The sequence below is a fragment of the Arthrobacter sp. B6 genome, assembly GCF_001663775.1.
GTDB lineage: Bacteria > Actinomycetota > Actinomycetes > Actinomycetales > Micrococcaceae > Arthrobacter.
The window spans coordinates 692,353-750,023 of record NZ_KV467168.1 but is presented as its reverse complement, the minus strand read 5'-3'; the positions used below and the strand labels follow the sequence as shown (position 1 = coordinate 750,023).

Sequence of the window (57,671 nt, the reverse complement as noted above, 5' to 3'; positions counted from 1 at the left end):
GGGCGCCTGGGGGATGGACATGCCGCCGTAGCTGAACTGGTGGGCGCCGCGCGTGCCGGCGACATTGTCCTGACCGCGGGAGCCGGCGATGTGACGGCGTTCGGGCCGAAGATCGTGCAGGCACTGCGTGGCTAGTGCCCGGCGCCCAACGTATACCTCGCCGGCGCGCAGCCGGCAGGGGAGGAGCGGGTCCGGAAGCGCCTCCGGCAGCCTGTCCGGCAGCCGTGCGCCCGGCCAGGCAGAGGAGCCCCAGGTCATCTCCGCCTCCAAGACCGCTCCCGCGGCGGAAGCGGGTCCAGCGCAGGTCAGGCAGCACAAGGACACCAAATCCAAGGACAAGCAGTCCAAGGAGAAACACCCCAAGGGCACAGCCGCCGGAGCGAACGTCCTCGCCTTCCCGGAGCCCAAAGGCAGGCGGCTCAAGCGGAACATCCTCATCACGGCATGCGCCCTTGCCACGGTGGTAGCCGGAATCCTCGCGGCCGCCGTCTTTTCGCCGCTGCTCGCCGTCGGCACCATCTCAGTCTCCGGCACCAGGCTCCTGACACCCGAACAGGTGCAGGCCGCCTTGGAACCGCTGAAGGGCAAACCCCTGCCGCAAGTCACCGACGAAGAAGTGGACCGGCTCCTGGAGCCACTCATCCAGATCGACTCCGTGACGACGCAGGCGAGGCCCCCGTCCGAGCTTGTGGTTGAAGTCAGGGAGCGCGTCCCGGTGGCCCTGGTGAAGCAGGGGGAGCAGTACCAGCTTGTGGATGTTGACGGCGTCCAGCTGTCCGCCACGGATGATCCCGCGTCTGTTGCGCTGCCAGTGGTCGACGGCGGTGCCGGCACGATCGGCAAGGACCTGTTCCAGGCCACGGCGGAGGTCCTGGGGGCCCTGCCTCCCGAAATCCTGGCCAAGCTCTCCAACGCCTCCGCGCAATCTGTGGATGCCGTGGAACTCAAGCTGGTGGACGGACAGACCATTGTGTGGGGCAACGCCTCGGAGAAGGAACTCAAGGCCAAGGTGCTGGAGGCATTGCTGAAGGTACCCGCCGATCCGAAGAACCCGGTGCGGGTCTACGACGTCAGTGTCCCCAGGCATCCCGTGACCCGCTGAACCCCTTTATTTCCCGGTATTCGCGCGACACGCGGCCTGTGGTTATTGAATGTGCGAACCATAGGAAATACCGTCACAGACATGAGTTACTTGACATAACTATAACCTTCAACTCGAAGGTTAAGGTTCAAAGCTTCAAGCTCGACTCCATCAGTTTTCGCAATAGGACACGAACAAGGGACACGTAACGTGGCAGCTCCGCAGAATTACTTGGCCGTCATCAAGGTCGTCGGCATCGGCGGCGGTGGCGTGAACGCAGTCAACCGCATGATCGAAGTCGGTCTACGCGGTGTCGAATTCATCGCAATCAACACCGATGCCCAGGCCCTGCTGATGAGCGACGCCGACGTCAAGCTTGACGTCGGGCGGGAGCTGACACGTGGGCTCGGTGCAGGCGCCAACCCGGAGGTGGGCAAGCAGGCTGCTGAGGACCACGCTGACGAAATCGAAGAGGTCATCCGCGGCGCAGACATGGTGTTCGTGACCGCCGGTGAGGGTGGCGGAACCGGCACCGGCGGCGCTCCCGTGGTGGCCCGCATTGCACGCTCACTTGGCGCGCTGACGATCGGCGTTGTCACCCGCCCGTTCACCTTTGAAGGCCGCCGCCGTGCGGGCTCCGCCGAGGCGGGCATTGACGCCCTGCGCGACGAAGTGGACACCCTGATCGTTATCCCGAACGACCGGCTCCTCTCCATCAGCGACCGCAACGTCTCCGTCCTGGACGCTTTCCGCTCCGCTGACCAGGTCCTGCTGTCCGGTGTCCAGGGCATCACCGACCTCATCACCACGCCCGGCCTGATCAACCTTGACTTCGCCGACGTGAAGTCTGTCATGCAGGGCGCAGGCTCGGCGCTGATGGGCATCGGCTCGGCGCGGGGTGAGGACCGTGCCGTCAAGGCTGCGGAACTGGCCATCGCTTCGCCCCTGCTTGAGGCTTCCATTGACGGCGCGCATGGAGTCCTGCTGTCCATCCAGGGCGGTTCTGACCTTGGCCTCTTCGAGATCAACGAAGCCGCGCGCCTGGTCCAGGAAGTGGCCCACCCCGAAGCGAACATCATCTTCGGCGCCGTCATCGACGACGCCCTCGGGGACGAGGCCCGCGTGACCGTCATTGCCGCAGGCTTCGACGACGTGAAGGCAACTTCGCCTTCCATGGACCAGTCCCAGCCCCAGGTTGCCCCCCAGCGCCCGGCAGCCCCTGCGCCGGCGCCCGCCCAGGCTCCGTCGGGCGGAAGCCACCAGATGAACGTGCAGCCGGTCCACGCCGGAGTCGGTGCGTCCGGACTGAGCAACTGGGGCCAGCAGCGCCCGTCAGCTGTCCCCGCAGACTCCGGATTCGACGTCGACCTCCCCTCGGTAGTGGAGCCGGACCTTTCCGGCAGCCGCTCCGATGACCTGGATGTCCCCGACTTCCTGAAGTAGGGCACGGCTTGTTTCTTTGGAAGGCGGAAGTCCTCCCCGGAGTGTCAGTGGCGTTCACGGACACAGGCGCCGGCAACCTGGCGCTGCATGTGGGGGACAAGCCGGCTGACGTCCGGGTACGCAGGGAAGAGCTGGAGCGCAGCGCCGGCATTGTTCCGGGTACCCTGCGCTTCATGAACCAGGTGCACGGTACTGCCGTGGCGGTCATGGAGGCCGGCAGTGCAACGCCTGAGGCCGATGCGATGGTTTCCTGCGGCCTGCCGCTGGCGGTAATGGTGGCCGACTGCATCCCGGCGGTGATGGTCGGCGAGGCCCCCGACGGTCCGGTGCTCGCGGCTGTCCATGCCGGGCGCCCGGGGCTCGCAGCGGGTGTTATTCCCGCCGCGGTGGAGCGCATGCGCGCCCTGGGCGCTGTCGGCATCCAGGCATGGCTCGGCCCGTCCATCTGCGGCGCCTGCTATGAGGTGCCTGCCGCGCTCCGCGACGACGTGGCGGCAGCAATTCCTGCGACGTGGTCCACCACCAGATGGGGAACCCCCGGGCTCGACCTTCCGGCGGGCGCGAGGGACCAGCTGGAAGCCGCGGACGTAGACGTCCGGTACTCCGGGCCCTGCACCCTGGAAAACCAGGATCTCTTCTCCTACCGCCGGAACAAAGACACCGGCCGGTTTGCCGGATTGGTCTGGACCCATGACTGAGGCGGTGGACCCCGCGGCGCGCACGGCCGAGTTGGAGAAGGGCCTCGCCGCGGTCAGGAGCCGGATCGTTTCTGCCACCACGGCGTCGGGCCGGGCAGATGAGCCCACACTGATCGTCGTCACCAAGTTCCACCCGGCCGACGACATCCGCCGGCTCGCGCGGCTGGGAGTCACCGACGTCGGTGAGAACAGGGACCAGGAGGCCTCCGCGAAATCGGAAATTCTGCGGGACCTCGGGCTCAACTGGCATTTTGTGGGTCAGCTCCAAAGCAAAAAAGCCAAGTCCGTCGTCCGCTACGCCCACGCTGTGCACTCCGTGGACCGGCCGCAGCTGGCAGACGGGCTCGCCCGTGCCGTGGCCGCCGAGCAGGACCGGTCCGGCAGGGCGGCGCTGGAGTGCTTCATCCAGGTCAGTCTCGACGACGACGCCGGCGCCCACCGCGGCGGCGCCGCTCCGTCCGAAGTCGGCCCCCTCGCGGAGCAACTGGCTGCTGCCGACGGACTGGTCCTCGCCGGCGTCATGGCCGTGGCGCCGCTGGGGGCTTCGCCTGAAGCGTCCTTCGAGAAGCTGGCGTCCATCTCCGAACGGCTCACTGCCGACCATCCCGCTGCAACCGGCATTTCCGCCGGCATGAGCCAGGACCTTGAAGTGGCTATCCGCTTTGGAGCGACACACCTGCGCATCGGTTCGGATATTCTCGGATCGCGTCCTGCCGTGGGGTAGCGTCGAAGCATTGGAAGTGAATGGCGGGGATTTCCAGTGCTGTCAAATCGTTGGTCGGCCCGCCTACGGACACGATTAGGAGTCGACCATGGCCGGCGCTCTGCGCAAGACAATGATCTATCTTGGGCTCGCCGATGGCGACGAACATTACGAGTCCGAGCACCACACCACACGTAAGGATGAGGACGATTCCATGGAAGTTGACCGCGAGGAACGCCGTGCACCGGCACCCGTCCGCGATGTCAGCCGCGAGGCGTCCTATGTCCCCGAAGAGGAATACCGCGCACCAGTGACCCCCATCAAGCGTGCGGCCTCCAGCCGCGAAGAATCTACCGGCCTCCGGCAGATCACCACCATCCACCCGCGCTCCTACAACGACGCCAAGCTGATCGGCGAGAGCTTCCGTGATGGCATCCCGGTTATCATGAACGTCACGGACATGGGCGAGGCCGATGCCAAGAGACTGGTGGACTTCTCCGCAGGGCTTGTGTTCGGGCTCCGGGGCAGCATCGAACGTGTCACGAACAAGGTCTTCCTCCTGTCGCCGTCGTACGTCGAGGTCATCGGCGATGACAAGAAGGTCAGCGAGACCCAGGCCAGCTTCTTCAATCAGAGCTAGCCATTAAGCTTATTGCGGATGCCAGGCAGGTGGACCTGTCTGGCATCTGTGCTGAAATAGATATGACACATTGGCAGGACACCGCGGTAACCGGAATGGACATGGAGATATGAGTTAAGTCATGGGAATTGTTTTCGGACTTGTCTATATCGCCTTATTAATGTTCCTCGTGGCGCTGATCGTGCGGCTGGTGTTCGATTGGGTCCAGATGTTTGCCAGGGAATGGCGGCCCCGGGGGCCAGCCTTGGTGGTGGCCCACGCTGTTTACTCCATCACCGATCCGCCCCTGAAGGTCCTGCGGCGGATTATCCCTCCGCTCAAGCTCGGAGGCATCAGCCTGGACCTTGGGTTCCTGATTTTGTTCATCGCCGTCAGCGTGGCGATGGGGATCACCAGGAGTTTCGCGTAAGTTTCCATTAGACATAGCTGTTCAGGCTCAGATCCGCAGGGATCTGTTACCTGGAACGCGAAGAAACTCCGGTTTGACACCACGGTGTTGAATTAGAGGAACCAGACCATATTTAGGTACCGTAGTTTTGACGGCCGGAAGGCCACTGACTAACTAGACCAGTGAGGTGACCAGATGGCTTTGACGCCAGAAGACGTTGTCAACAAGCGCTTTCAGCCGACCAAGTTCCGCGAAGGCTACGACCAGGACGAAGTAGATGACTTCCTGGACGAAATCGTCGTTGAACTCCGGCGCCTGAACCAGGAAAATGACGAGCTGCGCAAGAAGCTCGCCGAAAGCGGTTCAGCCGTGCCTGCCAGCACCGTTGCAGCACCGGTAGTCGAGAAGGTCCCCGCGCCCGTCAAGGCCGAGAAGGATGACTCGCGTGCCAAGGCCGAGGCCGACGCCAAGGCTGCCGAGGCAAACAAGAAGAAGGAAGCTGAGCAGGCCGCCGCCGTCGCGGCTGTCCCGGCCGCCGCTGCTGCCCAGCCGGCAGGCAACACGGCTTCTGCCGAGTCAGCCGCAGGCCTGCTCGCCATGGCGCAGCAGATGCATGACCGCCACGTCGCTGACGGCCAGGCCCAGAAGGACAAGATCATTGCCGAGGCGCAGATCGAAGCCAGCAGCCTGGTCAACGACGCCCAGGAGAAGTCCCGCAAGATCCTGGGTGCGCTCGAGCAGCAGCGCTCCGTGCTGGAACGCAAAGTTGAGCAACTGCGCGGCTTTGAGCGCGACTACCGCTCACGCCTGAAGGCCTACATCGAAGGCCAGCTTCGCGACCTTGACGCCCGCGGTTCCGTCGCGGCGCCTGAGGTCGAAGCGAACTAGCAGGGTCGAACCAAACTAGACTGTCAAGCACGTATTCTGAAAGCCGGTGGCTGAGGATTCCTCGGCCGCCGGCTTTTGTGATTAACATCGGTATCCGAATGAAAGCACCATGACAGACGAACTTGCCGCCGACGCTGCACTCCCTCTTCCCCCCACGCCGCGGCGCCCCAGCCGCCGGGTCCTGTTGTCCCTCTTTGCAGGCTTCGCCGTTTTCGCCTACGCGCTGGACCAACTGACCAAACTCTGGGTCACGTCCAGCATGGTTGAAGGTGAACGCATCCCCGTTCTGCCTCCGGTGTTGCACTGGTACTTCATCCGGAACTCGGGCGCAGCATTCTCGATCGGCGAAAACGTCACGTGGGTTTTCTCGATCATCATGGCGGCGGTTTCGATCGCCATCCTGTTCCAGGTGCGCAAGCTGGGTTCAGCCTGGTGGTCTCTCGCGCTGGGCCTCCTCCTGGGCGGCGCCCTGGGTAACCTCACCGACCGGCTGTTCCGCGAACCCTCCTTCGGAATGGGACACGTGGTGGACTTCATCCAGCTGCCTAATTTCGCGATCTTCAACATCGCTGATTCCGCGGTGGTGTCAGCGGTGTCCATTATCTGCATCCTGACCCTCCGGGGGATCTCGCTGGACGGGTCCCGGCACGTGGCCGCGCCACGGGGGAAGTCCGCAAAGAAGGAAGAACCAGGGGATGCCTGAGCGGATTGTGGTTGCCGATGAATTCGGCGGGACACGCGCGGACGCAGGGCTTGCCAAGCTCATGGGCATTTCGCGTTCCCTCGCGGCCACGCTGATCGCCGAAGGCAACGTCAGCTGCAGGGGCAAAGCCGTGGGCAAGTCCGCGAAGCTGGTCGCAGGAGACGTGCTGGACGTCACGGTGCCCGAACGGCGGGACCCGCTCGAAGTGGTGGAGGAAGTAGTGGAAGGCCTGAAGATTTTGCTGGACGATGACGACTTTGTCGTGGTCGACAAGCCGGTGGGTGTGGCCGCCCATCCATCACCGGGCTGGGTCGGACCCACCGTGGTGGGCGGCCTTGCAGGAGCCGGGTACCGCATCTCGACGTCCGGATCCACTGAACGGGCAGGCATCGTCCACCGGCTCGACGTCGGCACCTCCGGCGTGATGGTCGTGGCCAAGACCGAACGCGCCTACACGGCCCTCAAACGGGCGTTCAAGGAGCGCACTGTGGACAAGGTGTACCACGCAGTGGTCCAGGGCCTTCCGGACCCGTTGGAGGGCACCATCGACGCACCGATCGGACGGCACCCGGGGCATGACTGGCGCTTTGCCGTCATTGAGGACGGACGGCCTTCAATCACGCACTATGAGGTTCTGGAGGCCTTTGGTAAGGCCACCCTCGTGGAAGTGCACCTCGAGACAGGCCGCACCCACCAGATCCGGGTGCATTTTTCCGCCTTGCGGCACCCCTGTGCCGGTGACCTGACCTACGGCGCGGATCCGCGTCTGGCCGCCACCCTGGGTCTCACCCGGCAGTGGCTGCACGCGCGCCAGCTCGGCTTCGACCACCCGGTCACGGGGGAGCGGGTCACGGTTACCAGTGACTACCCGCAGGATCTCTCCTTTGCCCTGGAAGTCCTCGAATCCGGGCAGGCCTGACCACTCCGGAGCCGCCCGGCGCATAGAATAGTCCGGTGACTTCCAGCAATGCCTCGTTCGTCCACCTGCACAACCACACCGAATACTCCATGTTGGACGGCGCCGCCCGCCTGGGGGAGCTCTTCGATGAGACTGAACGCCTGGGCATGCCGGCTCTCGCCACCACCGACCACGGATACCTCTTCGGCGCGTTCGACTTCTGGAAACGCGCCACTGATCAGGGCATAAAGCCCATCATCGGTGTCGAAGCATACGTCACGCCCGGCACCGCGCGGACAGACAAGAGCCGTGTGCGCTGGGGCGAGGAACACCAGCGCAAGGACGACATTTCCGGCGGTGGCTCATACACGCACATGACGCTGCTGAGCTACAACAACGCAGGTATGCGCAATCTGTTCCGGGCCTCTTCCATCGCCTCCCTGGACGCTGTCTTCGGCAAGTGGCCGCGGCTGGACCGCGAGCTCCTGAACACGTATTCGGAAGGCCTGATCGCCACCACGGGCTGCCCGTCAGGTGAAGTCCAGACCCGGCTGCGGCTCGGCCAGTACCGAGAAGCCCTGGAGGCAGCCTCGGAGTTCCGCGACATTTTTGGCGCAGAGAACTACTTCTGCGAGCTGATGGACCACGGCCTTGATATCGAGCGCCGGGTGACCGGGGACCTGCTGAGGCTCGCCAAGGAACTCAAACTGCCTCTGGTTGCGACCAATGACCTGCACTACACGCACGAGCACGACGCGAAAGCGCACGAAGCCCTCCTGGCAATCCAGTCGGGTTCCACCCTTCTGGAGCCCACCTATGACAATGGCGGCTCCCGCTTCGCATTCTCCGGCAGCGGCTATTACCTCAAGTCGCCCCAGGAAATGCGGGAGCTGTTCAGGGACCACCCTGATGCGTGCGACAACACGCTTCTGATCGCAGAGCGCTGCGAAGTTTCCTTCAACACCGGGGCCAACTACATGCCGCGGTTCCCTTGCCCGCCGGGCGAGGACGAGACGTCCTGGCTGGTCAAGGAAGTGGCCGCTGGACTGGAATACAGGTATCCGGGCGGTGTCCCGGACAAAGTCCGCACCCAGGCTGACTACGAGCTGGAAGTCATCACGTCCATGGGTTTCCCCGGCTACTTCCTGGTGGTGGCGGACTTCATTAACTGGGCGAAAAACAACGGCATCCGCGTCGGCCCCGGACGTGGCTCCGGTGCCGGTTCCATGGTGGCCTACGCTATGCGAATCACCGACCTCGATCCGCTGCACCACGGCCTGATCTTCGAGCGCTTCCTCAACCCGGACCGCGTCTCCATGCCTGACTTCGACGTCGACTTCGATGACCGGCGCCGGTCAGAGGTCATCGATTATGTGACCCGCAAGTACGGCGACGAGCGCGTGGCCATGATTGTCACCTACGGCACCATCAAGACCAAGCAGGCGCTCAAGGACTCCTCCCGTGTGCTGGGATACCCGTTCAGCATGGGCGAGCAGCTGACCAAGGCGCTCCCGCCGGCCGTCATGGCCAAGGACATTCCGCTGGCCGACATCCAGAACAAGGACTCGAAACGCTACAGCGAGGCCGGTGACTTCCGCCAGCTGATCGGATCGGACCCTGAAGCGGCCAAGGTCTTCGAGACGGCTCTGGGCATCGAAGGGCTGAAACGCCAGTGGGGCGTGCACGCGGCCGGCGTCATCATGTCCTCGGACCCCATCATCGATGTCATCCCCATCATGCGGCGCATCCAGGACGGGCAGGTGATCACGCAGTTCGATTACCCCACCTGCGAGGGCCTGGGCCTGATCAAGATGGACTTCCTGGGCCTGCGGAACCTCACGATCATTTCCGACGCCCTGGAGAACATCAAGCTTAACCGCGGCCACGAACTGGACCTGGACAGCCTGGCGCTGGATGACGCTGCCTCCTACGAGTTGCTCGCCCGCGGTGACACGCTGGGCGTGTTCCAGCTCGACGGCGGGCCCATGCGGTCCCTGCTCAAGCTGATGAAGCCTGACAACTTCGAAGACATCTCCGCCGTCCTGGCGCTCTACCGCCCCGGTCCCATGGGCGCCAACGCGCACACCGACTACGCGCTGCGCAAGAACGGGATCCAGGAAGTCATTCCGATCCACCCTGAGCTCAAGGAACCGCTCGCCGAAATCCTCGGCGGGACCTATGGCCTGATCGTGTACCAGGAACAGGTCATGGCCGTGGCGCAGAAGCTCGCCGGATACTCCCTCGGCCAGGCCGACATCCTCCGCCGCGCCATGGGCAAAAAGAAGAAGTCCGAGCTGGACAAACAGTTCGCCGGCTTCTCCCAGGGCATGCAGGACAACGGCTACTCGATGGAGGCCGTCAAGACCCTCTGGGACATCCTGCTGCCGTTCTCCGACTACGCGTTCAATAAGGCACACTCAGCCGCCTACGGTGTGATTTCGTACTGGACTGCCTACCTGAAGGCCCACTACGCGCCGGAGTACATGGCAGCGTTGCTGACGTCCGTGGGTGACGACAAGGACAAGTCCGCGATCTACCTCAACGAGTGCCGCAGGATGGGCATTACGGTGCTCCCGCCGGACGTCAATGAATCCTCGCTGAACTTCACTCCGGTGGGAAACGACATCCGCTTTGGCATGGGTGCCATCCGGAACGTCGGTTCCAACGTGGTTCAGGCCATGGTGGCTGCCCGGGAGAGCGAGGGGGCCTACACCTCGTTCAAGGACTTCCTCATGAAGGTCCCGGCAGTGGTCTGCAACAAGCGCACCATTGAATCGCTGATCAAGGCCGGGGCATTCGACTCCCTCAACCACCACCGCCGCGCACTGGTGATGATCCATGAGGAGGCCATCGACTCGGTCATCACCCTCAAGCGCAACGAGGCAATCGGCCAGTTCGATCTCTTCGCCGGATTTGAGGAGGCCGAATCCGAGGCGTCCCTGAGCATCGAGATCCCGGAACTTCCCGAGTGGGAGAAGAAAGACAAACTGTCCTTCGAACGGGACATGCTGGGACTCTACGTGTCGGACCACCCGCTGCAGGGCCTGGAGGGGGTGCTCAGCCAGCACGCGGACCAGTCCATCACGTCCATCATTGCCGAAGACGGCCCGCAGGACGGCGCCATCATCACCATCTCGGGAATGATCACCTCGCTGAGCCGCCGCATCGCCAAAGCCAGCGGCAATGCCTACGCGCGCGCCGAAATCGAAGACCTTGGCGGTTCCATGGAGGTCATGTTCTTCGGCCAGGTCTACGGCCCCATCGCGTCGGTCCTCGCCGAGGACCTGATCGTTGTGGTGAAAGGCAGGCTGCAGCGCCGCGACGATGGCGCCGTGACCCTGAACTGCATGGAGCTGTCCGTTCCCGACCTCAGCGAGGGAACCAACGGTCCGCTGCTCATCTCCATGCCCACGCACAAAGCCACTGAGGCCGTGGTCACTGAACTCGGGGACGTCCTGCGCAACCATCGCGGAAACTCGGAGGTCCGAGTCCACCTCCACGGCGATTCACGGGTGGAGGTGATGGGCCTCCCGGTCCACATGCGGGTCAACCCCAACCCCTCGCTGTTCGGGGACCTCAAGGTGCTCCTCGGGCCGGCCTGCCTCGACGGCTAGCAGCTAGATTTCGTAGTCCAGGGGGACAGGCTGGCTGTAGCCGCCGGAGTGGTACAGCAGCGGCGACCCGTCCCCGCCCACCTGGCCGTCAACGACCTCGACCACCACAACGGCGTTGTTTTCGAAGGAGAGCCTCATCTGGATCTTCCCGATCAGCCACCCGGCCACGTCCTTGAGGACGGGGACATCGTGCGGGCCCAGCTCCCAGTGGTCGCCGCCGAACCGGTCCTTGGTGCGGGCGAAGCGGTCTGCAAGTTCCTGGTTTTCGAGCCCCAGCATGTGCACGCCGATGTGGGTAGTGTTTGCTACGGCGGGCCAGGAGCTGGAACTCCGGGCCATGTTAAACGTAAACCGCGGCGGCTGGGCGGAAAGCGACGCGACCGACGTTGCCGTGAACCCATATGGCTGGCCCTGGTAATTGACGGTGATGATGGCCACGCCGGCCGCATGACGGCGGAACATTTCCCTGAACGTACGTTCGAATGGCACGCGGTCTTCGCTCACAATGAAAAACTCCATAAATTTCCTGCACGGGACTTGACTCTCTTATAAGAGTATGGGTCAGGCACCACCGCAGTGAAACTGTTTACCCCCACGTCCCCCGGTTGAGGGGCTTGAACATTTGTTAAGGTTTGTTTCATGACACAACGCATTCGGCGGCGCACTGAACGGCTTCCATGGGCCTGGTTCGCCGCCGCAACGGCCGGTGGGATCCCCGTTGGCCTGCTTTGGTGGCTGCTTGCACCGGGTGGTTTGAACCTCATTACCAGGGACCCCGCACTGGGGGAGGGAACCAATCCGGACGTATGGCTGCCCAGGGACCTGACGCTGGCCGGCCTGTTCGTTTTGGCCGGATGCCTGCTGGCCGTGTTCGTCACTGACAAATCCAGGCGCCCCCGGCAGGAGGACCTGCTGCTTGCCCTGACCGGCAGCCTGGCCGGAGCCGTCGTTGCCTGGCAGGTGGGCATGTTCGCGTCGCAACTGTGGGGAGCGCCGGCTGATACTTCCCTCAATGCCAGTGTTGCCTTCTCGCTGCGGTCGCTGCCAGTACTGCTGCTCTGGCCGGCGGCCACCGCCATCGGCACCTTTGCTTTCAGCCTCCTGACGCTCCTGAAGCACGGACCCGAAGGAACCGCCGGGTCCGTCGCCGGAGGTGGCGCTCCCGGCGCGTAAAATGGACCGGTGACCAATTCTCCTGAGTTTCCTGCCACCCCTTCTGCCCCACCCGTCAGCTTCCGCACCGTCGACCTCCGCGGCAAGGGCCTGACACTGGCCGGACTGCGCGCAGCCGTTCCGCGTGCCCAGGAGCAGACGGTGGCAGACGCCGAACAGAAGGTCCTGGATATCATCGCTGACGTCCGCCGGCGCGGTTACGCTGCGCTAGCCGATTTTGCGCAGCGGTTCGACGGCGTGGACCAGGACCACCCGCGCGTGCCGGCCGAGGCCTTGGCGCGCGCACTGGCGGAACTGGACCCGGCCGTGCGGAAGGCACTCGAGGAGTCCATCAGCCGGGCACGGCGGTTCGCTGACAGCCAGCGCCCGCGGAATATCGACGTCGAACTCGGCGACGGTGCGGTCGTGAGCCAGAACTGGGTTCCGGTTGCCAGGGTGGGGCTCTACGTCCCGGGCGGCCTGGCCGTGTACCCGTCGTCGGTCATCATGAACGTTGTCCCCGCCCTTGCAGCGGGAGTGGCCTCGATCGCGCTGGCATCGCCTCCACAAAAGGACTTCGGTGGCCTTCCCCACCCGACCATCCTGGCCGCTGCAGCCTTGCTGGGCATCGAAGAGGTCTACGCGATCGGCGGTGCGCAGGCCATCGCTGCGTTTGCCTATGGCGTGGACGCAACCGCGGCGGGGGCCGCGTTGGAGCCGGTGGACGTTGTCACAGGACCTGGCAACATCTTCGTGGCCACCGCGAAGCGGCTGGTTAAAGGCGTCGTTGGCATCGACTCGGAGGCCGGCACCACCGAAATTGCCATCCTGGCGGACTCCACGGCCCGGCCGGCTTTGGTGGCGGCGGATCTCATCAGCCAGGCCGAGCACGATCCCAGGGCAGCCTCGGTCCTTATCACTGATTCGGAGGCACTCGCTGCCGCAGTGCGGACGGAGCTCAACAGCCAGGCCGCAGCGACCAGGCATTCCGAGCGGGTCCGGGAGGCGCTTTCCGGCCCCCAGTCCGGCGTGGTGCTGGTGGATGACCTTGAACAGGGCGTCGCGGCCTGCGACGCCTACGCGGCCGAACACCTCGAAATCATGACAGCGGACGCGGCTGGTGTGGCAGCGCGCATTCGGAACGCCGGCGCCATCTTTGTGGGCGACTACAGCCCCGTGAGCCTGGGGGACTACTGCGCCGGTTCCAACCACGTCCTGCCCACCAGCGGAACCGCGGCTTTCTCCTCCGGGCTGAACGTGACCACGTTCCTGCGCGCAATCCAGGTGATCAACTACACCAGGGAGGCCCTGCACGAGGTCAGTGGGCACATCGTCAGCCTGGCCGGCGCGGAAGACCTTCCGGCCCACGGGGACGCCGTGACCGTCCGCTTCGGCAGCCCGGCGTAACGCCTCTGGGACGTGTGGGGAAAGCACTACATGTAGTAATTACAGGCTTGTTATTACGCAACATGTAGTCGTAGACTGGTAGCTGGACATCGGCCCGCAGGCCAGCTGCCGACAGAGCGAGAGAGGGACACCATGTACTGTCCGTTCTGCCGCAATCCGGATTCGCGCGTGGTGGACAGCCGCATGGCGGACGATGGCTCTGCAATCAGGCGGCGCAGGCAGTGCCCCGAATGCGGCCGCAGGTTCACTACCGTCGAAACCACCAGCCTTTCGGTCATCAAACGTTCGGGCGTCGGCGAGCCCTTCAGCCGCAGCAAGGTCATCAACGGCGTCCGTAAGGCGTGCCAGGGCAGGCCGGTCAGCGAGGACGATCTTGCCCTTCTGGCGCAGGAGGTCGAGGAGCAGATCCGGGCCTCGGGGGCTGCCGAAATCGATGCCCATGAAGTAGGGCTGGTTATCCTGGGTCCACTGCAGAAGCTGGACAAGGTGGCCTACCTTCGGTTCGCCAGCGTGTACCAGGCCTTCGAATCCCTTGAGGACTTTGAAACGGCCATCTCCCTGCTCCGCCACGAGTCGGAGCAGGACGCCAAAGCCGCCGCGGCGGAAACAGCCAAGGGCGCACCGAGCTCCGAGAAGAGCTCACTCTAGATTCCGGTGGTGGCAGCGGAGGGGAAGCCGCAGTCACCACCGGCACCGCTGCCCGTATATCGCCCGGTTCCGTTGCCGGCTACCTTCCACCTGCGACCGGCAGCACCGGGCCGATGATGTAGCCCGCGTCACGAGACTGCCCGGCCGCCACTCACTTGACCGTATCCAGGGCTGCCGTGAGCGGTCCGAGCCCTGTGGCGGTGTCGAGCAGTCCCAGACGACGACGGCGTGCCGCGCCCGTGCCGCGCGGGGCACCGATTCCGCGGCTTGCGCCGGTGACAATCGCGACGCCGGGTGCATCCCCGGCAGTCAGTCCAAAGTTACTTCGAGAGCTTGTGCTTCAGGGCGATCTCGATGGCGGCGCCCACGATTCCGGCCTCGTTCTTCAACTCGGCCGGAACGATCGGGGTGCGGAGCTTCATGTGCGGAAGGTACTCGTCGGCCCGCTTGGAGATGCCGCCGCCCACAATGAACAGTTCGGGCGAGAAGAGGAACTCAACGTGGGAGAAGTAGCGCTGGAGCAGCACGCTGTATTCTTCCCAGCTCAGGCCGTCACGCTCGCGGGCCACCGCGGAAGCTTTGCTTTCGGCGTCAAAGCCGTCGATCTCCAGGTGCCCCAGTTCTGCGTTGGGGACGAGGCGGCCGTCGAAAATGAAGGCTGAGCCAATCCCGGTGCCCAAGGTGATCACCAGGACGGTTCCGTCCACGCCCTTGCCCGCGCCATACCGTGCTTCGGCCAGGCCGGCGGCGTCGGCGTCGTTGATGACCTCCACGGGACGGCCAAGCCGGGCGGTGAGCAGCGCGTCAATGTCTGTGTTGAGCCAGCTCTTGTCCACATTGGCAGCGGAGTGGACCACGCCGTGCTGGATGATGCCCGGGAAAGTGACGCCCACGGGGGAGCCGGCAACGGGCGCGTCGGGCCGTGCGGAGAGCTCGGTCACCACCTGCGCCACGACTTCAGCCACGGCCTCAGGGGTGGCGGGCTGCGGCGTGGGCACGCGGAACCGCTCACCGAGGAGCTTGCCCTTCTTCAGGTCGACAATGCCGCCCTTGATTCCCGTGCCGCCGATGTCGATGCCGATCAGCGGGGCGTTCTTGTGCGACTTTTCGTCCTTCTTGGCCAATGTGGTTCCGTTCGTGGCAGTGGGCGGGCAGGGGAGGTCGGCCTGGGAGCTGACCTAAAACTGGGGTGGCTCAGGGCAGGGTGAGGATTTCGGCTCCGGACTCGGTCACCAGGAGCGTGTGTTCGAACTGGGCTGTCCGTTTGCGGTCGCGGGTGACCACGGTCCAGTCATCCGCCCACATGTCCCATTCCGCGGTGCCGAGGGTCAGCATGGGTTCGATGGTGAAGACCATGCCGGCCTCGATCACGGTGCTGTAGGCGGGGGCGGCGTCATAGTGCGGGATGATCAGGCCAGTGTGGAACGCCTCACCAACGCCGTGGCCGGTGAAGTCCCGCACCACACCGTAGCCGAAGCGCTTGGCATATGACTGGATGGCGCGGCCGATCACATTGATCTCACGGCCGGGGGCCACAGCCTTGATGGCACGGTTCAGGGATTCCTGCGTACGTTCGACGAGGAGGCGCGACTCCTCGTCCACGTCTCCCACCAGGAAGGTGTAGTTTGTGTCGCCATGCACTCCGTTAATAAACGCCGTGATGTCGATGTTGATGATGTCGCCGTCCTGGACAACCGTGCTGTCCGGGATGCCATGGCAGATGACTTCATTGAGTGAAGAGCACAGGGATTTCGGGAAACCACGGTAGCCCAGTGTGGACGGGTAGGCCTTGTGGTCCAGGAGGAAATCATGTCCCACCTTGTCCAGTTGGTCGGTAGTGACTCCCGGCCTGATGTGCTTGCCAACCTCAACGATGGCCTGGGCGGCGATCCTGGCCGCAATCCGGATCTTCTCCACTGTCTCAGCGGACTTGACCTCTGAGCCGGTGAACTTTGCCGGACCGGGTTTCCCAACGTACTCAGGGCGCGGGATGGACGCCGGTACAGGACGCTGCGGGCTGACGGTTCCCGGGGTGAGGGTGCCGGTGGGTGCAGTCGAGGCTAGGGAAGGCATAGATTGATCATATAAGGCACCGCAGAACGCCAAGTAACCGGAGTCCGGATCGGAGCCGCGTACGCGATTACGTTACGTGGATCACGTCGCGGCACCGCAGCCGGAACCTTGCCGTCGGAAAGAGGAATCGCAATGACTGAGTACTGGTACAACGTCAACACCCACGAGGTGGAAGAGGATGCGCTCTCCGACTGGAGCCAACTCATTGGCCCCTATAAGACGCGCGACGAGGCGGAACACGCGCTGGAAAAGGTCCGGGCCCGGAATGAGGCCTGGGAAAAGGGCGACGACGACGACTGAGGCCGGTGCCTGCGGGCCCGCGAACTGCGCCGTGGGCGGCCAGAACGCGACGTGGACAGGAAGCTAAAAGGAGTGCTCCGGACCGGGGAACTGGCCTGAGCGGACATCGTCCCCGTAGGCCTTTGCTGCGTCGCTGAGGGTGCTGCGCAGGTCCGCGTACTGCTTGACGAACTTCGCCATTTTTCCGCCACGGAGGCCGGCCATGTCCTGCCAGACGAGTACCTGGCCCGTTGTCTCCTTGCCTGCGCCGATGCCAACTGTGGGGACGCTGACCGCAGCGTCGACGGCGGCGGCTGTACCGGCGGGAACCATTTCCATCAGGATGCTGAACGCGCCCGCTTCAGCCAGCGCCACGGCGTCGTCAATCAGCCGCCGGGCGTCATCCCCGCGGCCCTGCACGCGGTAGCCGCCCAGGGCATGTTCGCTCTGCGGCGTAAAGCCAATGTGGGCCATCACAGGGATTCCGGCCTGGACCATGGCGCGCACCGTCTCGGCGTAGAACGCGCCACCCTCGATTTTGACTGCCTGGGCAAGCCCTTCCTTGAGGAAGCGGACGCCGGTGGCCACAGCCTGCTGGGGCGAAACCTCGTAACTGCCGAAGGGGAGGTCTGCCACCACCATGGCCCGCTTGGCGGACCTCGCCACTGCACGGCAAAGGGGAAGGAGTTCGTCCACGGTGACGGGCAGGCTGGTCTCATTGCCGAACACGTTGTTGGACGCGGAGTCACCCACCAGCAGCACTTCAATGCCGGCCTGGTCAAAAATCTCCGCGGTGTACTGTTCGTAGGCGGTCAGCATCGCGAACCGGGTTCCGTCCCGTTTCGCCTGCTGGAGGTGGTGGATGCGGACCTTGGCGGCAGGCTTGGGAGCGGCTTCCGACGACGGCGCCGTCGCTGGTGCAGGGCCGTGTCCGTACGGTGCGGGTACTTCAGCGGACGCGCGTGAGTCAGAGCTATTGCTTGAGGCCATGGCAAGAGCGTAGTGCGGTACCCGCCGTCCTAGCTACCGGCCGTCGGCGCCGCGCGGGTGATTCGTGTCATAGTGGGCCGGCCCGCGGGACCGCCTGCAGTGGATGTGCCCGGCGTCGCTGCCCCTCCTGCTGTGTTAACGCTGTGTTACGCGGGGTGCAGGCTCCCGCATCGGCATCAATTGCTTAGTAAAGTGTTTGTGAACTGCTGCCGGCTTCCTGAACTGCGGACCCGGGGCATGGACGTTGACCGGAGAAGAGGCCATCATGGACCGCCAGCAAGAGTTTGTCCTGCGCACTATCGAAGAGCGCGACGTACGGTTCGTACGCCTGTGGTTCACCGACGTCGTGGGTTCACTCAAATCGGTGGCACTTGCTCCCGCTGAAGTAGAGGGTGCCTTCGAGGAAGGCCTTGGCTTCGACGGGTCCGCCATCGAGGGCCTTGCCCGTGTGTTCGAGTCCGACATGCTCGCCCAGCCGGACCCCTCCACGTTCCAGATCCTTCCCTGGCGCGGGGAGACCGAACAGACGTCCAGGATGTTCTGCGACATCCTGACACCGGACGGCGAGCCGTCCGCCGCAGACCCCCGCAACGTCCTTAAGCGCACGCTGGCCAAGGCCGCCGACATGGGCTTCACCTGCTACACGCACCCGGAAATCGAGTTCTACCTCCTCAAGTCCCAGGAACCCGGCCCGGATGGCTCGCCGGTACCCGTCGACGAGGGCGGCTACTTCGACCACGTCCCGGGCGGCGTGGCCCAGGACTTCCGCCGCACGGCGGTGACCATGCTTGAATCCGTCGGCATCTCCGTGGAGTTCAGCCACCACGAGGCCGGTCCTGGCCAGAACGAAATCGACCTCCGCTACGCTGACGCGCTGCAGACAGCGGACAACATCATGACGTTCCGCACGGTGATCAAGGAAGTTGCCCTCCAACAGGGCACCTACGCCACATTCATGCCCAAGCCCTTCACGACACACCCGGGCTCAGGCATGCACACCCACTTCTCGCTGTTCGAGGGCGACACCAACGCGTTCTATGAAGCGGGCGCAGAATTCCAGCTGTCCAAGACGGCGCGTCAGTTCATCGCCGGCATCCTCAAGCACGCCCCCGAGTTCACGGCGGTCACCAACCAGTTCGTCAACTCCTACAAACGGCTCTGGGGCGGCGGGGAAGCCCCCAGTTACCTCAGCTGGGGCCACAACAACCGTTCGGCCCTGGTCAGGGTGCCGCTCTACAAGCCCGGAAAGGGCCAGTCCGCCCGCATCGAATACCGGGGCATCGACTCGGCGGCGAACCCCTACCTGGCGTACGCGGTCCTGCTGGGTGCCGGACTGAAGGGAATCGAAGAAGGCTACGACCTGCCGGCCGCGGCTGAGGACGACGTCTGGTCGTTGAGCTCCGCGGAGCGCCGCGCCATGGGACACGATCCTTTGCCCGCCAGCCTCCACGACGCCATCCGGTCCATGGAGGAATCCGAGCTGATGCCGCAGATCCTCGGCGAACAGGTTTTTGAACACTTCCTGCGCAACAAGCGTGCGGAATGGCAGGACTACCGGCTGCAGGTGACGCCCTACGAGCTACAGCGCAACCTCGGCATCCTCTAGGCTGGCGCGGTGAGCCTTGCGCGCCGCCTTATCTCGGCCGGCTTCAGCGACCTGGAGAAGGGCGAGCGGTTCCTCGCTGCCCGTGAGCTGCACGGCCTGGACCAGGACAAGCTGTTTGCCGGCCTGCAGATGGCGGCGAACCCCGACACGGCCCTGCAGTCCCTGGTCCGCCTGATCGAGAAACATCCCGCCCTCCGGGAGCTGGCCGCCGCCGATCCGGAAACCAGCGAGCCGCTGTACCGGGTCCTTGGTGCCTCCGAAGCCCTGGGCGAATTCCTCATTCGGCACCCGGAACACCTCGATGCGTTTGACGTCAGGGCAAGTCCGGAACCCCTACAGGCCGATCCTGACCAGCTCCGGGCGGCACTGCTGAGATCCGTCCGGGCAGATCCCAGGTCTGCCCGGCCCGTTGCGGGACTGACCGGAGCCGAAGCCTACGCTTCCCTCCGCACCGCCTACCGCCGAGGGGTGGTGGATCTTGCCGTCAAGGACCTGTGCGCCGCGGACCCGCTCGACTTCATGCCCGCCGTCGGGGCTGAGCTGGCCGACCTTGCCGGCGCCGCCGTCGAGGCCGCCTTGGCCGTATCCCGCGCCGAGGCAGCCGGGCAGTTCGGCGCCGCCGACGTCGCGGACGTCGGCCTGGCCGTCATCGGAATGGGCAAATGCGGCGCCCGCGAGCTCAACTACATCTCCGACGTCGACGTCATCTATGTGATCGACAGCGCCGAACTCGACGACGCGCGGGCCAATACGATCGGCACAGCCCTGGCCAGCGGAATCTCCCGGGCCATTTCGTCGATTGCCCGGGAGCCGGGCTTGTGGGAAGTGGATGCGAACCTGCGGCCGGAAGGCAAGTCCGGGCCTTTGGTGCGGACCCTGCCGTCGCACGAAAGCTATTACGCCCGCTGGGCCGAAAGCTGGGAGTTCCAGGCGCTCCTGAAGGCGCGCACCATCGCCGGCGACGTGGAACTGGGCCGGCGCTATGAGGAGGCAGTCGCCCCGCTGATCTGGAACTCGGCCGGACGGGACGGGTTCGTGGAATCAGTGCAGGCCATGCGCCGCCGGGTCACCGAACACATTCCCGCCGCCGAGGAACAACGGCAGATCAAACTCGGACGTGGCGGCCTGCGCGATGTGGAGTTCACGGTCCAGCTGCTTCAGCTGGTCCATGGCAAGTCCGACGAGTCACTCCGGTGCCGGGACACCACGTCCGCCATCGCGGCACTCTCGGCCGGAGGATACATCGGGCGGTCGGACGCCGCCGGCTTCGACCATGCCTACCGGTACCTGCGGCTCCTTGAGCACCGGATCCAGCTTTTCCAGCTCCGGCGGACCCACCTTATGCCGGTCAACGAGGCGGCGCTTCGTGCGCTGGCCAAGGCCGTGCTGGGCCCGTTCTCCAACGAACGGCCGCACCCTGACGCCCTGCTGTCAGCCTGGCAAAAAACCAAACGCTCGGTCCGCGAACTGCATGAACGCATCTTCTACCGGCCGCTGCTCAACACCGCGGCCAAGCTCAGCAGCGAAGATGCCAGGCTCACGCCCGAAGCCGCCCAAGGCCGGCTTGCAGCCCTTGGCTATGGCGACCCGAAGGGGGCCATGCGCCATATCGAGGCGCTCACAGCCGGGGTCAGCAGGCGGGCTGCGCTGCAGCGGCAGTTGCTGCCCATACTGCTGGACTGGCTCGCTGAAGGGGTGGATCCCGACGCCGGCCTCCTCGCCTTCCGCCGCGTCAGCGAGACCCTGGGCACTACCCACTGGTACCTCGGCATGCTGCGCGACTCCACGGCGGCGGCGGAGCGGCTGTGCCACGTCCTGTCCAACTCGCGGCTGATCGCCGACCTGCTCGAAGTGTCGCCCGAATCGGTGGCGTGGCTGGGGCATGACAGGGACCTGGCACCGTTAAGCTTCGAAGCCCAGTGGCAGGAAATCACTTCCAAGATGTCACGGCATGCGGACCCCGAGAACGCCATGCGGCTCATCCGGCTGATCCGGCGCCGGGAGATCCTCAGGATCGCCATCGCCGACTCCGCCGGACTGCTGGGCCAGGACCAGGTGGGATCCGCCCTGGCGGACACGGACCGGGCGGCAGTGCTCGGGGCCCTGCGGGTGGCCGAAGGGATTGTCTCGGCGAAGGGACCCCTCAAGACTGCGGTGCTTGTGGTAGCCATGGGCCGGCAGGGCGGGCGCGAGATCGGTTACGGTTCAGACGCGGACGTGATGTACGTGCACCGGGCGTTGCCGGGCTACACGGAAGAGGAGGCCCAGGAACAGGCAGCACGGATTGTCTCCAAGGTTTCCAGCCTGCTCACCCAGCCGCTGAAGCCCGCCATCATGGCCGAGCGCGTCCTCCAGGTTGACGCGGACCTGCGGCCCGAGGGGAAAAACGGCGCCATGGTCCGCTCGCTGGACTCCTTCGCCGAGTACTACCGCCGGTGGTCCCTGATCTGGGAAGCCCAGGCGTTGCTGCGGGCCCGGCCGATGGCAGGTGATGACGGGCTCGCCAAGGACTTCCTGGAGCTGATCAACCCCATCCGGTACCCGGAATCGATTTCGGAACAGGACGTCCGGGAAGTCCGCCGCGTCAAGGCCAGGGTCGAGTCGGAGCGGCTGCCGCGCGGTGCTGATCCCGCCCGGCACCTGAAACTGGGCCGCGGCGGCCTCAGCGACGTCGAATGGCTGGTCCAGCTGATCCAGCTCCAACACGCGGGCAAACATCCGGAGCTGCGGACCACTTCCACCATTGAGGCCCTCGACGCGGCCGCGGCCCTGGGCCTCCTGGCGACAAGCGATGCCCAACTGCTGGCTTCCGCCTGGCGCCTTGCCAGCAGGATAAGGTCGGCCAATGTCATCTGGAGTGGCAGGGCATCAGACCTCCTGCCTTCTTCCCGGCGCGACCTCGAGGCAGTGGCCCGCTGGTGCGGCTACGAACCCGGCCAGGCCGGCACCCTCGAGGAGGATTACCTCCGCCTGAGCAGGCGTGCCCGCGGTGTTTTCGAGAAGGTCTTCTACGGCCACTAGCCGATCCGGGCAATGCCGACTGGTGCAGGATCCGGCTGAAGCTGCAATGCTGACACCCCGGGCGGCCGGTGCTACGTTGGGGCCCATGGCTAAGCAAATTTACGTGAACCTGCCCGTGAAGGATTTGAAGAGGTCGGTCGACTTTTTCACCGCACTTGGCTTCTCCTTCAACCCGGACTACACCGATGAAAATGCCACCTGCATGATCATCAATGACGACGCCTTTGTCATGCTCCTCGTGGAAGGCTTCTTCAAGACCTTCACCTCCAAGGATGTAACCGATGCCACCGGTTCCACCGAGGCCATCATGGCGTTTTCCGTCGACAGTAAGGAAGCCGTGGACGAAACCGTGCGCAAGGCCATCGCCGCCGGCGGCACGCCTTCGCAGGAAGTGCAGGACTACGGCTTTATGTACAACCACAGTTTCCAGGATCCCGACGGGCACCTCTGGGAGGTCATGTGGATGGACCCTGCGGGGCCGCCGGCGGACAGCACGCCAACGGGGGACACCGAAACGTCAGCCAACTGAACGGAGAAGCCCGGTCCGTCTGGCTGATTCCCCTTGACGACCTTGGACCGGACGCGTGCGCCATCCAACTGGGGGCGGTGGCCCTCCTGGAACTGGCACCGGGGCAGCTCGACTTCGTGGGCGACCCGCTGAGAATGGCGCTGGCCGGCCTCGCGGAGCAGTCCCGGCGGCCCTATGTCATAGAAGCCAACGGGGATGCGGTCGGGGTGCTGACCCTGCAGGCAGGGGCTGCCCGGCTTGCAGGCTGGCCTGACGACCATTCCGCGTGGCTCCTGAGGGGCTTCCTCATCGACAGGCGGCACCAGGGAAGGGGCCTTGGCCGGCTCGCGGCGGCAGCGGCCGTGGTGGCGGCTGCGAAACTGACGGCGGGGCAGGAAGGCGGTGAGGCCGGCGTCGTGCTTTCCGTCAACGAGCGCAACCCCGCAGGGCTGGCCGCATATCAAAACGCCGGGTTCGTGGACCACGGGCAGTACCTCGGCGGCAGTTCCGGGCCGCAGCGGACCATGTACCACAGCTTTACACCGCAACTGCACGGCGGTTTGCCATTGCCTCAGGTCCCACATTGACAGATCATGTGGATTGGCGGTGTTCTTCAAACCTTGTTGGGGGGAAGGCTTGAAAAGTCTTCGTCTCGGGGAGCACATGCCAGGGGGCTGGCTCCCGGTCTCAGCACGTCTGGAGTCAGCCTCCACCTTAGTGCCATAGAAAGGGTCCGCCCGGGCCGCCGGCAAGATGCCCGCGGCCCGGGCGGACTCCTGTGAGCTGGGCCCGCCTGTTCCCGCGGGGCCACACTCGTGGGTGATGCTTGACTCCGACGTTAGGCTCAGGGTATGGCAACCAGGAGTGGCCGGAAGGTGACCAGGCGTATATTCATGTCAGTCGCGCTGGGCTTTGCCGTCGTTGGCGCCGGGTGTGAAAGCAAGCCAGCCGGCGAGGGAGCTAAGGACCCGCTGCAGGGTGGCGGCGAGACCCCGGTAGCGGGGACAGAATCGCCGGCCGCGGAGCTGGGCTGGATCTCCGACGCGCGCGTCGCGGGCTTCGAGACCTATGCGGACGACCCGGCCGTCGACGCGCGCCTTGATGTGCTGGCGGCCGCGCACGTGAGCGTGGTGGTGATCGATTCGGACCTCTCCTTCTACATGACCGACGCGGCTTTTGAGGAAAACGCGGTCTACATCGACGAGGTAGCGAAGAAATGCCACCAGCGCGGCATGAAAGTGGTCGCCTATTACCCGATGCTGGAGGCGCTCACCGAGGACGCGCCGACCAAGCAACACACCATGTGGAAGGATCACCCGGACTGGGTACAGCGCGGCATCGACGGGAATGCCAACCAGTTCGTCGGGGGCGAAGGCCGCGTGTTCTGGGTGCCGGCGGGGACCGAGAGTGCCTGGCTCTGCCCCACCACCGCTTACCGCGAATACTTCATCAACCGGGTGAAGCGGCTGGCGCAGACCGCGCTCGACGGCGTGTGGGGCGACGTCCCGCTGCTTTCGGACATCGTCGGTCTGTGGCCGTGCACCAACGCGACCTGCGCCGCCAAGTTCCTCGCCGACACCGGGCTCGCGCAGCCCACCGGCGTGGATTGGGATAACGCGGTGTTTCGCCGCTGGGTGGCGTGGCGCCACGGCGTCATCCACGAGTTCGAGCAGGCGGTGCTCGCCGGCGCGCGCACCGTACGGCCCGACTTCCAGCTCATCATCGAGACCGTCACCATGGACTACAGCGCCGGCACGGTGCAGGGCCTCGACGGCGCCAGCCGCGACGACGGCGATGTGCTCCGCGTGTGGGAAGTGGACTGCGCCAGCGACGAGACCGGCATGCGCGAGGCGCCCGCCGACGATTGGATCTCGATGGCGATCATGATGCGCCACGGCCGCGGCTGCGCGGGCAAGAACCCGAGCTGGGTTATCTCCTACGGCAAGCAGGCGGACGACGCCGAGCGGGTCATGGCCATCGCCATCGCCGGTGGCGTCCGGCCGTACGAGACCCAGATCCCGCTCCTCAACCAGACAGTGGGTGACGCCTGGCGCGGCAAGATATTTGGCTGGCTCAAGGATAACAACGACATCTGGGCCGGCGAGAGCGCCAACCCTGCGGCGGTGATCTTCTCCAGCGTGAGCCGCGACTTTATCGACAAGAACGCCGGCGTGGGACTCTACACCAGCACCAACCCGGCTGATGAGCTCTGGTGGGCGACCGCGCCCTCCGACTCCGCCACGACCTTGCCCTATCTCGCGGAGTACCGCGGCATCTGTAAAGCCCTCATCCACGCACACGCTCCGTACGACGTCGTCACCACCCCGCACGTGTCGGCGGCGCGGCTCGCGCCCTACCCGGTGGTGGTGGCGCCGCGGCCGGCGGCACTGGCGGATGGGGAGATCAGCGCGCTGAAGAGCTACGTCGAGGCTGGCGGCACGTTGCTGGTCACCGGTAGCACCGATGCCGGCGTTTTCGACGAGAACGGCGCACTGCGGGCGCAGCCGGCGCTGCTGCAGGCGTTTGGCATCAGCGCGGCCGCCGACTGGTCGCGCACGTCGTACGGCCGCGGTGCAGTGGTGCTCGTGACGGAGCAGGTGGGGCAGAAGTACTACCAGGCCACCGACGCGGCGGTCACCACCGCGCTGACGGAGCTCATCGCTGTGAGCCGCCGCACCATTGTGACCGATGCTCCGCCCGCCGTCGTCATTGACCTGCGACAGCCCACGGAGGACCGGCTGGACGTGCTCTTCGCCAACATCGACGGCCTCGATACTGGCGGGTTCAATGGGCAGAGCGCCAGCTTCAGGGCCGCCATCCCCTGCGGCGGGAAGACGCCGGGCGGGGTCACGATCACGCAGCCGGGAGACTCGGCGCCTGTGGAGATACCCTTCACGCATGAGGACGGCCGCGCCGTCTTCGACGTGACCGTGGGCGCACTCCTGTTGGCGCGCATCGCCATTGCCTAGGGTGCGAGGCCGAGCCTCGCCTTCAGGGCAACAAAAGGCCGGCCCCCGGTAATGAAACCTGGGACCGGCCTTTATTGAATGCGGATTCCTGCGGCCTAGTGGCTGACTAATGCCTGTTCAGCCGATGATCCAGCTAGACGCCGTAGTAGAGCTCAAACTCGTACGGGTTCGGGCGGAGGGAGAGCGGACGGATTTCGTTCTCGTACTTGTACTCAATCCAGGTGTCGATCAGGTCCTGGGTGAAGACGCCGCCGGCCTGCAGGAACTCGTTGTCCGCGGCCAGGGCCTCCAGGGCTTCCTCGAGCGTGCCCGGAGCCTTGGGGATGTCCTTGGCTTCCTCGGCGGGGAGCTCGTAGAGGTCCTTGTCGATCGGGGCGGGCGGTTCGATCCGGTTGCGGATACCGTCAATGCCGGCCATCAGCTGGGCAGCGAATGCCAGGTACGGGTTGGAGGAGGGGTCCGGCGCGCGGAACTCGATGCGCTTGGCCTTGGGGTTCGTGCCCGTGATAGGGATGCGGATACCGGCGGAGCGGTTGCCCTGCGAGTAAACCATGTTTACGGGAGCTTCGAAGCCCTTGACCAGGCGGCGGTAGGAGTTCACGGTCGGGTTGGTGAAAGCCAGGACGGCGTCGGCGTGCTTCAGCAGGCCGCCGATGTACCAGCGGGCGGTGTCGGACAGGCCGGCGTAGCCCTTCTCGTCGTAGAACAGCGGCTCGCCACCGTTCCACAGCGACTGGTGGCAGTGCATGCCCGAGCCGTTGTCACCGAAGACCGGCTTCGGCATGAAGGTTACCGACTTGCCCCAGGCGTCGGCCGTGTTCTTGATGACGTACTTGAACTTCTGCAGGTCATCGGCAGCGTGGGTCAGGGTGGTGAACTTGTAGTTGATCTCAGCCTGGCCGGCGGAACCGACTTCGTGGTGGCTGCGCTCGACCTCAAGGCCGGCCTCGTCCAGGGCGACGCACATGGCGTCACGCAGGTCAGCCTGCTTGTCAGTGGGGGAGACCGGGAAGTAACCGCCCTTGACGGGGGTCTTGTAGCCCAGGTTTCCGCCTTCTTCTTCGCGGCCGGTGTTCCAGTGTGCTTCTTCAGAGTCGATCTTGTAGAAGCTGCCCTGCGGGGAGGACTGGTACTGGACGTTGTCGAAGACGAAGAACTCGGCTTCCGGGGCGAAGAACGCGGTGTCCGCAATGCCGGTGGAGGCAAGGTAGGCTTCCGCCTTCTCAGCTACGCCACGCGGGTCGCGGTGGTAGGGGTCGCCGGTGCGCGGGTTCACGATGGAGAAGTTCAGAGCCAGGGTCTTTTCCATGCGGAAAGTGTCCAGGAATGCGGTGGTTACGTCCGGGATCAGCTGCATGTCCGACTCGGCGATGCCCTGGAAGCCGCGGATGGAAGATCCGTCGAAGAGCTGGCCGTTGACGAAGAAGTCTGCGTCAACGCTCTTGGCAGGCACGTTGAAGTGCTGCTGGACGCCCGGGAGGTCGGTGAAGCGGATATCGACGAATTTAATATCTTCGTCCTTGATGAACTTGAGGACTTCGTCCGCATTCTTGAACATCTATGCTCCTAACGCATATGTAATATCTGGCTGGCAAGCCATCTGATCCAGCGCAATCCGAAGGGCAGGGAAACACAGTTTCCCTGCTTGGTGGATTGCTTGAAACTGCACTCAGCCTATGGACACGGCATTTCCCGGCCGTGTCCACATTGTTTCGGGCAGGTTACAGAATGCCCTGATATGGCAACGCTATCCTTTGTCCATACAGTGGTCTAACGGGTTCCACAGTATGAACGTTGGTGAGTCGGTAAGCTTGGACGGTGGTAGATCGCAAAGACATCGGCTCATGGCTCAGCGGACCGGATACATCGGGCATCTCGAAGTACCCGGGGGAGCGCCTCGGCTTGCCCGAGACCGGTCCAGGCTCCATCGCCCGGGCCGGGCGTCGCATCGTGGCGATCATCGTGGACTGGGGGATTGCCCTGCTCATCAGCAACCTCATCTTCGGCGGCGACGCCTGGGCCAACCTCGCCGTCTTTGCCGCGGAGCAGATGCTGCTGGTTGGAACCCTTGGCTACAGCATCGGCCACCGACTGGTGGGCATCCAGGTGGTGCGTTTGGGCGGCGGCCCCGCAGGTCCGCTGGCGGCCGTGGTGCGCGCACTGCTCCTGTGCCTGGTGATTCCTGCCGTGATCTTCGACCCGGACCACCGCGGCCTTCACGACAAGGCCATGAATACGGTCCTGATCCGGAGGTAGCCGGCGGCCCTAGACCCCTGCTGGCTCCTTGGCTTCGGCGCGCTCGGCGGCACGCTCGGTGAGGTACCCGCGCTTGCCTGCCCAGCGGTCAAAGGCAATCGTCGCGAACGGGAAGATGGCTGACACGCCGGCAAAAAGGGCGACGGTGAACGGCCAGCGCTGGAACCGCCACAATGCGAGGGCGGCCACGCCGTAGCCGATGAAGAGAGCCCCGTGAATGGGGCCTGCGATTTCAACCCCCAGCTCGCTGGTCCTGGCGATCCATTTGAAATACATTCCTGCCAGCAGCGCAGCCCAGCTGAAGGCCTCGGCGATTGCCAGGATCCGGAAAGCCCGGATAAGAACGCTTTTCAGCGGCATTTTCATGGGGTTTGATCCAATCTCACGGTTCGTTTTGCGGCGGGTTGCTGCCAAAAGAAAGCCGCCCCGGTGCCGGCCTTGGCCGGAACCGGGACGGCTCCATAAGTCCTAGCGTCCGCGGTTGGGACGTGCCTTGTACGGGTCGATTCCCTTGGGGATGGGGAGGCGGCTGCCCAGTGACGAAATCCGCTTCGACACAGCGTTGACCTCAAGCTTGGTAAGTTCCTTTTTCAGCTTGCCCATGTTCTTGGCCACCTGGCTGATGGGGACCTGGCCTTCGCCGCGGCCACTCTCAATCACGTGGACCGTGACGTTGGGCAGGATCCGGGCGAGGCGCTTGCGCTCAGCGTCAAGCAGCGGCTTGACGCGGTGGCTCGGTCCTTCGCTGACCAGGACGACGCCCGGACGGCCAATGGCGCGGAACACGGCATCCTGGGTGCGCGGGTTGACGGCGACGGGCTGGTCCTCGGTGATCCAGCCGCGCTTCAGGGTTCCCAAAGCCGCACCGGAGGCACCCGGCTGGTTCTCGATCTGGGCGAAGGCTGCCCGTTCCGCACGACGGGACAGGATCAGGGTTGCGCCGAGCAGGCCGAGGGGAATACCGATGATCAGGCCAGTAATCCAGTTTTCCAGCCAGAAGCCCACCAGGAAGCTAACGGCCACAACGCCCAGGAACACCAGCAGCATCAGCCACGGGACCATGGGGTCATGGCGGCGGGTCATGTTGAAGACTTCGCCGATCTGCTTGAGCCGGCTGGGCTTCTTGACCTTTGGTTCTTTTGGCTTGCGCGAGAAAAAGCCACGCTTCGGGGCGTCAGAGGCCGCCGGAGTGGAATTGCTGGAATCAGGGGATTTCGCCATAGTTCCTTAATTCTACGTGATCCATGCCTGAGGGCCGGACGCCGGAGAACGCCCGGCGCCGGCCCTCAGGCACAACAGCTGTGTGGTCAGGAATGCGCTGCGAGAAGGGAGCTGGCTTCCTGGCGCGTGCTGCCCGAGCTCTCGATGTGGGCCAGTTCGGCCGGGATTTCCCAGCCCTTCTTGCGCATCGCGGTGGCCCAAAGGCGGCCGGCACGGTAGGAGGAGCGGACCAGCGGACCGGACATAACGCCCAGGAATCCGATCTCGGCCGCTTCCTCCTGGAGGTCCACAAACTCCTGGGGTTTGACCCAGCGGTCCACCGGCAGATGCCGTTCGGACGGGCGCAGATACTGGGTGATGGTGATCAGGTCGCAGCCCGCCTCGTGCAGGTCCCGGAGGGCTTCGGAGATTTCTTCGCGGGTTTCGCCCATCCCCAGGATCAGGTTGGACTTGGTGACCATGCCCAGGTTCCGTCCCTGCGTGATGACGTCCAGCGAGCGGTCGTACCGGAATGCCGGGCGGATGCGCTTGAAGATCCGCGGCACGGTTTCGACGTTATGTGCGAAAACCTCCGGCTTGGAGTCGCAGATCGCCTCGATGTGCTCGGGCTTGCCGGAGAAGTCAGGGATCAGGAGCTCGACGCCGGTACCCGGGTTGAGCTCGTGGATCTTACGGACCGTCTCGGCGTAGAGCCAGACGCCTTCGTCGGCGAGGTCGTCGCGGGCCACGCCGGTGACGGTGGCGTAGCGCAGCTGCATGGCCTGCACGGAGCGGGCCACCTTGGTGGGTTCGAACATGTCCACCGGGGAGGGCTTGCCGGTGTCGATCTGGCAGAAGTCGCAGCGCCGGGTGCACTCGGAGCCGCCGATGAGGAAGGTGGCTTCCTTGTCTTCCCAACATTCGAAGATGTTGGGGCAGCCGGCCTCCTCACAGACGGTGTGCAGGCCTTCCTTCTTGACCAGGTTCTTGAGCTGGACGAACTCGGGGCCCATCTGGACCTTGGCCTTGATCCAATCCGGTTTGCGCTCCACCGGAGTGGCCGCGTTTCGCTGCTCAATGCGCAGCATCTTCCGGCCTTCTGGTGCCAGTGTCACAGTAGAGCTCCTTCGGGGCTTGAAACGAGTGCTTCTTCGTGCTTGCGGAATTCCTCCACGAGCCGGTCCGCGATGTCACCCGGGGCAATGTTCCTGCCGGCTTCGATTGACATCGTGGTGACGCCGGCGTCGGTAATGCCGCAGGCGATGATCTGGGTATAGGGTGCCAGATCATTGTTGCAGTTGATGGAGATCCCGTGCATTGTGACCCCGTCCAGGACGCGGATCCCGATTGCGGCAATCTTCCGGTCCGGGCCCTTGCTGTCGGCCTTGATCCACACTCCGGCGCGTCCCTTGATGCGCTCTGCGTTGATGCCGTAGTCAGCCATGACCGCGATCATGACGGCTTCGAGCCGCTCAACGTAGTCGCGGATGCCCGAGCGGTTCTTCAGCTTGAGGATCGGATAGGCGATCAGCTGGCCGGGGCCGTGCCAGGTCAGCTTGCCGCCCCGGTCCACTGCCACCACGGGCGTGCCGTCCAACGGGCGCTCGTGCTCTTCTGTCAGCTTGCCGGCCGTATAAACGGGGGCATGTTCCAGGACCAGGACTGTGCTGGGCGCCTCGGCAGCGACGACTTTGTCATGGAGTTCGCGCTGGATGTCCCAGCCCTTCATGTAATCTACGAAATCCGGCGCAAGACCCAGCGTGGAAAACTCAAGAGTCATGGCATCCAGCTTAGACCTCGGGCGGCGTAGCTCCCGATTTAGTGTCCAAGCTCTCACTCCCGCGGAGGATGCCGGCGCGCTCCAACCGGCGCCCCTGTGGATAACTTCTGCAGCGACGGCCGGATTCGGCTAGACATAAGCCATGGCTGATTCTGCATTTCCGGAGGCACCCGGCTTTACCGTGCGACGCGAGCTGGGCCGGGGCGGCAGCTCCACCGTCTGGCTGGTCACTGAAGAACGCACTGGCACGGACTTCGCCCTGAAGTGCTTCCTGCCAGGGGGCGCGCCACCGGGCCCGGCGCCTGGCGCCACGGCTGAGAGTGACGTCCGACGGGAAGTCCGGATCCTGTCGACGCTGGACCACCAGCATCTCGTTAAGGCCCATGACGTACTCCGCCTTGCAGTGGGCTCCTGCGACGGACTCGGCCTGCTCGTGGATTTCGCGCCGGGCGGATCCCTGGCCCAGTTGGTGGCCAGCCGTGGAAAACTCAGTACCGGCGAGACGGTGACGGTACTGACGCCGATTGCGCAGGTGCTGGGTTATCTGCACGCCAAGGGCTTCACCCACTCGGACGTATCGCCCGGCAATGTCCTGTTCACCAGCCACGGCAAACCCTTGCTGGCCGACGTCGGCCTCGCACGGATGGTGGGGGACGTTGCCGCCGTGCCCGGCCACGGCACCCGGGGCTTTATGGATCCGGCGCCGGTGGATGCCGTGCGGGCAGGCCTGCAGCCCGAGCGGGACGTCTATTCCCTTGCCGCGTTGGGCTGGTACTGCCTCACCGGCGACGCCCCGGCCCGGACTGCCGACCGGCCGCCGCTGCCCCTGATCCTTCCCGACGTTCCGGAGGAGCTGGCCGAGGCCCTCGAAGCAGGCCTCAACGAAGACCGCCGCCGCAGGCCCACGGCCGTTGAATTGGCCGCTGCGATCTACCGCAGTGCCGCCCCGCTGCCTGTTGACCTGGCAGGATCCGTGCATCCCACCGTGCTTCCGGAACTACTGACACGCCGACCGGTTCCCAAGCGTTCGGGATCCGGGCTCCGTGAATCACTTCAGGCCTGGCGAAGGCGGCTGTCCACATCCAAATGGTCCGGGGTTGTCGGAGCCAGGCAGGTCATGCCCTTTCCGGGCGATGGGAGGGAGCCGGAACCACAGCTCCGGTTCCGCAGTACAGACCCGGACAACGCAGACCCGGACAACGCAGACCCAGGCAGTACAGACCAAGAAAAGGCGGGCCGGTCCGGGCGGCATGCCAGTCCGGCGGAGCCCGGACACGGTGGCGGTTCCCGTGCCTCCCGAAAGCACGCCAACGGGGCGCGGGAGTCCGCCCGGGAAACGCGTGCCCCTGCCGTCCGGTCGCGGACAGGGCGCTCGCGGGACGCACGTGGCCTGGCCGTACGCGCCAGGACGGCAGGCGGGGCGCGGATAATTTCCCTGGCGGCGTTGGCTGCAGTCCTGGCGGCCGCCTGGTGGTTGGGCGGCACGACGCCGGTTGTCACGGACCACCTGCCGGCGGACGGTGCGGACAGCCGCCAAAGCCAGGACGGCCGGGTCGCTGGAGGGCCCGAAGCCAGGATCCCTGGGGACATTGCTGCCCAGCTCAGCTCGGCGGATCCGGGTGAGGCTGTCCGGGGCCTGGCCTCGCTGAGGTCCCTGGCCTTAAGTTCGGGACGGCTGGAGCTGCTTGACCAGGTCAATGTGCAAGGTTCGCCGGCGTCGGCCGCGGACGAGCGGATCGGCGGACCGCTCCGCTCGTCGGGTCATGTCCTGGCTGGTTTCACGAGCATGCTCTCCGGTGTGCGCGTCCATCCGGACAGTGACGCGAACAGGGCGGTGGTGGCTGTCACTTCGGCTGCGTCAGCCTACGAGGAACAGGACCGCTCGGGTGCACTGGTGGCCAAGGGTGTCGCGGCCCCGCCGCAACAGCTCCTGCTGGTCCTCGTTCCGGTGGAGGGCAAGTGGCGCATCACCGAGATTCTGCCGTGGCCGTGACGGGGCGACAGGCCCGGAGCGGCTGCCCGGTGTGGCTCTGCAGGTCAGGAACCTATCCAGGCGGCGGCACGCGCCACTGAGGCGTGCTGCCAGTTGAACCCGCCATCCGCCAGGACGGAGGGCTCCATGCGCTGGCTGGGCAGCAGCAGCTCATCGGCAAGCTTCCCCATGACCAGCCGCAGCGCCGGGGACGGCACACGCAGGACGGCCGGACGGTGCAATGCAGCCGCCAGTGCGCCAATGAGGGAGTTGACGTCCGCGCTTTCCGGGGCACAGACATTGACCGGTCCCTGGTGCTGTGAACGGATCAGGAACAGAAACGCCGATGAGACATCGGGCAGGGTGACCCACGGCCAGTACTGCCTGCCGTGGCCCAGCGGTCCGCCGACCCCGAAGCGGAGCAGGGGAAGCAGCCTGCCCAGGGCACCTCCCGAACGGCTGAACACTACCCCTGTGCGGGGAGTCACCACCCGGACGCCTGGAGGCGCCGCATGTGCGGCCGCCTCCCACTCGACACACAGCCTTGAGAGGATGCCGGTACCGGCCGTTGAGCCTTCCCTGAGCAGGGTGCTCCCGGAGTCGCCGTAGTACCCCGATGCTGACTGGCTGATGAAAGTGTGCGGCGGAATATCGAGTTGCCGCATCGTTTGCGTCAGCGTTCCGGTGGCATCCAGACGGGACCGGAACAGTTCCGCAATCCGGCGGCGGGTCCACGGCCTGTCGCCGATCCCTGCCCCTGCGAGGTTGATCACGGCGTCGCTGCCGGCCAGTGCTGCCGGGTCGAGTCGGCGCGCTGCCGGATCCCAGGCGACTTCCGCTGCAGAAGCGGGCGCGCGCCGGACAAGGATGACCACCTCATGGCCGGCGTGCCGCAGGACCTCGGACAGGTGGGTTCCAATGAGCCCGGAGGCCCCGGCAATGACGATGCGCATGATCCATCTCACCATGCCCGGCGCCCGGGGGCACCTCCGCCAGAGGGCCCGAAAGGTTGACTATGATCGAACGATGACCTCTTCGAGCTACTTCCGATTCCCGCATGTGCACGGCGATCTGGTCACCTTTGTGGCCGAGGACGACGTCTGGATCGCGCCCCTTGGCGGAGGACGGGCATGGCGGGTCTCCTCCCTCCAGCTCCCCGCGCGCAACCCCCGGTTTACGCCCGACGGCAAGCGCCTGGTCTGGACCGTCGTCCAGGGGACAGCACCGGAGGTGGTGACCGCGGAGGTTGACGGCGGAGGCTATCGTCAGCTGACGTATTTCGGCCATGCCAGCACTCGAGTCAAGGGATTTACCGCCGGCGGCGCCGTGCTGGTCACCAGCGCGTTCCGCCAGGCGGAGAGCCGGCACACCTACGCCTATAGCGTTCCGGTTGACGGCGGCTGGGCTGAGGAACTGCCGTTCGGCCCGGTGGAATCTGTTGCCTTCGGCCCGGAAATCGGTGACGAACGCCCTGTGGTCCTCGCCAGCGTCCTGTCGCGGGAGCCTGCCTGGTGGAAGCGCTACCGCGGGGGCACAGCAGGAAAGCTCTGGATCGATTCCGACGGCAACGGCGAGTTCGAACGCCTCGTCCCGGAGCTGGACGGCAACCTGACGGACCCCATGTGGGTGGACGGGCGGATCGCGTTCCTCTCCGACCATGAAGGGTTCGGAAACCTGTACTCAGTACTGCCGGGAGGCGGCGACCTGCGCCGCCACACCGACCACGAGGACTTCTACGTCCGGCATGCAGCCTCCGACGGGCGGCGGATCGTCTTCGAGTCCGCGGGTGAACTCTGGGTCCTTCACGACCTGCGTTCCGATGCAGTGCGGTTGGACATCTCCCTCGGCTCGGCCTCCCAGTCCCGGCGCCCGGGCCTGCTGAAGGCAGAGAAGCACCTCGGCGCCGTCATTCCCGATGCCACTGGCTCCGCCAGCGCTGTGGAGGCCCACGGCACCATCCACTGGATCCGGCACAAGGACGGTCCCTCCCGCGTGATTGAGGCAACCCCCGGGGTCCGGGCACGGCTCCCCAGGCCCCTCGACGGCGGCCGGCTCGCCTACATCGCCGATCACGACGGCGCTGAGGCCCTGTACATCACGGAGATCGCCGGGCAGGTGCCAGGCGTTGCCGCGGCAGCCAACGTGGTGCCTGTGCCTGTGCCCGTGGCCGCATCAGCCGACGCTGCCGCCTCTGAATCCGCGGCGGCGCTGCCACGGCCAGTGCCGGCAGCAGGCATCGCCGTCGCCGCGACGCCGAACGAGGCGCCGGTGGGCGATGATTCCCGGGCCGACGTCGCCCCGGTCACGGACGACGCGGCCGCAACAGCCCACACGGGGACCGCGCCCAGGCGCATCGGGTTCTCCAGGCCATCGCGTGCCAGCTCCTTGGAAGCAAGCCCGGACGGCAAATGGCTTGCACTGGGTACGTCCTTCGGCGACGTATATCTCGCGGATACCGGCACCGGCGAACTTTCCCTCGTGGCCAGCATCGGTGAAGGGACTATCTCGGAATTGAGCTGGTCGGCGGATTCCCGCTGGCTGGCCTGGTCCGAACCTGTCACCTCGTTCGGTTCACGCAGCAGGCTCCGGCTCGTCCAGGCCGGAGGCAAGGACCCAGCGGTGGTTGATGTCACCGACGGACGGTTCTGCGACAAGTCACCCAGCTTCACCCCGGACGGAAAGTTCCTCGCCTTCCTCTCCAACCGCAGCTTCGACCCGGTGTACGACGGCCATTCGTTCGACCTGTCGTTCCCCAGCCCCATCAAGCCCTACCTGGTGGCCCTGGCAGCCGACACGCCATCCCCGTTCGGTCCCGCCGTTGACCTGGACGGCTCGGGTGGAAGCGGTGAATCCTCCGGGGAACCTGAGGCCGGCCCGCAGGACACCACCGCCGCACCGGAAGTACGGGTTGACGCAGAAGGCCTGGCGCACCGGGTCATCGGTGTGCCGGTTCCGCAGGGCAACTACTCCTCGCTCCAGGCGACGGACGGCGGCCTGCTCTGGCTCGACTCGGCACTCGCCGGTGTCACCGGCGACGGCAAGGCCAGCCACGAGGACAAGGACGCGCCGCCCAGCCTGGTACGTTTCGACCTTGCGCGGCGGAAGACGGTGACGCTGGTGGACGCCCTGGACAGCTACCGCCTCTCGGGAGACGCCAGGAAGGTAGTCCTGCTCCACGATAAGAAGGTCAGCGTGGTCCCGTCGGGTGCGAAGGCCGACGAGGATTCCGGGCAGCTGGTGAAGGTTGACCTGGGCCGTATCCGCGTGATGATGCACCCGCTCAGCGTCTGGGGCCAGGCGTTCGACGAAGCCTGGCGGCTGCAGCGCGATTTCTTCTGGGCCGAGGACATGGCAGGCCAGGACTGGGATTCCGTTTATCAGCGCTACCGTCCCATCGTGGAACGGTTGGGCTCCCATGACGATCTTGTGGACCTGTTGTGGGAACTCCACGGCGAGCTCGGCACGTCACACGCCTACGTCCGGCCGGCCGCGGTGACGGAGAACGGCAGTAACGGGCAGGGACGCCTGGGTGCCGATCTTGCCTTCACGGCCGCTGGCTGGGAGATCACCCGGATCCTGGCAGGCGAGTCCTCCGATCCGCTGGCGACGTCCCCGCTCACACGACCAGGCGCCGGCGCCAAGGCAGGGGACCTCCTGCTGGCCGTTGACGGTGTCCCGCTGTCTGCCACTGTTACGCCTGCCATGCAGCTGGTGGGCGCTGCGGGCCGCGCTGTGGAGCTCACACTCAGCAACGGTCCCGGCCACGGCCCGGCTGCCGGCCTCCAGCGGCGCATCGCGGTGGTCCCGGTGAAGGACGAGGAGCGCCTGCGCTACCAGGAATGGGTGGCCGCGAACAGGCGTACTGTGCGCGAGGCCTCTGGCGGTACGTTCGGTTACCTGCATATTCCGGACATGATGGCCAACGGCTGGGCACAGCTGCACCGGGACCTCGATACGGAGACCGCGTTGGACGGCCTGATCGTGGATGTCAGGCGCAACCGCGGCGGGCACACCTCCCAGCTGGTTGCTGAACTGATCGGCCGCAAGGTCACCGGCTGGAGCATGCCCCGCGGGGAAGCGCCCCGGACGTACCCGCATCACGCCCCGCGCGGGCCGGTAATTGTCCTCGCTGATGAATTTGCCGGGTCCGACGGCGACATCATTACCCAGGTCTCGAAGCTCCGCGGCATCGGCCCGGTGATCGGGACGCGCACCTGGGGCGGGGTCGTGGGGATTGACAACAGGTTCTCGCTCGCGGACGGCACAGGGGTGACCCAGCCCCGGTATGCCACCTGGTTCGGCGGCGGTGTGGGCTGGAGTGTCGAGAACTACGGTGTGGAACCGGACATCGAGGTGGCCTACCCGCCGCACGCCTATGCGGCCGGCCGGGATCCCCAGTTGGAATACGGGATCGGTGCACTGAAGGAAATGATCCAGGAGCTTCCCACGGACCGCCCGCCCCTCCGCGAAGGGTACCGCCGGCTCAAGCCCGCTCCCTTGCCCGCGCGGCGGCACGGGAACTGACGCCCCGCCCTGGCGCAATAGGCCGGGGATGCAAGAAGGCCCTGCCTCTCCCGGATCATCCGGGACAGGCAGGGCCTTCTCTTTGCTGGCGCTAGAGCGCAACTGCCTCGATCAGGACTCCAGCGTTGCATCCAGGGTGATGTCGATGCTGGCCAGCGCTCCCGATACGGGGCAGCCCGTCTTGGCCTCGCCTGCGATCTTCTGGAACTCCTCTTCGGAGATGCCGGGGATCGTGGCAGACACAGTCAGGTGGCTGCCGGTGATGCCGGTGCCGGGGACGAACGTCACGTCTGCCTTGGTGCGGACCTCCTCCGGGGCGTGCCCGGCCTGGGCGAGCATGTTGCTGAACGCCATCGAGAAGCAGCTTGCGTGGGCGGCCGCGATCAGCTCTTCCGGGCTGGTCTTGCCTTCGGCAGCTTCCGTGCGTGCCTTCCAGGTGACGTCGAAGGTGCCCAGTCCTGAGCTGTCCAGGGTGGTCTGACCCGATCCTGTAAATAGGTCGCCATTCCATACTGTGTGTGCGGTGCGTGTTGCTGCCATGTCCACTCCTCAAACGTAGATTCGATTCGGGGGCCGGCTTCCCGCCCGCGCCCCGCCGTTTCCCATCCTAGGGACTCCGGGGTACCCATGCACGGACTGTCCGCTCTCAGTGGATTGTGACCGCCGATGGTGTCCACCAGGACCGGCAAACGGGATTAACTAGCGACGGCGCCGGTCCCGGACGAGGGGAGCGGCGCCGTCGTGATTTATACGTTGAGGGGTCAGTTCCACAAAGTGGCGATGGCCACGTTGAGAAGGGCGAGCCCGCCCACACTGTGCGCCAGACCCTTGCTGATGTCCTCGCCCTTTTTGTGCTTGCGGCGTCCGATGAAAGCGAGCACGGCGACGGCCAGCGCGATCGCGAACTTGATGCCCAGCTTGAAGTAGTTCGCATCCATGTCCATGGCCGGAATCAGCCCCATCATCACGATGCCAGTGATGAGCTGAAGTGCCGCGCCGTCGAACTGCCGGGGGTGGACCGTGGGCTTCTTCATGTTGCCGATCCAAATGCCGACGATCATGGCGGCGCCAACGATGTGCAGGAAAACCATGATGTTGTAGACGATAATCATGGCTTCAGTCTAGCCAGACGTTTCTACACCATGTAGTAAGGCTGGCCGGGCCGTGCCGTGTGTCGCGCCTCCAAGGAGTTTTTGTCCACATACGGCGCCCAAATCGACCATTTACTCGCCGTATCTGGACAAAAACTCCTTGGTGGGTGGGTGGTCCTGCAGTTAAACCGCGACGGCGGCGCCCGCCTTCCGGTGGTTTGCCACCGGCGCGTGCACCGCCGTCGTACGGTCTGAACCCGGAGCTACAGGCCCAGGTCAGCCTCGAAGGCGCCTTCTTCAAGGCGGGCCTTCAGTGACTGCAGGAAGCGTCCCGCGTCGGCACCGTCCACCAGGCGGTGGTCGTACGTAAGGGACAGGTACATCATGGAGCGGATGGCGATTGAGTCGTCACCGTTCTCATCGGCCACCACCACGGGACGCTTGACGATCGCGCCAGTGCCCAGGATGCCCACCTGCGGCTGGTTGATGATCGGAGTGTCGAAGAGGGCGCCGACCGATCCGATGTTGGTGATGCTGAACGTACCGCCGGACAGCTCGTCCGGGCCGATCTTGCCGTCGCGGGTGCGGCCGGCGACGTCAGCGATCTTGCCTGCCAGGCCTGCCAGGTTCAGGTTGCCGGCGTCGTTGATGACCGGGACCAGGAGGCCCTTGTCGGTGTCGACGGCAATAGCCAGGTGCTCGGCGTTGTGGTACGTGATTTCCTGCTTGTCCTCGTCGTACGCAGCGTTGAGCTTCGGGTGCTGCTTGAGGGCCTCGGCAACTGCCTTGGCGATGAACGGCAGGAAGGTGAGCTTGACGCCGTTCTGGGCCTGGAAGGAGTTCTTGGCCTTCAGCCGCAGCTTGGCGACCTTGGTCATGTCCACTTCGTGCACCTGCGTGAGCTGGGTGGAGACCTCAAGGGACTCGCGCATGCGGCGGGCGATGACCTGGCGGATGCGGGGAGCCTTCTGCGTGGTTCCGCGCAGCGAGGAGGCAGCCGGCCCGGCGGGAGCGCCGGAGGCTGCAGGTGCGGCAGAAGCCGTGGCGGGGGCAGACTTGGCTTCTGCTGCGGCGATTACGTCCTGCTTGCGGATACGGCCGCCAACACCGGTACCGGACAGCGAGGAGATGTCCACGCCATGCTGGTTCGCCAGCTTGCGGACCAGGGGAGTGACATATCCTGACTCGGCCCCTGTTGCCTCGGGGGCCGACTCTTCCGCGCCCTCAGCCTTCGGAGCTTCCGCCTTGGGAGCTTCAGCCTTCGGCGCCTCCGCCTTGGGTGCTTCAGCCTTGGGTGCCTCAGCCTTGGGTGCCTCGGCCTTGGGTGCCTCGGCGGCGGCCGGAGCTTCTGCTTTCGCCTCAGCGGCCGGTGCGGGTGCGGCGGCGGGCGCTGCCGCAGGTGCAGCGGCACCGGAACCGATGACGGCCAGCACGGAGCCGACCTCGGCGGTTTCGTCCTCGTTGACGCGGATTTCCTGCAGGGTTCCCGCGACGGGCGAGGGGATCTCGGTGTCCACCTTGTCGGTGGATACTTCGAGGAGGGGCTCGTCCACCTCGACGGAGTCGCCTACTGCCTTAAGCCAGCGGGTGACAGTGCCTTCGGTGACGCTTTCGCCGAGGGCCGGGAGGGTGACATCGTGGCCTTCGCCGCCGGATGCCGCGGGAGCTTCTGCTGCGGGTGCTTCCTGGGCCGGTGCTTCCTGGGCGGGCGCCTCTTCTGCGGGCGCCTCCTCGGCAGGGGCGGCTGGAGCTTCTTCGGCCGGCGCTGCTGCCTCGGGTGCCTCGGATCCGGAACCGTCACCGATGCGGACCAGGGGAGCGCCGACTTCGGCGGTCTCGTCTTCGGCAACGAGGATTTCTTCGATCACGCCGGCTATCGGAGAGGGGATTTCAGTGTCTACTTTGTCGGTGGAAACCTCGAGCAGCGGCTCGTCCACCTCTACCCGGTCACCTACCTGCTTGAGCCAGCGGGTGACGGTTCCTTCGGTGACGCTCTCACCGAGGGCGGGCAAGTTAACGGATTCAGACATGTCGTCCCCGTTCTCCTTATTGATCTTTTTGTGCGGATGATTGCTGGCTTGTTCGAGCTTAGTGCACCCGGCGGATCATGCCCGGTGCACTAAGCCCTGTTGTCTTGCGGGGCTGCTTAGCCGTGGAGGGCTTTGCCCGCCAGTGCGAGGTGGGCCTCGCCCAGCGCCTCATTCTGGGTGGGGTGGGCGTGCAGCAGCTGGGCCACATCCTCCGGGTAGGCTTCCCAGTTCACGATCAGCTGGGCTTCACCGACCTGCTCACCCATGCGGGAGCCGATCATGTGGACGCCCACCACGGGGCCGTCCTTCTGGCGTACCAGTTTGACGAGGCCGCCGGTGCCCAGGATGGAGCTCTTGCCGTTGCCGGCGAGGTTGTACTCCTGGATCTGGATCTGGTCGTCGCCGAACTTTTCCTTGGCGGCCTTCTCCGTGTAGCCCACGGTCGCGATCTCAGGTTCGCAGTAGGTGACCTTGGGGATGTTGACGTCCTCGACGATGACAGGCTTGAGGCCGGCGATCTCCTCGGCGACAAAGATGCCCTGCTGGTATCCGCGGTGTGCCAGCTGCACGCCGGGAACGATGTCGCCCACGGCGTAGACGTTGCCGACGCCGGTGTGGAGGCGCTCGTTGGTGATGACAAAGCCGCGGTCGATGGTGACGCCCGCTTCTTCGTATCCGAGGTTGGCGGTGACGGGGCCACGGCCTACGGCGACCAGGAGGTACTCGGCTTCGAACGTCTGGCCGTCCACCAGGGTGACCTTGACGCCGGAGTCGTTCTGTTCGACGCCCTGGAAGAAAATGCCGGTGGAGAACTTGATGCCGCGCTTCTTGAAGGCGCGCTCGAGGTTCTTGACGATTGCGGTGTCCTCGTTCGGCACCAGGGAGGGCAGGCCCTCAACAATGGTGACGTCGACGCCGAAGGACTTCCATACGGAAGCGAATTCGACGCCGATTACGCCGCCGCCGAGCACGATGGCGCTCTTGGGAATGGTGTCCATCTTCAGGGCTTCGTCCGAGGTGATGACGCGCCCGCCGATTTCCAGTCCCGGAAGTGAACGGGAGTAGGAGCCCGTGGCGAGGACAATGTTCTTGCCCTTGTAGGCGGTGCCGTTCACAACCACGGTGTCGGTGCCCTGGAGCTTGCCTTCACCTTCGATGACGGTGATGCCCTTGGACTTGATCAGGCCCTGGAGGCCCTTGAACTTGCCGGCGACGATGCCGTCCTTGTAGGCGTTGACGGCGTTGATGTCGATGCCGTCAAGGGTGACATTCACGCCGTACTTGGCGGAGTCGCGGGCGTGGTCGGCCAGTTCGGCCGAGTGCAGCAGTGCCTTGGTGGGGATACAGCCGTTGTGGAGGCAGGTGCCGCCCAGCTTTCCCTTCTCCACGAGGCCGACGGTGAAGCCAAGCTGTACGGCCCGCAGGGCGGTGGCGTATCCGCCGCTGCCGCCACCGAGTACCAGGATGTCGAATTCTTGCGCAGTTGCCTGATCGGCCACTTAGACGCTCCCTCGCGTGAACGATGACGCGAGCGTACGCATCATCTGGTCTTGGAACTTGTACTGCCGTGATTATGCCAGCAGGCAGGTTCTCTTTCATTTGTGACTACCGTGGTTCACCTTAGCGAACCACTTATCCATGCTCCACCTTGCCACCGCGTTTGTGGAGGGCTTGTGGTGAGTGTCACGCGGCTTTGTGTCCAAGCATTCACTGTGTTGTCACAAAGCCGCGTAACAGGTCACGGAAGGTGATCAGGCAGCCGCGGCCAGGAGGTCCTCCACATAGGCCACCAGGGTGCGGACCGTGCAGCCCGTGCCCTGTTTGTGGGTGTAGCCATAGGGGCTTCCGTTGTTGAAGGATGGGCCGGCGATGTCTACATGCGCCCAGGGGATCTGCTCCCCGTCCTTGCCCTTACCCACAAACTCGCGCAGGAAAACGGCGGCCGTCATCATGCCGCCGTGCCTTTCGCCGATGTTGGCCAGGTCGGCGACCTGGGAGTCCAGGCTGGGACGCAGCTCCTCAGGCAGGGGCATGGGCCAGACCAGCTCACCCGCACGGTCCGCGGCGGCCTTCAACGGGCCGGTGACGCTGTCCGATCCCATGACGCCGGCCGTACGGTTGCCAAGGGCGATGAGCTGCGCACCGGTGAGAGTCGCGACGTCGATGATCGCATCCGGGTATTCACGGCTCGCGGCGACGATGCCGTCCGCCATGACCAGGCGGCCCTCGGCGTCGGTGTTCAGCACCTCCACGGTCTTGCCGCCGAACATCGTCAGTACGTCCGCGGGCCGTGATGCGGCACCAGAGGGCATGTTTTCCGCGATGCAGAGCCACGCGGTCGCCTTCACCGGCAGGCCCAGGGCGGCGATCGCCAGCACACTGTTAAGAACGACGGCGGCGCCCGCCATGTCGCTCTTCATGTCCCCCATGCCCAAAGCCGGCTTGATGGAGATGCCGCCGGTGTCGAACGTGATCCCCTTCCCGACAAGGGCGATCTTTGTCGTTGCCTTGGCGGGGGCGTATTCGACCTTGACCAGGCGGGGCTGCCGGGTGGAACCCTTGCCTACGCCCATGATGCCGCCGAAGCCTTCTTTTTCCAGGCGTTTTTCGTCCCAGACGGTCACCTTGACGGGCAGTCCCTTGGACAGCTCCTTGGCGGCCTCGGCGAACGACTCGGGGAAGAGGTGGCTTGGCGGCTGATTAACCAGTGACCGCGTGGCATTAACGGCTTTGCCGATCAGGCCCGCACGCGTCAGGGCCATGCGCAGTTCCTGGCCGCCTGGAACGTCCGTGTAGATCACAGCATTGCTGACCGGGTCCTTAATCCCATCCTTGGAGGAGCGGTACTCAGTGAAGGCATAAGCCCCCAGGGCCGCACCCTCCGCAACGGCCGCGACGTCGGCGACCCCCGCCGTCGGGAGGGCCAGGACCACAGTGGTGAAGCCCGCAAGCTGCCGCACCGCGGAGCCGGCGGCGCGGCGCAGCGCTTCTTCGGAGAGGATGCGGTCTGCCCCTACCTTGCCCACTCCGGCGAGGACCAGCACACCGGCACCGGTTTCAGGCAGGCCCGGGAGCCTGACCAGCTGGTCAGCCGCCCCTGTGATGCCAAGGACCTTGAGGGAGTCGGCCAATGCTTCGGCGGACTTGGCCGTCAGCGGATTTTCGAGGAGGACAGGCCCGTCCGGTCCCTGTCCCACCCCGATGACGACGGCGTCACTGGAGGCCCCTTTAAGGTCCCGCGCGAGGGTACTAAGCTTGATTTCAGTATTCTTGACCACGGGGATCAGTCCTCAATTCTCGAAAGTTCGTTCGGGCAGGAATGCATGTTTGGCGTCCTGCCATGGAAACAGAAGCTGCGGCGGGGCCTGGGACTCCGCATGGCGTCGGCAAGCCCGTCCGGCAGGCCAGTTCCGATCGTAGCCCGTCTGCGCCGCCGCAGCGGAACCATTTGAGAGCTGCGACACAGCAACAACTGGAATGCCCCGGTGGACCGTGGCGTTGTACAAGGTATCCACCTGAAACCACGAAAGGAACATGCCGTGCTTGAACGGATTTCCGGCTCCCTGCTGGACCCCGATGCGCTCTTTGCGAGCAACATCGAGCTGTTCCACAGCCCGGCGCTCCGGGGCCTGAACCTGGTGATGGGGTTTACCGGGTTTGCCGATGCCGGCCATGTGGTTAAGCAGATCAACGCGGAACTGCTGGATACCCTCGACACCGAGACGGTTGCGGTTTTCGATGCCGACCAACTCATTGATTACCGTTCCCGCAGGCCGCACGTATCGTTCGTGGAAGACCACCTGCAGGATTACCAGGAGCCGCGGCTTGCGCTGTACAAGCTGACCGACGGCCTGGGTAATCCCTTCCTCCTGCTGGCGGGCTTTGAACCGGACCTTCAGTGGGAACGTTTCGCCCGCGCAGTAGTGGGCATTGCGGAAAAGCTGGACGTCAACCTTGTGACGTGGATCCACTCCATTCCCATGCCGGTTCCGCACACGCGACCCGTCGGCGTTACCGTCCACGGGAACCGGCCGGACCTGATCGAAGGCATCTCCGTGTGGAAGCCCACCGTGGAGGTGCCCGCTGCTGTCGGCCACATCCTGGAACTCCGGCTCGTCGAGGCCGGGCGCAACGTTGCCGGCTACGTCATCCACGTTCCGCACTACCTTGCGGAGGCTGAATATCCCACGGCCGCGGTGGCCGGACTGGAATACCTGGGCGCGGCGACGTCCCTGATGCTGCCCACTGACCGGCTTCGTGAAGCCGGCCGGGAAGTCAGCCGGCAGATCGCCGAGCAGATCGATGCGTCCGAGGACGTCCAGCAGGTGGTTTCCCGGCTCGAATCGCGTTACGACGAGAAAGCCGAGGGAACCGTCCGCAGATCGCTGCTGGCGGATGAGAACGACAAACTGCCCAACGGCGAGGAGCTGGGTGCCGCCGTCGAGGCCTATCTCGCCCGCGAAAACCCCGGCCAGTAGGGGGCCCGGTGCTGTCCGCCTGGCGGCCCCAGCACCCGGGTGGCGTGGCGGCACGGGCATAATGGGGGAGTGACTGCACCCCGCGCCTGGCTGATCTGGACCATCGGTATCTTCGCGTACCTGGTGGCGGTCTCGCAGCGGACCTCGTTCGGCGTGGTGGGCCTGGAGGCTACGGAGAGATTCCACGCGAGTGCCTCCGCGATCTCCTTCTTCACGGTGCTCCAGCTCCTCGTCTATGCCGGGCTCCAGATTCCGGTGGGCGTTCTGGTGGACCGGTTCGGGTCTCGGGCCATGATTGCCGGTGGCGCTGTCCTGATGGGCCTCGGGCAGCTCCAGCTTGCGTTCGCCGACAGCATCCCCGGCGGCGTGCTGGGTCGGGTGCTGGTGGGCGCAGGCGATGCCATGACCTTCATCTCCGTCATCCGCCTTATCCCGCTGTGGTTTGCCCCGGCGCGGGTGCCCCTCGTAACACAGCTGACCGGTATGTCCGGCCAGTTGGGACAGCTGTTCAGCGTTGTCCCGTTTGCCCTGGTCCTGCATTCCGCCGGCTGGACCCCAGCGTTCCTGATGCTGTCCGGAATGTCCGGTCTCGCCGTCGTCCTGGTCCTGCTGTTCCTGCTGGATGTCCCGCCGGGCACCCCGCGGCCCCAGTCACAGCAGGGCCTGAAGGCAACCGGAGCCTCGCTCGGGCGGGCCTGGCGCCAACCCGGCACCAGGCTGGGGATGTGGAGCCACTTCACCATCCAGTTCAGCGGCACGGTATTCGCCATGACCTGGGGCTATCCGTTCCTCATCTCCGGCCAGGGCCTGGACGCCGGCACTGTCGCAGCCCTGATGGCGCTCTACGTCGCCGCGGCAATGGCCGTCGGCCCCTTCATCGGCCGCTTTGTGTCCCGCCACCCGCTCCGACGCTCCACAATGGTCCTGCTCATCGCCGGTGCGACGGCGGCCGCCTGGGCAGCCGTGCTGCTGATGCCCGGCCGTTCGCCGCTGTGGCTATTGGCCGGCCTGGTTGTGGTCCTGGCCATCGGCGGGCCCGGTTCGATGATCGGCTTCGATTTTGCCCGGACCTTCAATCCGGCGCATCGGATCGGCACCGCCACGGGCATCGTCAACGTCGGCGGGTTCATCGCCGCCCTCGTGGCGATTTTCCTGATCGGGCTGGTCCTGGACATCCTCTACGCCAGCGGATTCTCCAACGGCGTGCTCTACGGTCTTGAACCCTTCCGGATCGCCATGTGCGTCCAGTTCCTGCTTATCGGGATCGGCGCCGCGGCGACGCTGGCCTGCCGGCGGAAGGTGCGCCGGCAAATGGCTGCACAGGGAGTTGTTGTTCCACCGCTCCTGCGGTCCCTCGCCCGGCAGCGGCGCGATAACCTGGCCCGGAAGAAGCAGCGGATTCCCTCGGACGATGACTGACTCTGTTCCTCCACAGGCACGTTTTGCACATGGCGGAACCAGGCGCTGACAGGGCTCAGCGTCGTGCCCAAAGCTGGAGACATGACTCCTCCAGAACACCTCACCGTCCAAGGTCCCGAGGACATCCTTGGGTTCATTCCGCATTCGCTTGGGTATTGGCCAGCCGACAGCCTGGTGGCCATGACGCTGCAGGGTAAACGCCTCGGGGCCACACTCCGCCTTGACCTGCCCGGCCCCGAGGTTCTTGCGGACCCCAAAAGGTTTGCCTGCACCGTGCGGGACTACTTGCGCGCCGACCAGCACGCAGACGCCTCGTTGCTGGTGTTCTTCACCAACGCGGGCTGGATGGACGCATCCATGGGCGCCGTGCAGACCTACACGGGGCTGCTGGAATCGCTGCAGGCAGTGCTTGGAACTGGCTGCATGCCCGTCCGGGATGCCTGGTACGTGGGGGATTCGTACTGGCGTGACGCCTACTGCACGGACCTGTCCTGCTGCCCGCTGCCGGGCCGGCCCACCAGCGACATCCGCGACAGCCGGCTCAACGCGGAGATGGTCTTCCGCGGCAGCAGCGTGGGACCGGCGCCTGAGGACCAGGCGCCCGCGCCTGCCGCAATGTCAGCAGAGTCCAAAGCCCGGCTGCGGGCAGGGGAGGCGGCGTGGATGGTCCCGCTGGATCCCCGCCGGGGCAGCAGGGCACAGTTCGACGCGCTCCTTGATTTTTGGGAGCTGCTGTTGCTTTCCGGGGAGTGTCCGGCAGACGCCATTGGCCATGGCTTCATCCGGGCAACACTGCGGGTGCCGGCCTGGCGCGATGCGGTCCTGGTGATGGCCGCCGCGGGCAGGGCGGCCGCAACCGCCGGTGCGGAACACTTCGGAATCTTCGACGCCGGGTGCCGGCTGGCGCCGGTGCGTCCGCCGTCCGCCGGCCTTCAGGACGCTGCGTCCAGCACCGGACCTGTCAGGTCCGGTGCTGTCCCCGGCAAGGAGTCCAAGATGCCTGGATACGGCGAGGTCCTGCTGGGCCTGGAGCCGCCGCTGCCCGACTGGGCCTGCCTGGACAACCTGGACCGTGTCCTGGAGCAGTTGGCTGTCGCGGGCGGACCCGCAGGGGCTGCAGCGCTGGCGGGAAGAGGCTGGATCTCGTGGTGCCGCGGACGTGGCTCATATGCTGCAGCGCATCTGGGGCAGGCACTGGAGGAGGAACCAGGGTACCGGCTGGCGGAGCTCCTGCTCGAACTTGTGCGGAGGGGGACTCTTTGCGGGTGGGCTGCCCGGAAGGAGGCCGCCTGGCAGAAGTTTGGGACCGACGCCGCCTGACACCGAGCAGGCGACGGCCTGCGGCCATGTTTGGGAAAACCATGAGACAATGGATGCCGAGACCCGGTTGGGTCCGTGAATCTGGTGCACGTAATGGCAGCCTTTACGGGAACATTACAGCCACTCTGGCAGTTCTACTTAAAGACTCTGCCGGCCGTGGTTGCACCTGATGTTCATCACGGACTTGACAGGGTCATAGTGGTGTTGCCCGTATGGTGATTCCACAGACCGCCGCTAGAAAGGTTTTCTGTGACCCCGTCTTCCGCGAAGAAGGAACCCGCCGCCCAGGACGACTTGTCCCTTGAGGAGAAGCAGGCTGCAACGAATGCCAAGCGTGCAGCCACGCGGGCAGCAAACAAAGCTGTCAAGGATGCCACCGCCGGTGATGGGGATGGCAAGCCCGAACCCAAAAAGCGCGGGCCCAAGCCCGGCGCAAAGGCCGCTGCCGAAGCGGCTGGAAAGTCAGCGAACGGGGACGACGAGGACGACGTCGAGGAAGACCTTGACGACATCGTCCTGGACGGCCCGGACGCCATCGATGACGGTGATATCAACGCCGCCAAGGAAGCAACAGCTGCCACCGGTAAGGGTTTCGTCTACTCCGACGCCGACGACGATGACGCTCCCGTCCAGCAGGTCATGTCCGCCGGTGCCACCGCCGACCCCGTCAAGGACTACCTGAAGCAGATCGGCAAGGTTGCGCTGCTCAACGCCGAGCAGGAAGTGGACCTTGCGCTCCGGATCGAAGCCGGACTTTTCGCCGAAGAAAAGATCAACGCCGATGACGGCACCATGGACCCGAAGTTCCGGCGCGAGCTGGAATTCGTCATCCACGACGGCAAACGGGCCAAGAACCACCTGCTGGAGGCCAACCTCCGCCTCGTGGTCTCCCTGGCCAAGCGGTACACCGGCCGCGGAATGCTGTTCCTGGACCTGATCCAGGAAGGCAACCTGGGCCTGATCCGTGCGGTCGAGAAATTCGACTACACCAAGGGATTCAAGTTCTCGACCTACGCTACGTGGTGGATCCGCCAGGCCATCACCCGAGCCATGGCTGACCAGGCCCGCACCATCCGCATTCCCGTGCACATGGTCGAAGTCATCAATAAACTGGCCCGCGTCCAGCGCCAGATGCTCCAGGACCTGGGGCGCGAACCCACGCCGGAGGAGCTGGCGCTGGAACTCGATATGACCCCGGAAAAGGTTGTAGAGGTCCAGAAGTACGGCCGCGAGCCCATCTCGCTGCACACCCCGCTTGGCGAGGACGGCGATTCAGAGTTCGGCGACCTCATTGAGGACTCCGAGGCCGTGGTTCCCGCGGATGCCGTCAGCTTCACGCTGCTCCAGGAGCAGCTGCACTCGGTGCTGGACACCCTCTCGGAGCGCGAAGCCGGCGTAGTGGCCATGCGGTTCGGTCTGACCGACGGACAGCCGAAGACTTTAGACGAAATCGGCAAGGTCTACGGTGTCACGCGTGAGCGGATCCGCCAGATCGAATCAAAGACGATGTCCAAGCTGCGACACCCCTCACGGTCCCAGGTTCTCCGGGACTACCTGGACTAGAACGGGCAGCAAACGCAGGCGGGCCGCGTGGCGCCCATGATCTTTCCGATCGTGGACGCTACGCGGCCCGCTTCTTTGTGTCCGCATCTGCTTGGACACAGCAGGGTTATAGAGGCGCTCAGAAAGGGCAGGGTTAAAAGGATCAGGACCCCTCCGCCGGAGGGGTCCTGAAAGATTCTCTGCTGACTAGTCGATTGCTACGGGCGCTTTCTCGTGCAGGCGACCCGTCTCATCGTGCCAGTCGGAACTCAACGGCTTGAGTGTTGACTCGACGGCACGGGCATGGTGGCCGCAGAAAAGCAGCTCACCGCCGGAGGACTCGAGTACAACCCGGACATATGCCTGGGCTCCGCAACGATCGCACCGGTCCAGTGCGTTGAGTGTGCGGTCTGCCACTGCTGTTGTCATTTCGGCCTCCTAAGTAGATCTGTATGTCTATGTAACCAGTATTCGTAGCAATTCCATCGCAAGGATGGGGCAAGTTCGCTGTCCGCGTATCCGCAAGACTTGATCAAGACCCGTATCCCGCATAACGGGACGGTAACGAGTGGTCCCGCCCACAGCTTTGGGCAGGCGTGGGAAACAGGTCTTCGACGCAGGTGCGACTAGGCTGGGTAAGGCGCCTTAGCGCCTGCTGTTCCGTCACTGAAGGAGTTCACACCCGTGGCACCGAGTTCTGATTACACCGCCCGGCACCTCTCCGTCCTGGAGGGCCTTGAGGCCGTACGCAAGCGGCCCGGCATGTACATCGGCTCCACAGACTCCCGTGGCCTGATGCACTGCCTCTGGGAGATCATCGACAACTCCGTCGACGAGGCACTGGCCGGTTTCGGCCACGACATAAAGATCATCCTGCACGCCGACAACTCCGTGGAGATCCACGACGACGGCCGCGGCATCCCGGTTGACGTCGAGCCCAAGACCGGGCTGTCCGGCGTTGAGGTTGTCTTCACCAAACTGCACGCCGGCGGAAAGTTCGGCGGCGGCTCCTACACGGCCTCCGGCGGCCTGCACGGCGTGGGCGCTTCAGTGGTCAACGCGCTGTCCTCCAGGCTGGACGTGGAAGTGGACCGTGGCCAGAAGACCTACAAGATGTCCTTCCGGCGCGGCGAGCCTGGAAGGTTCAAGGACCAGGGGACCAGGTCCGATCCGGCCGCGACGTTTGAACCCTTCATTGAAGACTCGGTCCTGGACATTGTGGGCAAAGCCAAACGCGGGGTTACGGGGACGCGCATCCGCTACTGGGCGGACCGCCAGATTTTCACCCCGGACGCCAAATTCTCCTACGAGGAGTTGGCCGCGCGTGCCAGGCAGACCTCGTTCCTGGTGCCGGGCCTCAAACTGACCGTCCGCGACGAGCGGCGCCTTGCCGGCACTCCGGGCGAAGCCGGACCGCACGAGGAGGTGTTCCACCATGACGGTGGCATCTCCGAGTTCGTCGACTTCCTCGCCGCTGATCCGGCCGTCACCGACATCTGGCGGCTGCACGGGGCCGGCAAGTTCAAGGAAACCGTGCCGGTGCTGGACGAGCGCGGCCACAGCCAGCTGGCCGAGGTTGAACGCGACTGCGAAGTGGACGTGGCGCTGCGCTGGGGCATTGGCTACGACAGCACGGTCCGCAGCTTCGTCAACATCATCTCCACCCCCAAGGGCGGGACACACCAGTCCGGCTTTGAACAGGCGCTGGTCAAGACGTTCCGCAAGGCGGTTGAAAGCAACGCCCGAAAGCTCAAAGCAGGAAACGACAAAATTGAGAAGGACGACATCTTCGCCGGCCTCACCGCCGTTTTGACGGTCCGCCTGGCCGAGCCCCAGTTCGAGGGCCAGACCAAGGAAATCCTCGGCACCTCAGCCGTGCGGGCCATTGTGGCAAAGGTGGTGGAGCAGGAGATCAACGCCAAGCTCAATTCCGCCAACCGTAATGACAAGGCCCAGTCGGCGCTGCTGCTCGAGAAGATCGTCAGCGAGATGAAGTCCCGCATTTCGGCCCGCGTCCACAAGGAAACGCAGCGCCGCAAGAATGCGCTGGAGACATCCTCGATGCCCACCAAGCTTGCTGACTGCCGCACGGACGACGTCGCCCGCTCCGAACTGTTTATCGTCGAAGGCGACTCTGCGTTGGGAACAGCCAAGCTGGCACGGTCCTCAGACTTCCAGGCACTGCTTCCCATCCGCGGGAAGATCCTCAACGTCCAGAAGGCCTCCGTGGGGGACATGTTGTCCAACGCCGAGTGCGCCGCCCTGATCCAGGTGGTGGGTGCCGGGTCGGGCCGCAGCTTCGACATCAGCGCCGCCCGCTACGGCAAGGTCATCCTGATGACGGACGCGGACGTTGACGGCGCCCACATCCGCACGCTCCTGCTGACCCTGTTCTTCCGTTACATGCGGCCGATGATTGATGAGGGGCGCGTCTTCGCCGCTGTTCCCCCGCTGCACCGCGTTGAAGTGATCAACGCCGGCCAGAAGGCCAACGAGATGATTTACACCTACTCGGAAGCCGAGCTGCACACTCTCCTGAACCGGCTCGCCAAAGAGGGCAAACGCTATAAGGAACCCATCCAGCGCTACAAGGGCCTGGGCGAAATGGATGCGGAGCAACTGGCGGAAACCACCATGGATCCGCGGCACCGGACCTTGCGGAAGGTGGGGATTGAAAACGCCAAGCAGGCCGAGGACACTTTCGACCTGCTGATGGGCTCTGACGTCGCACCGCGGAAGGACTTCATTATCGCTGGCGCAGCAAGCCTGGACCGGGAGCGGATCGACGCCTGACGGCGGGGGCCCGCTGAAGCAGTCACAGCGCCAAGGGAAGGTCCGCGCCAGGATCGCCTCTTCCTCCTGAGTTTTTGTCCAGATAAGGCGCCTTCGGAGCCCTCTAAGTCCCGTTATCTGGACAAAAACTCCACGGGGTGGGCAGATCCGGCCGCTGCCGCTGGACTCAGCCCAGCAGGCCGGGCACGATCAGCAATGCCGTCGGGAGGGCCAGGAGCAGGACGCAGCCTGCCACGACACTTCCACGCAGTGCAGCCGGGAGTTGCGGCCGCGGCGAGAGCAGCCTGCTGACCCTGGATGCGGTGGTCCGCGCCGAATCGGCCCCGGTGACGCCTGCGGCGGTTTCGAGGCCATCGAGGGCCAAGCCGGTCTGGCCGGCCGGCTGGAAGTCAGCCCCCGGTCCTGCCGCGGCTGACCCACTGGCCACAATGGCTATGGCCTTAATCAGGGTTGCTTTGCTCTCTGTTTTCAGCGCGACGTCATCGGCCAGCATCTCGATCAGCGCGTTCACGGACTCCTGCGCGAGCCGCGTGGTGGGCAGCCAGGGGAGTGCCTGGCGCCACGCAGCGAATGCCCAGAGCAGGAGATGGTGGCGCTGGCTGAGATGGGCGTTTTCATGGATCAGGACGGCCCGCAGCTCGGCTGGTTCGAGGGCCGCCATCAGGCCGTCGGACAGGACAGTGACCGAGCGTGCGCCGCCCGGCAGGCAGTACGCCACCGGCGAGTCATGGCTGATAACGACTGTTCCCGCCCCCTGCGTGGACGGTGAGGCCAGCAGCGCCAGCAGTTCGCGGTGCCGGCGACGCTGCCGCTCGATTCGGTAGTACGTGAGCAGCAGGGTGAATACCAGGTGCGCGGTCAGCAGGGCCGCGGCGGAAAGCGCAAATAGGTGCCAGAAGCCGAGCGCAGTGGTGGGTGCATTAAAGAGCACCATGCCGGCCAGTGCCCGCAGTCCGGCGATCAGGTTCTCGCCAATCGGTTCCAGCCCGTACACCAGCATCGCGCCGATCATGGAGAGCCCGCCCGCCAGGGCGATGGCCTGCCACAGGAGCATCGCGGTAAAAGGTGACCGGGCCGGCCATTGGGCGCGTGAGAGGAAGATAGGCACCGGCCACGCCAGGACTATCGCTAGGACCGCCAGCAGGTACGAGGTCCAGAACATGGCCCGCTAAATGTGGCCGAGCAGTTTGCGCAGTGTTTCGGCTTCACTTTCGGTCACGGACCCGATGAACCTCGCCAGTACAGCTTCCCGGTCAGGGGCGGACCCCAGTACCTCATGCATGAGCTCGGCGGTGTGGTCTTCCCGGCTGGAGACAGCCTGGTAGCGGTGCGGCCTGGTGCCGCGCTCCCGCTCAACGAGGCCTTTCTTCTCCAGCCGTGAGAGCACAGTAAGCACGGTGGTGACGGCCAGTTCCTTGCCCTCATGTCCCGCAGCGCCGCCCGTGGCCTCAGTGCTTTGCGCCAGCAGATCGCGCAGGGTGTTTGCCGTGGCTGCTTCATGGCCCGCCCAGAGCAGATCCATCACTGCCCGTTCCAGTTCGCCAAGACTAGCCATTTCCCATACATCCTTTGATTCCCCGCACCGTCGGGCCTGCAGGCCCGGGTGACAACAGCTGAACACTACAGATACAAATTTACCCCGTTTTGGCGTCACTTTCTACGTCAAGTAGAACAGTGGGCGCGGCGCAGCCCTTCAGGCCGGCCGTATTGAGGGATCTGTCGGTTTACAGTGCCGGGCGGATTTGTTCTACACTCGGTAGAAGTCAAGTTCTACTGAACGTAGAAGAGTTGAACCCGACAACAGTAGGGACTGCCTTGGACGCCTTGGAAATCGCACGCTGGCAATTCGGCATCACCACCGTCTACCACTTCATGATGGTGCCGCTGACCATCGGGCTGGGCCTTGTGGTGGCCATTATGCAGACGATGTGGCACCGCACGGGCAAGCAGGAGTACCTGCGGATGACCAAGTTCTGGGGCAAGCTTTTCCTGATCAACTTCATCATGGGTGTGGCCACCGGCATCGTCCAGGAGTTCCAGTTCGGCATGGCCTGGAGCGAATACAGCCGATTCGTGGGCGACGTGTTCGGCGCTCCGCTGGCACTGGAGGCACTGCTTGCCTTCTTTGTGGAATCCACGTTCCTGGGGCTCTGGATCTTCGGCTGGAAGCAGCTCAAGCCCGGCATCCATCTGGCCTGCCTTTGGATCGCCGTGGTGGGCTCCCTGTTCTCCGCGTACTTCATCATCGTGGCCAACAGCTGGATGCAGCACCCCGTGGGCGTCGAGATGATCAACGGCAGGCCGGTCATGACCGACGCCTGGGCGGTGTTCACCAACAACACCGCCCTTGTTGCCGTCCCGCACACCCTGATGGGGGCGCTGGCAGTGGCCGGGGGCTTCCTGCTGGGCATCGCCTGGTACCACCTCTGGCGCCGCCGCCGTGACGGCATCGACACTGTGGACGCCAACGGCAACGTTGTACCGGGCGAGGCAGGCATTCCCGGCCGTGACCGGGCCGACCACACAGTCTGGATCCGCTCCCTTCGGATCGGCGCCGTCGTCGCCATGATTTCCTTCGCCGGCACCGCCCTCACCGGCGACCTGCAGGGCAAGCTGATGTTTGAGCAGCAGCCCATGAAGATGGCGGCAGCGGAAGCCGCCTGCCACGACGGCACCGGGTTCTCGGTGCTGAGCATCGGCAACCTCGGGTCCCAGAACTGCGATGACATCGTGGCGCTGATCGAAGTCCCGGGCATCCTCTCCTTCCTCGCCAAGGGTGACTTCACCACCGAGGTACAGGGGGTCAACAGCCTGCTGGGCCAGTACAAAGCCGACTACGGCACCCACCTGCCGGACAACCCGATCTATGGCGAACGCGCCGGCCAGGAGATCCAGTACGTTCCCGTCATGGAAGTCACCTACTGGGGGTTCCGGATGATGATCGGGTTCGGCGGACTCGCGGCGCTGGCAGCCCTGGTTGCGTTGTGGGTGACCCGCAAAGGCACCGTTCCCGCGTCCCCATGGCTGATGCGGCTGGCCGTCTTTGGCATCCTGGCACCGTTTGGCGCCAACGCGGCCGGGTGGATCTTCACGGAGATGGGCCGGCAGCCGTTTGTGGTGGCCCCCAATCCGGACCTGAACGGCATCGACCAGGTGTTTATGTTCACTGCCGCCGCCGTCTCGCCGGGGGTGTCGGCCGGGGAACTGCTGACTTCGCTGGTGGTATTGACAACCGTCTACGCGCTGCTGCTGGTTGTCGAAGTCAAGCTGCTGGTCAAGTACATCCGCGGCGGCATCGTCTCGGCCATGCCTGAACTGGCCCACGCCCCGGTGGACGAGAACGAGGACGCCACCCCGGGCGGCAATGGCGGCCCGGGGACCGGCAAGCCCGCCGACGACGTCCTGGCATTCGCCTACTAAGAGCAGAGGAAGCTTCGAATGGAACTGCTGCCCACCATCTGGTTCATCGCCATCGCGGTGCTGTGGACGGGATACCTCTTCCTGGAGGGTTTCGACCTCGGCGTGGGGATGCTCATGAAGCTCTTCGCCCGGAACAACACCGAACGCCGGGTGCTGCTGAACACGATCGGTCCGGTGTGGGACGGCAACGAGGTCTGGCTGCTGACAGCCGCCGGGGCAACCTTTGCCGCCTTCCCGCTCTGGTACGCCTCCCTGTTCTCCGCCCTGTACCTCCCGCTGCTGGTGGTCCTTGTCGCGCTCATCTTCCGTGCGGTGGCCTTCGAGTACCGCGGCAAGGTGGACACCGACAGCTGGCGCGCCCGCTGGGACTGGGCCATCGCGCTGGGTTCGTTCCTGGCCGCCTTCGGCGTGGGCGCCACGCTGGCGCTCACCACCACCGGGCTGCCGCTCAACGCCAACGGAGACCGTGAAGGCGGGCCGCTCGCGTGGTTCAGCTGGTACGCCGTCCTTGGTGGGCTGGCAGTGGTCTGCTTCTCGCTCCTGCACGCCCTGGCCTTCCTGGCCCTGAAGACCGACGGCGATGTGCGGCACCGTGCGCGCAGTTGGTTCATCCGCCTGCTTCCGGTCCTGCTCTTGCCGCTGGCGGGTTGGGCCGTCAGCGTCCAGGTCCTGGCCGGCAAGCCCTGGACCCTCGCGGCGGTGGCCGTTGCCGTGGCGGCCGCAGCAGCTGCCTGGTTCATGGCCTGCAACGGATCCGAGGGACGGGCGTTTGCGGCCCTGGGAGCCTTCCTGGTTTTGGGCAGTGCCTCGATCTTCGGCGCGGTTTTCCCCGTTGTCCTGCCCTCCACCCTCAGTCCGGAATTCAACCTCACCATTTCCAACGCCTCGTCCTCGGACTACACGCTGGGGCTCATGAGCATCGTGGCGGCGGTAGGGCTGCCCCTGGTCATCGCGTACCAGGCGTGGACCTACTGGGTCTTCCGCCGCCGGGTCAGCGCAGCCGACATCCCGGAGGCGCACAGCTTCCTCCCGGCAGTTGCCGCCAAAGCCTTCACCACCAAGGGCTGAGCCGTGCGCCCAGGCCTTCCCCCCGGTCCCGTCACCCGCTCGGCAATCTACTGGCTGGGGTTCCTGGCGGCACTGAAGGCGCTGTCCCTCCTCCTGATGGGGCAGGCAGTCGCCTCCATGCTCGCCGGCCTCACATCAGCGGACCCCGCGTCGGCGGATGGCCTTGGCTGGGGACTGGCCGGCGCCGTCCTGCGGTCCGTGACCGTCTGGGCCCAGGGCGTGGCTGCCCGCCGCGCCGCCCTGGGCATCAAGGAGGAGCTGCGCTCCCGACTGCTCGCACGGGCACTGCGGAACGGCGCCCGCGCCACCGGCCCCGCCGACGGCGGCCTGGCAGTCCTGGCCACCCGCGGCCTGGATGCGCTGGACAACTACTACACCCAGTTCCTGCCCGCACTGGTGAACTGCGCGGCCATCCCGCTGCTGCTCGGCGCACGGATCCTGTTCGCCGACTGGGTCAGTGCCGTGGTCATCGTCCTGACCGTGCCGCTGGTGCCGCTCTTTATGGTCCTGATCGGCCGGTATACGGAGGACAACGTCAGGGCCGCGCAGGCCAGCCTGTCGCGTCTCTCCGCCCACATGCTGGAGTTGGCAAAAGGCCTTCCCGTGCTCGTGGGCCTGGGGCGCGCCACAGCCCAGCGCAAGGCTCTCGAGGAGATCTCGGAGGAGTACCGGTCCCGGACCATGGGGACACTGCGCACCGCGTTCCTGTCCGCGCTGGCCCTCGAGCTTATCGCCACCATTTCCGTGGCAGTTGTGGCCGTCTTCATCGGCGTGCGCCTGGTTCACGGCGACATGCCGCTGGAGGCCGGGCTCCTGGCCCTGATCCTGGCGCCCGACTGCTACCTTCCCCTCCGCGAGCTGGGTACCGCGCACCACGCCAGCGACGACGGCCGCGCAGCGCTCGCCGAAGCGACGGCGGTCACCGAGGCTCCCGAGCCAACGCCGCTGCCGGCAGGAAAGGCGGAGGCCCGGCGTGCGGAGGACGACGGCGGCGTCCCGGCCGACGCGGCAGCCGGCTGGGGAGTGGGAGTCACCGGCCTCACGGTGACCTATGCGGGCAGGTCGGCAG

Annotated in this window: 48 protein-coding genes and 1 pseudogene (2 of these 49 only partly in view); 31 read left to right on the top strand and 18 right to left on the bottom strand. The window is 65.2% G+C overall.

What is annotated here, in order from left to right; all coding sequences use genetic code 11:
* From murC to dnaE, 11 genes are all read left to right on the top strand, one after another.
* Nucleotides 1–135 carry the 3' portion of a UDP-N-acetylmuramate--L-alanine ligase gene (gene murC / locus AU175_RS03170; protein ID WP_066285769.1) on the top strand. 1,242 nt of this gene lie to the left of the window's left edge, so 135 of the gene's 1,377 nt are visible here — the last part of the coding sequence; its start codon lies off the left edge, out of view; the stop codon is at nucleotides 133–135.
* Nucleotides 128–1,102, top strand: a complete 975-nt coding sequence (locus AU175_RS03165) for a cell division protein FtsQ/DivIB (protein ID WP_066285768.1) — start codon at nucleotides 128–130, stop codon at nucleotides 1,100–1,102. Before murC ends, AU175_RS03165 begins: the two co-directional genes overlap by 8 nt.
* Before the next feature lie 189 nt (nucleotides 1,103–1,291).
* Nucleotides 1,292–2,524, top strand: a complete 1,233-nt coding sequence (gene ftsZ / locus AU175_RS03160; protein WP_066285766.1) for a cell division protein FtsZ — start codon at nucleotides 1,292–1,294, stop codon at nucleotides 2,522–2,524.
* 8 nt (nucleotides 2,525–2,532) lie between these two features.
* A complete protein-coding gene (locus tag AU175_RS03155) occupies nucleotides 2,533–3,222 on the top strand; it encodes a polyphenol oxidase family protein (RefSeq protein WP_066285764.1) in 690 nt (229 codons plus the stop codon).
* Nucleotides 3,215–3,946 (top strand): YggS family pyridoxal phosphate-dependent enzyme, encoded by a 732-nt coding sequence (locus tag AU175_RS03150; RefSeq protein WP_066285762.1) that lies wholly within the window; start codon nucleotides 3,215–3,217, stop codon nucleotides 3,944–3,946. Before AU175_RS03155 ends, AU175_RS03150 begins: the two co-directional genes overlap by 8 nt.
* 88 nt (nucleotides 3,947–4,034) lie before the next feature.
* Nucleotides 4,035–4,565 (top strand): cell division protein SepF, encoded by a 531-nt coding sequence (locus tag AU175_RS03145; RefSeq protein WP_066285760.1) that lies wholly within the window; start codon nucleotides 4,035–4,037, stop codon nucleotides 4,563–4,565.
* Between the two features lie 121 nt (nucleotides 4,566–4,686).
* Complete coding sequence (locus tag AU175_RS03140) at nucleotides 4,687–4,974, top strand: YggT family protein (RefSeq protein ID WP_066285758.1); 288 nt, start codon at nucleotides 4,687–4,689, stop codon at nucleotides 4,972–4,974.
* A gap of 174 nt (nucleotides 4,975–5,148) precedes the next feature.
* A complete protein-coding gene (locus AU175_RS03135; protein WP_066285756.1) occupies nucleotides 5,149–5,841 on the top strand; it encodes a DivIVA domain-containing protein in 693 nt (230 codons plus the stop codon).
* 109 nt (nucleotides 5,842–5,950) lie between these two features.
* A complete protein-coding gene (gene lspA / locus AU175_RS03130) occupies nucleotides 5,951–6,544 on the top strand; it encodes a signal peptidase II (protein ID WP_066285754.1) in 594 nt (197 codons plus the stop codon).
* Nucleotides 6,537–7,463, top strand: a complete 927-nt coding sequence (locus AU175_RS03125) for an RluA family pseudouridine synthase (RefSeq protein WP_066285753.1) — start codon at nucleotides 6,537–6,539, stop codon at nucleotides 7,461–7,463. Before lspA ends, AU175_RS03125 begins: the two co-directional genes overlap by 8 nt.
* A gap of 35 nt (nucleotides 7,464–7,498) precedes the next feature.
* Nucleotides 7,499–11,056 (top strand): DNA polymerase III subunit alpha, encoded by a 3,558-nt coding sequence (gene dnaE, locus AU175_RS03120; protein ID WP_066285752.1) that lies wholly within the window; start codon nucleotides 7,499–7,501, stop codon nucleotides 11,054–11,056.
* Between the two features lie 3 nt (nucleotides 11,057–11,059).
* Here dnaE and AU175_RS03115 read toward each other — a convergent pair whose 3' ends face one another.
* Nucleotides 11,060–11,575, bottom strand: coding sequence for a flavin reductase family protein (locus tag AU175_RS03115; RefSeq protein ID WP_156642168.1), 516 nt, complete (start codon nucleotides 11,573–11,575; stop codon nucleotides 11,060–11,062).
* A 120-nt stretch (nucleotides 11,576–11,695) separates the two neighbouring features.
* Between AU175_RS03115 and AU175_RS03110 the strand changes: the two genes are divergently transcribed.
* The 3 genes from AU175_RS03110 (at nucleotide 11,696) to nrdR (ending at nucleotide 14,263) form a co-directional block, all read left to right on the top strand.
* Nucleotides 11,696–12,229 carry a hypothetical protein gene (locus AU175_RS03110; RefSeq protein WP_066285751.1) on the top strand — a complete coding sequence of 178 codons (534 nt, stop codon included), beginning with the start codon at nucleotides 11,696–11,698 and terminating at the stop codon, nucleotides 12,227–12,229.
* 9 nt (nucleotides 12,230–12,238) lie between these two features.
* A complete protein-coding gene (gene hisD, locus AU175_RS03105; RefSeq protein WP_066285750.1) occupies nucleotides 12,239–13,615 on the top strand; it encodes a histidinol dehydrogenase in 1,377 nt (458 codons plus the stop codon).
* Between the two features lie 132 nt (nucleotides 13,616–13,747).
* Nucleotides 13,748–14,263, top strand: coding sequence for a transcriptional regulator NrdR (nrdR, locus tag AU175_RS03100; protein WP_082978994.1), 516 nt, complete (start codon nucleotides 13,748–13,750; stop codon nucleotides 14,261–14,263).
* Between the two features lie 320 nt (nucleotides 14,264–14,583).
* On the opposite strand, the gene ppgK is transcribed toward nrdR, so the two are convergent.
* Nucleotides 14,584–15,387 (bottom strand): polyphosphate--glucose phosphotransferase, encoded by an 804-nt coding sequence (gene ppgK / locus AU175_RS03095; protein WP_066285748.1) that lies wholly within the window; start codon nucleotides 15,385–15,387, stop codon nucleotides 14,584–14,586.
* A gap of 70 nt (nucleotides 15,388–15,457) precedes the next feature.
* Nucleotides 15,458–16,336 carry a type I methionyl aminopeptidase gene (gene map / locus AU175_RS03090; RefSeq protein ID WP_066285746.1) on the bottom strand — a complete coding sequence of 293 codons (879 nt, stop codon included), beginning with the start codon at nucleotides 16,334–16,336 and terminating at the stop codon, nucleotides 15,458–15,460.
* A gap of 132 nt (nucleotides 16,337–16,468) precedes the next feature.
* On the opposite strand from map, the gene AU175_RS21610 reads away from it, so the two are divergent.
* Entirely contained in the window at nucleotides 16,469–16,636 is a 168-nt protein-coding gene (locus tag AU175_RS21610) for an SPOR domain-containing protein (RefSeq protein ID WP_156642166.1), read from the top strand.
* Nucleotides 16,637–16,699: 63 nt separating this feature from the next.
* On the opposite strand, the gene panB is transcribed toward AU175_RS21610, so the two are convergent.
* A complete protein-coding gene (gene panB, locus AU175_RS03085) occupies nucleotides 16,700–17,605 on the bottom strand; it encodes a 3-methyl-2-oxobutanoate hydroxymethyltransferase (protein ID WP_066285744.1) in 906 nt (301 codons plus the stop codon).
* 265 nt (nucleotides 17,606–17,870) lie between these two features.
* Here panB and glnA (AU175_RS03080) point away from each other — a divergent pair, with 265 nt between their 5' ends.
* The 5 genes from glnA (AU175_RS03080) to AU175_RS03060 all read left to right on the top strand — a co-directional run bounded on the left by glnA (AU175_RS03080) (nucleotide 17,871) and on the right by AU175_RS03060 (nucleotide 25,709).
* Nucleotides 17,871–19,211, top strand: a complete 1,341-nt coding sequence (gene glnA, locus AU175_RS03080) for a type I glutamate--ammonia ligase (protein ID WP_066285743.1) — start codon at nucleotides 17,871–17,873, stop codon at nucleotides 19,209–19,211.
* Nucleotides 19,212–19,220: 9 nt separating this feature from the next.
* Entirely contained in the window at nucleotides 19,221–22,232 is a 3,012-nt protein-coding gene (locus AU175_RS03075; RefSeq protein WP_066285740.1) for a bifunctional [glutamine synthetase] adenylyltransferase/[glutamine synthetase]-adenylyl-L-tyrosine phosphorylase, read from the top strand.
* Nucleotides 22,233–22,317: 85 nt separating this feature from the next.
* Nucleotides 22,318–22,761, top strand: a complete 444-nt coding sequence (locus AU175_RS03070) for a VOC family protein (protein ID WP_066290450.1) — start codon at nucleotides 22,318–22,320, stop codon at nucleotides 22,759–22,761.
* Complete coding sequence (locus tag AU175_RS03065) at nucleotides 22,758–23,327, top strand: GNAT family N-acetyltransferase (RefSeq protein ID WP_066290452.1); 570 nt, start codon at nucleotides 22,758–22,760, stop codon at nucleotides 23,325–23,327. Before AU175_RS03070 ends, AU175_RS03065 begins: the two co-directional genes overlap by 4 nt.
* A 306-nt stretch (nucleotides 23,328–23,633) precedes the next feature.
* Complete coding sequence (locus tag AU175_RS03060; protein WP_066285738.1) at nucleotides 23,634–25,709, top strand: alpha-amylase family protein; 2,076 nt, start codon at nucleotides 23,634–23,636, stop codon at nucleotides 25,707–25,709.
* A gap of 133 nt (nucleotides 25,710–25,842) precedes the next feature.
* Here AU175_RS03060 and glnA (AU175_RS03055) read toward each other — a convergent pair whose 3' ends face one another.
* Nucleotides 25,843–27,267: a type I glutamate--ammonia ligase gene (glnA, locus tag AU175_RS03055; RefSeq protein ID WP_066285736.1), complete on the bottom strand. Its 1,425-nt coding sequence runs from the start codon at nucleotides 27,265–27,267 to the stop codon at nucleotides 25,843–25,845.
* A 260-nt stretch (nucleotides 27,268–27,527) separates the two neighbouring features.
* Here glnA (AU175_RS03055) and AU175_RS03050 point away from each other — a divergent pair, with 260 nt between their 5' ends.
* Nucleotides 27,528–27,965, top strand: a complete 438-nt coding sequence (locus AU175_RS03050) for an RDD family protein (protein ID WP_066285734.1) — start codon at nucleotides 27,528–27,530, stop codon at nucleotides 27,963–27,965.
* A 9-nt stretch (nucleotides 27,966–27,974) separates the two neighbouring features.
* On the opposite strand, the gene AU175_RS03045 is transcribed toward AU175_RS03050, so the two are convergent.
* The 4 genes from AU175_RS03045 to lipB all read right to left on the bottom strand — a co-directional run bounded on the left by AU175_RS03045 (nucleotide 27,975) and on the right by lipB (nucleotide 30,945).
* A complete protein-coding gene (locus AU175_RS03045; protein WP_442855270.1) occupies nucleotides 27,975–28,331 on the bottom strand; it encodes a DUF3817 domain-containing protein in 357 nt (118 codons plus the stop codon).
* Between the two features lie 102 nt (nucleotides 28,332–28,433).
* A complete protein-coding gene (locus tag AU175_RS03040; RefSeq protein ID WP_066285732.1) occupies nucleotides 28,434–29,186 on the bottom strand; it encodes a DUF4191 domain-containing protein in 753 nt (250 codons plus the stop codon).
* 86 nt (nucleotides 29,187–29,272) lie between these two features.
* Nucleotides 29,273–30,280: a lipoyl synthase gene (gene lipA / locus AU175_RS03035; RefSeq protein ID WP_066285729.1), complete on the bottom strand. Its 1,008-nt coding sequence runs from the start codon at nucleotides 30,278–30,280 to the stop codon at nucleotides 29,273–29,275.
* The gene (gene lipB, locus AU175_RS03030) at nucleotides 30,277–30,945 is read right to left on the bottom strand and encodes a lipoyl(octanoyl) transferase LipB (RefSeq protein ID WP_066285728.1); all 669 of its coding nucleotides are present in this window, start codon (nucleotides 30,943–30,945) and stop codon (nucleotides 30,277–30,279) included. Before lipB ends, lipA begins: the two co-directional genes overlap by 4 nt.
* 142 nt (nucleotides 30,946–31,087) lie before the next feature.
* Here lipB and AU175_RS03025 point away from each other — a divergent pair, with 142 nt between their 5' ends.
* Nucleotides 31,088–32,938 carry a serine/threonine-protein kinase gene (locus tag AU175_RS03025; RefSeq protein ID WP_066285726.1) on the top strand — a complete coding sequence of 617 codons (1,851 nt, stop codon included), beginning with the start codon at nucleotides 31,088–31,090 and terminating at the stop codon, nucleotides 32,936–32,938.
* A gap of 44 nt (nucleotides 32,939–32,982) precedes the next feature.
* On the opposite strand, the gene AU175_RS03020 is transcribed toward AU175_RS03025, so the two are convergent.
* Nucleotides 32,983–33,870: a TIGR01777 family oxidoreductase gene (locus AU175_RS03020; protein ID WP_066285724.1), complete on the bottom strand. Its 888-nt coding sequence runs from the start codon at nucleotides 33,868–33,870 to the stop codon at nucleotides 32,983–32,985.
* 73 nt (nucleotides 33,871–33,943) lie between these two features.
* On the opposite strand from AU175_RS03020, the gene AU175_RS03015 reads away from it, so the two are divergent.
* Nucleotides 33,944–37,441 (top strand): S41 family peptidase, encoded by a 3,498-nt coding sequence (locus AU175_RS03015; RefSeq protein ID WP_066290447.1) that lies wholly within the window; start codon nucleotides 33,944–33,946, stop codon nucleotides 37,439–37,441.
* 111 nt (nucleotides 37,442–37,552) lie between these two features.
* Here AU175_RS03015 and AU175_RS03010 read toward each other — a convergent pair whose 3' ends face one another.
* From AU175_RS03010 to AU175_RS02990, 5 genes are all read right to left on the bottom strand, one after another.
* Nucleotides 37,553–37,981 carry an OsmC family protein gene (locus AU175_RS03010; RefSeq protein ID WP_066285723.1) on the bottom strand — a complete coding sequence of 143 codons (429 nt, stop codon included), beginning with the start codon at nucleotides 37,979–37,981 and terminating at the stop codon, nucleotides 37,553–37,555.
* Nucleotides 37,982–38,202: 221 nt separating this feature from the next.
* A complete protein-coding gene (locus AU175_RS03005; RefSeq protein WP_066285722.1) occupies nucleotides 38,203–38,553 on the bottom strand; it encodes a hypothetical protein in 351 nt (116 codons plus the stop codon).
* 242 nt (nucleotides 38,554–38,795) lie between these two features.
* Entirely contained in the window at nucleotides 38,796–40,562 is a 1,767-nt protein-coding gene (gene sucB, locus AU175_RS03000) for a 2-oxoglutarate dehydrogenase, E2 component, dihydrolipoamide succinyltransferase (protein ID WP_066285721.1), read from the bottom strand.
* Nucleotides 40,563–40,678: 116 nt separating this feature from the next.
* A complete protein-coding gene (gene lpdA, locus AU175_RS02995; protein ID WP_066285719.1) occupies nucleotides 40,679–42,061 on the bottom strand; it encodes a dihydrolipoyl dehydrogenase in 1,383 nt (460 codons plus the stop codon).
* A gap of 252 nt (nucleotides 42,062–42,313) precedes the next feature.
* Nucleotides 42,314–43,840, bottom strand: a complete 1,527-nt coding sequence (locus AU175_RS02990; protein WP_066285717.1) for a leucyl aminopeptidase — start codon at nucleotides 43,838–43,840, stop codon at nucleotides 42,314–42,316.
* 261 nt (nucleotides 43,841–44,101) lie between these two features.
* On the opposite strand from AU175_RS02990, the gene AU175_RS02980 reads away from it, so the two are divergent.
* The 4 genes from AU175_RS02980 to AU175_RS02965 all read left to right on the top strand — a co-directional run bounded on the left by AU175_RS02980 (nucleotide 44,102) and on the right by AU175_RS02965 (nucleotide 49,342).
* Complete coding sequence (locus AU175_RS02980) at nucleotides 44,102–45,040, top strand: proteasome assembly chaperone family protein (protein WP_066285712.1); 939 nt, start codon at nucleotides 44,102–44,104, stop codon at nucleotides 45,038–45,040.
* Between the two features lie 69 nt (nucleotides 45,041–45,109).
* Nucleotides 45,110–46,459, top strand: coding sequence for an MFS transporter (locus AU175_RS02975; protein WP_066285710.1), 1,350 nt, complete (start codon nucleotides 45,110–45,112; stop codon nucleotides 46,457–46,459).
* A gap of 81 nt (nucleotides 46,460–46,540) precedes the next feature.
* Nucleotides 46,541–47,779 (top strand): DUF4192 domain-containing protein, encoded by a 1,239-nt coding sequence (locus AU175_RS02970; RefSeq protein WP_066285708.1) that lies wholly within the window; start codon nucleotides 46,541–46,543, stop codon nucleotides 47,777–47,779.
* 249 nt (nucleotides 47,780–48,028) lie between these two features.
* Nucleotides 48,029–49,342 (top strand): RNA polymerase sigma factor, encoded by a 1,314-nt coding sequence (locus AU175_RS02965; protein ID WP_066285707.1) that lies wholly within the window; start codon nucleotides 48,029–48,031, stop codon nucleotides 49,340–49,342.
* 186 nt (nucleotides 49,343–49,528) lie between these two features.
* On the opposite strand, the gene AU175_RS02960 is transcribed toward AU175_RS02965, so the two are convergent.
* On the bottom strand, nucleotides 49,529–49,750 hold the full coding sequence (locus tag AU175_RS02960) for a DUF7455 domain-containing protein (protein WP_066285706.1): 222 nt from the start codon (nucleotides 49,748–49,750) through the stop codon (nucleotides 49,529–49,531).
* Between the two features lie 255 nt (nucleotides 49,751–50,005).
* On the opposite strand from AU175_RS02960, the gene AU175_RS02955 reads away from it, so the two are divergent.
* Nucleotides 50,006–52,114 (top strand): DNA gyrase/topoisomerase IV subunit B, encoded by a 2,109-nt coding sequence (locus AU175_RS02955; RefSeq protein WP_066285704.1) that lies wholly within the window; start codon nucleotides 50,006–50,008, stop codon nucleotides 52,112–52,114.
* A 166-nt stretch (nucleotides 52,115–52,280) separates the two neighbouring features.
* Here the strand turns inward: AU175_RS02955 and AU175_RS02950 are convergent, their stop codons facing one another.
* Complete coding sequence (locus tag AU175_RS02950) at nucleotides 52,281–53,276, bottom strand: M56 family metallopeptidase (protein ID WP_066285703.1); 996 nt, start codon at nucleotides 53,274–53,276, stop codon at nucleotides 52,281–52,283.
* A gap of 6 nt (nucleotides 53,277–53,282) precedes the next feature.
* Nucleotides 53,283–53,669 carry a BlaI/MecI/CopY family transcriptional regulator gene (locus AU175_RS02945; protein ID WP_066285700.1) on the bottom strand — a complete coding sequence of 129 codons (387 nt, stop codon included), beginning with the start codon at nucleotides 53,667–53,669 and terminating at the stop codon, nucleotides 53,283–53,285.
* A gap of 260 nt (nucleotides 53,670–53,929) precedes the next feature.
* Between AU175_RS02945 and AU175_RS02940 the strand changes: the two genes are divergently transcribed.
* The 3 genes and pseudogenes from AU175_RS02940 to cydD form a co-directional block, all read left to right on the top strand.
* Entirely contained in the window at nucleotides 53,930–55,534 is a 1,605-nt protein-coding gene (locus tag AU175_RS02940) for a cytochrome ubiquinol oxidase subunit I (protein ID WP_066285698.1), read from the top strand.
* 18 nt (nucleotides 55,535–55,552) lie between these two features.
* A complete protein-coding gene (gene cydB, locus AU175_RS02935; protein ID WP_066285697.1) occupies nucleotides 55,553–56,602 on the top strand; it encodes a cytochrome d ubiquinol oxidase subunit II in 1,050 nt (349 codons plus the stop codon).
* A 96-nt stretch (nucleotides 56,603–56,698) separates the two neighbouring features.
* Nucleotides 56,699–57,671 (top strand): annotated as a pseudogene (cydD, locus tag AU175_RS22735) (thiol reductant ABC exporter subunit CydD) (its annotated part continues 488 nt past the right edge of the window); the annotation flags it as partial.

Excerpts from the sequence above, each read along its gene's own strand:
- AU175_RS03150 (WP_066285762.1), top strand. The coding sequence starts at position 3,215 with ATGACTGAGGCGGTGGACCCCGCGGCGCGCACGGCCGAGTTGGAGAAG.
- AU175_RS03145 (WP_066285760.1), top strand. The coding sequence starts at position 4,035 with ATGGCCGGCGCTCTGCGCAAGACAATGATCTATCTTGGGCTCGCCGAT.
- AU175_RS03140 (WP_066285758.1), top strand. The coding sequence starts at position 4,687 with ATGGGAATTGTTTTCGGACTTGTCTATATCGCCTTATTAATGTTCCTC.
- AU175_RS03135 (WP_066285756.1), top strand. The coding sequence starts at position 5,149 with ATGGCTTTGACGCCAGAAGACGTTGTCAACAAGCGCTTTCAGCCGACC.
- lspA (WP_066285754.1), top strand. The coding sequence starts at position 5,951 with ATGACAGACGAACTTGCCGCCGACGCTGCACTCCCTCTTCCCCCCACG.
- AU175_RS03125 (WP_066285753.1), top strand. The coding sequence starts at position 6,537 with ATGCCTGAGCGGATTGTGGTTGCCGATGAATTCGGCGGGACACGCGCG.
- AU175_RS03115 (WP_156642168.1), bottom strand. The coding sequence starts at position 11,575 with ATGGAGTTTTTCATTGTGAGCGAAGACCGCGTGCCATTCGAACGTACG.
- AU175_RS03110 (WP_066285751.1), top strand. The coding sequence starts at position 11,696 with ATGACACAACGCATTCGGCGGCGCACTGAACGGCTTCCATGGGCCTGG.
- nrdR (WP_082978994.1), top strand. The coding sequence starts at position 13,748 with ATGTACTGTCCGTTCTGCCGCAATCCGGATTCGCGCGTGGTGGACAGC.
- map (WP_066285746.1), bottom strand. The coding sequence starts at position 16,336 with ATGCCTTCCCTAGCCTCGACTGCACCCACCGGCACCCTCACCCCGGGA.
- AU175_RS21610 (WP_156642166.1), top strand. The coding sequence starts at position 16,469 with ATGACTGAGTACTGGTACAACGTCAACACCCACGAGGTGGAAGAGGAT.
- panB (WP_066285744.1), bottom strand. The coding sequence starts at position 17,605 with ATGGCCTCAAGCAATAGCTCTGACTCACGCGCGTCCGCTGAAGTACCC.
- glnA (WP_066285743.1), top strand. The coding sequence starts at position 17,871 with ATGGACCGCCAGCAAGAGTTTGTCCTGCGCACTATCGAAGAGCGCGAC.
- AU175_RS03070 (WP_066290450.1), top strand. The coding sequence starts at position 22,318 with ATGGCTAAGCAAATTTACGTGAACCTGCCCGTGAAGGATTTGAAGAGG.
- AU175_RS03060 (WP_066285738.1), top strand. The coding sequence starts at position 23,634 with ATGTCAGTCGCGCTGGGCTTTGCCGTCGTTGGCGCCGGGTGTGAAAGC.
- glnA (WP_066285736.1), bottom strand. The coding sequence starts at position 27,267 with ATGTTCAAGAATGCGGACGAAGTCCTCAAGTTCATCAAGGACGAAGAT.
- AU175_RS03045 (WP_442855270.1), bottom strand. The coding sequence starts at position 28,331 with ATGAAAATGCCGCTGAAAAGCGTTCTTATCCGGGCTTTCCGGATCCTG.
- AU175_RS03040 (WP_066285732.1), bottom strand. The coding sequence starts at position 29,186 with ATGGCGAAATCCCCTGATTCCAGCAATTCCACTCCGGCGGCCTCTGAC.
- lipB (WP_066285728.1), bottom strand. The coding sequence starts at position 30,945 with ATGACTCTTGAGTTTTCCACGCTGGGTCTTGCGCCGGATTTCGTAGAT.
- AU175_RS03025 (WP_066285726.1), top strand. The coding sequence starts at position 31,088 with ATGGCTGATTCTGCATTTCCGGAGGCACCCGGCTTTACCGTGCGACGC.
- AU175_RS03020 (WP_066285724.1), bottom strand. The coding sequence starts at position 33,870 with ATGCGCATCGTCATTGCCGGGGCCTCCGGGCTCATTGGAACCCACCTG.
- AU175_RS03015 (WP_066290447.1), top strand. The coding sequence starts at position 33,944 with ATGACCTCTTCGAGCTACTTCCGATTCCCGCATGTGCACGGCGATCTG.
- AU175_RS03010 (WP_066285723.1), bottom strand. The coding sequence starts at position 37,981 with ATGGCAGCAACACGCACCGCACACACAGTATGGAATGGCGACCTATTT.
- AU175_RS03005 (WP_066285722.1), bottom strand. The coding sequence starts at position 38,553 with ATGATTATCGTCTACAACATCATGGTTTTCCTGCACATCGTTGGCGCC.
- sucB (WP_066285721.1), bottom strand. The coding sequence starts at position 40,562 with ATGTCTGAATCCGTTAACTTGCCCGCCCTCGGTGAGAGCGTCACCGAA.
- AU175_RS02970 (WP_066285708.1), top strand. The coding sequence starts at position 46,541 with ATGACTCCTCCAGAACACCTCACCGTCCAAGGTCCCGAGGACATCCTT.
- AU175_RS02960 (WP_066285706.1), bottom strand. The coding sequence starts at position 49,750 with ATGACAACAGCAGTGGCAGACCGCACACTCAACGCACTGGACCGGTGC.
- AU175_RS02950 (WP_066285703.1), bottom strand. The coding sequence starts at position 53,276 with ATGTTCTGGACCTCGTACCTGCTGGCGGTCCTAGCGATAGTCCTGGCG.
- AU175_RS02945 (WP_066285700.1), bottom strand. The coding sequence starts at position 53,669 with ATGGCTAGTCTTGGCGAACTGGAACGGGCAGTGATGGATCTGCTCTGG.
- cydB (WP_066285697.1), top strand. The coding sequence starts at position 55,553 with ATGGAACTGCTGCCCACCATCTGGTTCATCGCCATCGCGGTGCTGTGG.